This window comes from Pseudoalteromonas sp. SG43-4, assembly GCF_014164325.1.
GTDB lineage: Bacteria > Pseudomonadota > Gammaproteobacteria > Enterobacterales > Alteromonadaceae > Pseudoalteromonas > Pseudoalteromonas distincta.
In genome coordinates, this window is the sequence record NZ_JACJFB010000029.1 from 1 (window position 1) to 41,790 (window position 41,790).

Annotated in this window: 34 protein-coding genes and 7 tRNA genes; 11 read left to right on the plus strand and 30 right to left on the minus strand. The window is 38.5% G+C overall.

Features of this window, described 5'->3' with window-relative positions; genetic code table 11:
* Positions 1-614 precede the first annotated feature (614 nt).
* The 4 genes from H5160_RS20670 to H5160_RS19050 form a co-directional block, all read right to left on the minus strand.
* A complete protein-coding gene (locus H5160_RS20670; RefSeq protein WP_259417315.1) occupies positions 615-1,586 on the minus strand; it encodes an FKBP-type peptidyl-prolyl cis-trans isomerase in 972 nt (323 codons plus the stop codon).
* A 196-nt stretch (positions 1,587-1,782) separates the two neighbouring features.
* Positions 1,783-2,586 (minus strand): HNH endonuclease signature motif containing protein, encoded by an 804-nt coding sequence (locus H5160_RS19040; RefSeq protein WP_182738374.1) that lies wholly within the window; start codon positions 2,584-2,586, stop codon positions 1,783-1,785.
* A gap of 148 nt (positions 2,587-2,734) precedes the next feature.
* On the minus strand, positions 2,735-3,409 hold the full coding sequence (locus H5160_RS19045) for a hypothetical protein (protein WP_182738376.1): 675 nt from the start codon (positions 3,407-3,409) through the stop codon (positions 2,735-2,737).
* A gap of 202 nt (positions 3,410-3,611) precedes the next feature.
* Complete coding sequence (locus H5160_RS19050) at positions 3,612-4,847, minus strand: site-specific integrase (protein WP_182738377.1); 1,236 nt, start codon at positions 4,845-4,847, stop codon at positions 3,612-3,614.
* A 511-nt stretch (positions 4,848-5,358) separates the two neighbouring features.
* Between H5160_RS19050 and fadE the strand changes: the two genes are divergently transcribed.
* Positions 5,359-7,815 carry an acyl-CoA dehydrogenase FadE gene (gene fadE / locus H5160_RS19055; RefSeq protein WP_182738379.1) on the plus strand — a complete coding sequence of 819 codons (2,457 nt, stop codon included), beginning with the start codon at positions 5,359-5,361 and terminating at the stop codon, positions 7,813-7,815.
* Positions 7,816-7,936: 121 nt separating this feature from the next.
* Here the strand turns inward: fadE and H5160_RS19060 are convergent, their stop codons facing one another.
* The 13 genes from H5160_RS19060 to dnaQ all read right to left on the minus strand — a co-directional run bounded on the left by H5160_RS19060 (position 7,937) and on the right by dnaQ (position 16,506).
* Entirely contained in the window at positions 7,937-9,058 is a 1,122-nt protein-coding gene (locus H5160_RS19060) for a PepSY domain-containing protein (protein ID WP_182738381.1), read from the minus strand.
* A gap of 18 nt (positions 9,059-9,076) precedes the next feature.
* On the minus strand, positions 9,077-11,113 hold the full coding sequence (locus tag H5160_RS19065; RefSeq protein ID WP_182716731.1) for a TonB-dependent receptor: 2,037 nt from the start codon (positions 11,111-11,113) through the stop codon (positions 9,077-9,079).
* A 209-nt stretch (positions 11,114-11,322) separates the two neighbouring features.
* Complete coding sequence (locus H5160_RS19070; RefSeq protein ID WP_182738383.1) at positions 11,323-12,681, minus strand: histidine kinase sensor domain-containing protein; 1,359 nt, start codon at positions 12,679-12,681, stop codon at positions 11,323-11,325.
* Positions 12,678-13,391, minus strand: a complete 714-nt coding sequence (locus H5160_RS19075) for a response regulator transcription factor (protein ID WP_024599751.1) — start codon at positions 13,389-13,391, stop codon at positions 12,678-12,680. Before H5160_RS19075 ends, H5160_RS19070 begins: the two co-directional genes overlap by 4 nt.
* 157 nt (positions 13,392-13,548) lie before the next feature.
* Positions 13,549-13,625: transfer RNA gene (locus tag H5160_RS19080), tRNA-Asp, on the minus strand.
* 54 nt (positions 13,626-13,679) lie between these two features.
* Positions 13,680-13,756: transfer RNA gene (locus H5160_RS19085), tRNA-Asp, on the minus strand.
* Between the two features lie 37 nt (positions 13,757-13,793).
* Positions 13,794-13,870 (minus strand) — tRNA-Asp (locus tag H5160_RS19090).
* A 38-nt stretch (positions 13,871-13,908) separates the two neighbouring features.
* Positions 13,909-13,985: transfer RNA gene (locus H5160_RS19095), tRNA-Asp, on the minus strand.
* A 31-nt stretch (positions 13,986-14,016) separates the two neighbouring features.
* Positions 14,017-14,093, minus strand: a tRNA-Asp gene (locus tag H5160_RS19100).
* 41 nt (positions 14,094-14,134) lie between these two features.
* Positions 14,135-14,211, minus strand: a tRNA-Asp gene (locus H5160_RS19105).
* A 27-nt stretch (positions 14,212-14,238) separates the two neighbouring features.
* Positions 14,239-14,315 (minus strand) — tRNA-Asp (locus H5160_RS19110).
* Positions 14,316-14,412: 97 nt separating this feature from the next.
* Positions 14,413-15,783 (minus strand): TIGR03503 family protein, encoded by a 1,371-nt coding sequence (locus H5160_RS19115; RefSeq protein WP_182738385.1) that lies wholly within the window; start codon positions 15,781-15,783, stop codon positions 14,413-14,415.
* 9 nt (positions 15,784-15,792) lie between these two features.
* On the minus strand, positions 15,793-16,506 hold the full coding sequence (dnaQ, locus tag H5160_RS19120) for a DNA polymerase III subunit epsilon (protein WP_182694170.1): 714 nt from the start codon (positions 16,504-16,506) through the stop codon (positions 15,793-15,795).
* 68 nt (positions 16,507-16,574) lie between these two features.
* Here dnaQ and rnhA point away from each other — a divergent pair, with 68 nt between their 5' ends.
* Positions 16,575-17,039 (plus strand): ribonuclease HI, encoded by a 465-nt coding sequence (rnhA, locus tag H5160_RS19125; RefSeq protein ID WP_002963021.1) that lies wholly within the window; start codon positions 16,575-16,577, stop codon positions 17,037-17,039.
* Positions 17,040-17,202: 163 nt separating this feature from the next.
* On the opposite strand, the gene H5160_RS19130 is transcribed toward rnhA, so the two are convergent.
* A complete protein-coding gene (locus H5160_RS19130; protein ID WP_002963022.1) occupies positions 17,203-17,988 on the minus strand; it encodes a class I SAM-dependent methyltransferase in 786 nt (261 codons plus the stop codon).
* Between the two features lie 53 nt (positions 17,989-18,041).
* Here H5160_RS19130 and gloB point away from each other — a divergent pair, with 53 nt between their 5' ends.
* Positions 18,042-18,815, plus strand: a complete 774-nt coding sequence (gene gloB, locus H5160_RS19135) for a hydroxyacylglutathione hydrolase (RefSeq protein ID WP_182721490.1) — start codon at positions 18,042-18,044, stop codon at positions 18,813-18,815.
* 155 nt (positions 18,816-18,970) lie between these two features.
* Positions 18,971-20,551 carry a LysM peptidoglycan-binding domain-containing protein gene (locus H5160_RS19140; protein WP_149602939.1) on the plus strand — a complete coding sequence of 527 codons (1,581 nt, stop codon included), beginning with the start codon at positions 18,971-18,973 and terminating at the stop codon, positions 20,549-20,551.
* A 69-nt stretch (positions 20,552-20,620) separates the two neighbouring features.
* Here the strand turns inward: H5160_RS19140 and H5160_RS19145 are convergent, their stop codons facing one another.
* Genes H5160_RS19145 through H5160_RS19155 form a run of 3 tightly spaced genes read right to left on the minus strand, consistent with a single transcriptional unit; the run spans position 20,621 to position 22,147 of the window.
* A complete protein-coding gene (locus H5160_RS19145; RefSeq protein WP_010553680.1) occupies positions 20,621-21,070 on the minus strand; it encodes a flavodoxin in 450 nt (149 codons plus the stop codon).
* Positions 21,070-21,834 (minus strand): tRNA pseudouridine(65) synthase TruC, encoded by a 765-nt coding sequence (truC, locus tag H5160_RS19150; RefSeq protein WP_002963028.1) that lies wholly within the window; start codon positions 21,832-21,834, stop codon positions 21,070-21,072. The genes H5160_RS19145 and truC overlap by 1 nt, the downstream gene beginning before the upstream one ends.
* Positions 21,827-22,147 carry a YqcC family protein gene (locus H5160_RS19155; RefSeq protein ID WP_182738387.1) on the minus strand — a complete coding sequence of 107 codons (321 nt, stop codon included), beginning with the start codon at positions 22,145-22,147 and terminating at the stop codon, positions 21,827-21,829. The genes truC and H5160_RS19155 overlap by 8 nt, the downstream gene beginning before the upstream one ends.
* Positions 22,148-22,251: 104 nt before the next feature.
* On the opposite strand from H5160_RS19155, the gene H5160_RS19160 reads away from it, so the two are divergent.
* Positions 22,252-23,280 (plus strand): DUF3549 family protein, encoded by a 1,029-nt coding sequence (locus H5160_RS19160; protein ID WP_182712740.1) that lies wholly within the window; start codon positions 22,252-22,254, stop codon positions 23,278-23,280.
* On the plus strand, positions 23,281-23,580 hold the full coding sequence (locus H5160_RS19165; RefSeq protein ID WP_002963032.1) for a DUF3301 domain-containing protein: 300 nt from the start codon (positions 23,281-23,283) through the stop codon (positions 23,578-23,580). It abuts the gene before it with no gap.
* Positions 23,581-24,430: 850 nt separating this feature from the next.
* Here the strand turns inward: H5160_RS19165 and H5160_RS19170 are convergent.
* The gene (locus H5160_RS19170; protein ID WP_182712741.1) at positions 24,431-25,084 is read right to left on the minus strand and encodes a GNAT family N-acetyltransferase; all 654 of its coding nucleotides are present in this window, start codon (positions 25,082-25,084) and stop codon (positions 24,431-24,433) included.
* 153 nt (positions 25,085-25,237) lie between these two features.
* On the opposite strand from H5160_RS19170, the gene H5160_RS19175 reads away from it, so the two are divergent.
* The 3 genes from H5160_RS19175 (at position 25,238) to H5160_RS19185 (ending at position 26,624) form a co-directional block, all read left to right on the plus strand.
* On the plus strand, positions 25,238-25,474 hold the full coding sequence (locus H5160_RS19175; protein ID WP_002958240.1) for a DUF2789 domain-containing protein: 237 nt from the start codon (positions 25,238-25,240) through the stop codon (positions 25,472-25,474).
* Positions 25,475-25,570: 96 nt separating this feature from the next.
* A complete protein-coding gene (locus tag H5160_RS19180; RefSeq protein ID WP_007378199.1) occupies positions 25,571-25,837 on the plus strand; it encodes a hypothetical protein in 267 nt (88 codons plus the stop codon).
* Positions 25,838-25,850: 13 nt separating this feature from the next.
* The gene (locus H5160_RS19185; protein WP_182738389.1) at positions 25,851-26,624 is read left to right on the plus strand and encodes a Zn-ribbon-containing protein; all 774 of its coding nucleotides are present in this window, start codon (positions 25,851-25,853) and stop codon (positions 26,622-26,624) included.
* Positions 26,625-27,047: 423 nt separating this feature from the next.
* On the opposite strand, the gene syd is transcribed toward H5160_RS19185, so the two are convergent.
* Positions 27,048-27,587 carry a SecY-interacting protein gene (gene syd / locus H5160_RS19190; protein ID WP_182738391.1) on the minus strand — a complete coding sequence of 180 codons (540 nt, stop codon included), beginning with the start codon at positions 27,585-27,587 and terminating at the stop codon, positions 27,048-27,050.
* A gap of 59 nt (positions 27,588-27,646) precedes the next feature.
* Between syd and queF the strand changes: the two genes are divergently transcribed.
* The gene (gene queF / locus H5160_RS19195; RefSeq protein WP_182738392.1) at positions 27,647-28,492 is read left to right on the plus strand and encodes an NADPH-dependent 7-cyano-7-deazaguanine reductase QueF; all 846 of its coding nucleotides are present in this window, start codon (positions 27,647-27,649) and stop codon (positions 28,490-28,492) included.
* Between the two features lie 204 nt (positions 28,493-28,696).
* On the opposite strand, the gene H5160_RS19200 is transcribed toward queF, so the two are convergent.
* From H5160_RS19200 to H5160_RS19210, 3 genes are read right to left on the minus strand one after another with little or no spacing between them, the layout of a single operon-like run.
* Positions 28,697-29,602, minus strand: a complete 906-nt coding sequence (locus tag H5160_RS19200) for a peptidylprolyl isomerase (RefSeq protein ID WP_182738394.1) — start codon at positions 29,600-29,602, stop codon at positions 28,697-28,699.
* 32 nt (positions 29,603-29,634) lie between these two features.
* Positions 29,635-33,324, minus strand: coding sequence for a translocation/assembly module TamB domain-containing protein (locus tag H5160_RS19205; RefSeq protein ID WP_182738395.1), 3,690 nt, complete (start codon positions 33,322-33,324; stop codon positions 29,635-29,637).
* Positions 33,324-35,051, minus strand: a complete 1,728-nt coding sequence (locus tag H5160_RS19210; protein ID WP_182738397.1) for an autotransporter assembly complex family protein — start codon at positions 35,049-35,051, stop codon at positions 33,324-33,326. The genes H5160_RS19205 and H5160_RS19210 overlap by 1 nt, the downstream gene beginning before the upstream one ends.
* A gap of 214 nt (positions 35,052-35,265) precedes the next feature.
* On the opposite strand from H5160_RS19210, the gene H5160_RS19215 reads away from it, so the two are divergent.
* Positions 35,266-35,601: a ribonuclease E inhibitor RraB gene (locus H5160_RS19215; protein ID WP_002958248.1), complete on the plus strand. Its 336-nt coding sequence runs from the start codon at positions 35,266-35,268 to the stop codon at positions 35,599-35,601.
* Positions 35,602-35,645: 44 nt separating this feature from the next.
* On the opposite strand, the gene H5160_RS19220 is transcribed toward H5160_RS19215, so the two are convergent.
* The 4 genes from H5160_RS19220 to H5160_RS19235 all read right to left on the minus strand — a co-directional run.
* Positions 35,646-37,397 (minus strand): DEAD/DEAH box helicase, encoded by a 1,752-nt coding sequence (locus tag H5160_RS19220; protein WP_182738399.1) that lies wholly within the window; start codon positions 37,395-37,397, stop codon positions 35,646-35,648.
* Between the two features lie 124 nt (positions 37,398-37,521).
* A complete protein-coding gene (locus tag H5160_RS19225; RefSeq protein WP_002958250.1) occupies positions 37,522-37,824 on the minus strand; it encodes an H-NS family nucleoid-associated regulatory protein in 303 nt (100 codons plus the stop codon).
* A gap of 334 nt (positions 37,825-38,158) precedes the next feature.
* Positions 38,159-40,099: a S9 family peptidase gene (locus H5160_RS19230; protein WP_182738400.1), complete on the minus strand. Its 1,941-nt coding sequence runs from the start codon at positions 40,097-40,099 to the stop codon at positions 38,159-38,161.
* 125 nt (positions 40,100-40,224) lie between these two features.
* On the minus strand, positions 40,225-41,790 hold a 1,566-nt coding region (locus tag H5160_RS19235; RefSeq protein ID WP_182738402.1), incomplete at its 5' end, for a TonB-dependent receptor domain-containing protein.

The following is a 41,790-nucleotide window of genomic DNA, read 5'->3' on the forward strand; positions in this document are numbered from 1 at the left end:
TTATTTACAAAGGTCATACCGACAATAATGAAAAATAAAGCTCCGATTACGAAAAATAAAGCTCCTAAAATAATCCTATGAGTATTCATTCTCTTCCTAGAACATAACAATTTAATAGTGCGCTCGTCGCGCATATTTCTACCGACACCACGCTCATTTATCTACTTTATATAGTTTTAACAAATTACCTAAGGCATTACTATCACTAAGTTTTCTAAATTTTTTAGGTAAAGTTAAACGAATCAATATGCGCGCAGCGCTCATTTTCATGAATATATGCGCAAAAAGCAGTTTGACCAATCTATTAACGACGATATTTAGCCAACCTCAATGACCGCTTCTCGCTCTTTGCCGAAGTTCGGCTCAGTACCATGAGCGGACATTGGAAACGAGACTGTAGAATATCTCCAAAAGCCAAATTCAATTAAAAAACGAGTTCCTGGAATTAACTCTAAGCGCTTTTAAAGCATTAGGTAATGCATTTGGAACCCATAAAACAGGCTGTTTTTTTTAACGAGTAACTCTACAGCCTCAACACCTTGCTAAGCGGATAAAAATGGTTGGCTATAATCGCGAAGCGATGGCCAAGTATTTTATTCTGTTTAAGAAACTTATTAGCTTTTTTGTTCAGATATAGGAACCATTAATGACTCTACTTTGTGTATCGCTATATCAAATTGCGCGCTCTTCCCTTTAAGGTTTTCAGCATGATAATCATCAGGGAATTTAACCGGAATATTAAACTTATCTCCAGAACGGCGACCTAATAAACCATCCTCAAATCCTGGTATCATTCTACCGCTCCCAACTTCAATTGAGAATGATTCAGCTTTTCCACCTTCAAAAATTTCACCATTAATTGAACCTTCAAAATCTAGGGTGACACGGTCTCCGGTAGCAGTCTCTTTATCTAAAACCACCCATTGAGCTGAATGCCTCTGATAATCAAACTCATGTAATTTATCTTCAAAGAACTGCTGTCTTTTTCTTAAGTCATTTTCACGGTTATTAATTAATTTCTCGCGTTCCAATATATCTTCTAATTTGATAATCTTTTCTAAATTTTTCAATTTAATAGCTGTAAACTCTGCTTCTTTTTGCTCTGCTTCTTGTCTTTTTTTAGCAGCGTTTGCTTCTACTTCAACTGATAACGATTGCTGTTTTTGCCATTCCGATTTTTTTTGTTCAATATTTACCTCTCGCTCTTTTTCACGAAATGATAAATCTAGACGTTTATCTTCTATTTCCAACTTCGCATCTAATAATAACTCTTGTTCACCATTCTTATATTTAGACAATAATGGTTCAATAAATCTTAATTTCACACTCAATAGAGCCAGATTAATTAATGGTAATATGTACAAATACAAAATAACTAAAAGCAAAGGGTAAACTAAGTCAGTTAATATACTAAGTTCTAGTAAATCTAATTTATTTAGTTTTTTATTTGCATCATCCCCACTAAAAATAAAATATAAGATCAGTGCGTGATTTACCAAAACCCAAGAAATGATAAAATTGCCTAGAAAGGTATTCTTCATTCGTTCTTTTACAACATCGCTTACTACCGCTGAAATATTTTTCAAAACACCTCCAAAAAGCTAACGAGACTGTAGAATAACTCTAACAGCCAAATTCAATTAAAAAACGAGCTCCTGTAATTAACTCTAAGCGTTTTTAAAGCATTATGTAATGCATTTTGAACCCATAAAACAGGCTGTTTCTCTTAAAAATAAGTAATTCTACAGCCTCAACGCTTTGTTATAAGCCTTGAATATAGACTTAACTACCGCGAAAGAAACCAAATCCACCCTGTTTTTTAATGTCTGGGTATTTATTTGAATTTAAAATTCCCCAGCCACCAAACCCATTGTCTCGCGCTGAATTACCAATGCTAATACCACATGATTTACCTTGAAATAAAGTTTCTAGCATTCCATTCTGTACACGATAACCATCTAACCCAGAATCTAAAAAGCCTCCTTTCAATATTTCTACTTTTTGATCGGACACCTTTAAATCTAATAATACATCTCTTAATCCAGCTCTAATTTTAATGTTGTCACCTTCATACAAATAGTCCCACTGGGCTGTCGAAGAGTGAAGTTCACCTCTATTTATAACTAATAAAACTTTACCGTTAGAATCAGTTAAAACTAGCGAAATTGACAACCATTCATTTTCGGCATGAATAGTAAAAAAGCTTTTCCCATTAATCCATATAGCGTGATGTTCTCCGTATTCATTAGGAAACCATCCACTAACCTCATTGCTTCCTAATAGAATCTTTATTTCTTTAGATTTCTCGATTGTAAAAGGCGATGTAAAAGAGCGGTTAGCATTAAATGGGGCTCGCTTAGCCTCAATAATTCTTTCGGTTGAAAGTTTATTAGTTGTTTTTGCGGCATGATGATTGGGGCACAATAAAATTAAATTATTAGCTTCGTGTTTTTTGACTTCTGAATATTCCTCAATATGATCATATTGAAAGAATGGCATTCCACAAATCGCACAACCAAAAAAACATTGTTGTCTTACTTCCCTTTTTATAGGTTCCGGTATCGCAGGTCTATCTTTAGTTGTCATAGTAATATCCAATATAATTAGTAACGTATAACGATTAAAATACTCTGAAGGCTTATAACGCCCACTTAAGCGGACAAAAATAGTTGGTTAAAATGTGAAACGAAGCGAAACCTAACCAACTGTTTTTTTGTTCCGTTTAAAGTGCTAGTTAGGCTTTTATGTACTCGTAAAAATGCTTAGTGTTGACGTTAATTTTTAGAGGTTCATTGGGATCATTATTTAAATACCCTTGTGTAAAAATAGCGATTCTCCATTCGTCTTGCAATATAAATGGTTCAACTGGATCTTTACGTAAAACATCTGTATTTATCGATTTAACTGCTATCGATGGGCTACCATCAAGTTTAAGTGCTGCACTATTTAGATTATGAGACATAGAAAGCGCTGTACGTTGATAAGTTACTTGACCGAATCTATATGAGGTTACAGGTAATTGCTGTGAAACTTGAAAAAGTATCTCAGCACTTAGATCTGCGAGACACCTGACTCCCATAGTAAATCCACCAAATTCTTTCCTGACTTTATCTGCGATACTTGTTCCGTGCATTGAGATTATGTAATGAGGAATAATTTCAGTACCAATAGTTCCATTACCTTCTAATGATAAAGATTGAGCAGATAATGGTTTAAAATGTAGAGGGAAACTACATTGTGTCCCGTTAATACCTTCTGATTTATCAGCTCTTGTTTGATCCTCGATATTTCGATAATAATGACTTGAACGCAACCATAAAGAGCCACTTGTTAAAGTGGAATCGTAGACAGATTTATCTACTGTCCTAAAAATAATGGGGCGATCTAATATAGTCTGGATACTATTCATTAACTCTAACCTTTAGAAAAGCCTAACAGCTTATTGAACACCATTTTGGTGGTTTATAACACACCAAAATGGTGTATATTATATACCCTGATAATTTCACCAATAATTACCTTTGTAAACAAGTCATTAAAACAGCTAGTAATAAATTTAACTTTTTCAGTTTCCGGTTTTCGCTCTTTCCAGACCTTTAAAAATACTAAGCTTACTTTATGGCACAATAAATAAAGTTTTCCCACACCTCAATGCTTTGCATTTTCTCTTTCATATAGTCATACCTGTCATAATGCACGCTTGATACGTCAAACTTGTTGTGTTGTTGGAGTATGTCGCGGTTTATTTTATCAATACCCGCTTTGCCCATGAGTGTTTTACACGTGCGTCGCAGGTCGCGCGGATTAAAGTTTGGTACTTTGTTTTTTTCACACCAACGTATTATTGCCATGCGAAGTGTTGATACATGAGCGCTAGCTATTGGGTTATCACGATGCGGAAACATTTGTCCTGCTTTGCCTTGCTGCTGCGTTAGCTCTTGTATTATAGCTATTGCGGTATCGCATAATGGCACTATGTGATCGCCACGCTGTTGTACTTTTATTCTGCTAGCGGGAATGGTGAACGTTTTATTTTCTAGGTCAAAGTCACTTACATAAGAGCCGTAAACCTCGTTTACTCGTTGGCCACCAAGTAATAATGCCAGTTTTATGTATTGGTGGGTGTAATAAGGTAGGTCGTCGGCATTCCATACTTTTTTTAGTTCATCTTCGTTTAGCCAGCGCTCGCCTTTGTTTTTTGGCGTTTCAAAATTAATGTCTCTTATGAAGTTGATTTTAATATCATATAGGTTTGGCTTTTTGTATTGCTCTGGTGAGTTATCAAAATCTATGGCGAATTTTAGTATGCTCATTAATACGCTACGTACTAGACGGGCTTGTTCTTTAGCGCCACGATTATAGACACGGTAAATAATGTCGCGTGCCATATCGATTGTGAACTCTTCTGGCATTAAATCAGGCGCGATATATGGGGTGAGATTTCTTTTAATTAGCTTTTCAGTTCTGTCTATAGTTGACTCTGCCCAACGTGTACTTATATGAATATTAAAATCATCAAGCATTTGGTGTATTGTTCGTTTAGCTGCTGACTCAAATGCGATACTTGCTTGGGTTAATTTATTTTCTTGTGGGTCAATCTTTTTTCTGAGTAGTTCTGATATTTCAGCATGTTTACTACGCGCTGCTTTTAAATCAATTGCAGGATAAGTACCAATACCCATTACTTTACGTTTGGCATTAAAGTGATACTGTACTCTAAATGTTTTAGTTCCGGTTTCATTTACTCGTATTTGTAAACGCCCTTCGCCGTAGTTACCATTCTCAGTTAATACATACCGACTTTGCTTAGGCTTAAGTGCTTTTATAGACTTGTCTGTAAATTTCATATCTCATCCATTGAAACTGTGACCAACACACAGGTCACAGTTTTGGTCGCAGTTTTGACTGAGATAATACTAACTTAAAGAGACAAGAAGAACAGCTTTAAAATCTAAAGACTCAGTAATATATAGGATTGATACTAGTTGATACAAATGACATTGTTAAAAACTGACATGCCAAGTAATTCACACATTAATAAAATAACCCTTAAAAACCATACATTAAAATAAATAGCGAATATTTGTGTATTAAGCGTACACTAAATTGCAGCCCGCTATAACGGCTATACTTACTTAAAAAGTGTCATTTTGCTATTAGATTTATTTATTTTTACGTTAACACTACTTACGGCTAATGCTTTGACTATACGATAGTTATTGAGCGTTCCTCTGTCGGGTAATTAAATATCGTATTTAAGTTACTTTCTACTACAATTTAACATCGTTATGTACTTGAAAATTACTGTTACTAGCGCTACTCTAAGTGAGGTGGTCTGACCTCTATTAAGGAATAAAAATGACACTCATATTTACACTGGTTCTAATCGCGTTGCTTTGCACTGCGGTTTACCACAGAGCAAGTTGGAACACAGCACTTGGTGTTTCGGCTATAACTTTATTAATTGGTACCTTTGCGGGTGCTTTTGGTTTAATTAGCTGGTTGATCTTTTTGATCATCGCGGTTCCTCTTTCTGTTACTGGCCTTCGTCAGCAATATATCATCAAGCCTATTTTTGCTACGTTTAAAAAAGTAACGCCAAGCATGTCTGATACTGAAAAATCAGCTATTGATGCCGGTACGACGTGGTGGGAAGCTGACTTATTTTGCGGTAACCCAGATTGGAAAAAACTTCACCAATACCCAGTTCCTAAACTTACTATTGAAGAGCAAGCCTTTGTTGATGGCCCTGTTGAAGTAGTATGTAGCATGTTGGACGATTGGGAAGCAACGCACGAACTAACCGACCTTCCTCAAGATGTATGGCAATATCTAAAAGATAATAAATTCTTTGCCATGATTATCAAAAAAGAATACGGCGGTTTAGAGTTTTCTGCATTTGCACAGTCTTGTGTACTTCAAAAACTAACGAGTAAATCAACATTACTTTCGTCAATTGTTGGTGTACCAAACTCTTTAGGCCCAGGTGAATTATTACAACACTATGGTACAAAAGAGCAAAAAGATCATTACTTACCGCGCTTAGCGAGCGGTCAAGAAATTCCATGTTTTGCATTAACGTCGCCAGAAGCGGGTTCTGATGCAAGCTCAATTCCAGACTACGGTGTGGTATGTAAAGGGCAATGGAATGGTGAGGAAGTTGTGGGTGTTAGTTTAACGTGGAATAAGCGTTACATTACACTTGCCCCAGTGGCTACCGTACTTGGTCTTGCGTTTAAGTTACAAGATCCAGATGGGCTAATTGGCGACAATAAAGAGCCAGGCATTACCTGTGCACTTATTCCAACGGACACTCCTGGAGTTGAAATTGGTCGTCGACATTTCCCGCTTAACGTACCATTTCAAAATGGTCCTACTCGCGGTAAAGATATTTTCGTACCACTTGATTATATTATTGGTGGTCCAGATATGGCTGGTCAAGGCTGGCGCATGCTGGTTGAGTGTTTATCGGTTGGTCGTGCAATTACATTGCCGTCAAATTCTGCCGGTGGCATTAAAATGATTGCCGTTGCAACGGGTGCGTATAGCCGCATTCGTCGTCAGTTCCGTTTACCTATTGGTAAAATGGAAGGTGTTGAAGAGTCACTAGCAAAACTTGCTGGTTACGCTTACAGCTCTGATGCTGCGGTTAGTATGTCTACGGGTGCGGTTGATTTAGGCGAAAAGCCATCGGTAGTTTCTGCCATTATTAAATACCACCTGACAGAGCAAATGCGTGATGCAACTATTCATGCAATGGATGTACTTGGCGGTAAGGGCATCATGCTTGGGCCAAATAACTATTTAGGTCGTGGCTATCAAGGTGCACCTATTGCCATTACCGTTGAAGGTGCAAACATCTTGACCCGTAATATGATTATTTATGGTCAAGGTGCGATTCGCTGTCATCCATTTGTACTTACCGAGCTTGGTGCGTGCGAAATTGAAGACCGCGAAGAGGCGCTTAACGTATTTGATAAAGCGCTAATGGGTCACATTGGTTTTACTATGTCGAACCTTGTACGTACTAAGTGGCTTGCTCTTACCGGCGCTCGTTTTACAAGTGTGCCGTACAACGACGAAACCGCTGAATTTTACCGTATAGCGTCACGCTTTAGTGCATCACTTGCACTTATGTCTGACATTAGCATGGCAGTATTTGGTGGCTCACTAAAACGTAAAGAACGTATTTCAGCACGTTTAGGTGACTTACTTAGTTACCTATACTTAGTATCTGCAACGCTTAAGCGTTACAACGATGAAGGCCGTAAAAAAGAAGATTTTGCTCTAGTAAAATGGAGTTGCCAAGATCACCTTTACCATTGCCAACGTGCACTTGCTGATTTAATTAATAACATGCCTTCGGCTCCACTACGCGCCGTGTTAAAAGTATTGTTATTCCCGTTTGGTCGCCCTGTTCGTAAACCAACTGACCAACTTGAGCATAAACTAGCACAACTACTACAAGTACCTAGCGAAACGCGTAACCGTTTAGCAAGCTACGTATACCTAACAAATGAGCCGCTTAACCTTGTAGGTCGTCAAGAGCAAACGCTTAAAGACGTCCTTGATGTTGAGCCATTATTTGAAAGAGTATGTAAAGAAAAAGGCCTTAAACTGCCATTCTTTCAGCTTGATAAAGTAGCGCAAATGGGGCTTGAAGCAGGTATTTTAAGCCAAGCAGAGGCTGATAAACTAGCTGCTGTTGAGCAATCTCGTTTAGATGTTATTAACGTTGATGACTTTGACCCGGCTGATTTACTTGCAGGCAAAGCCGCGCGTAATAGCGTTAAAAAAGAAGCTAATGCCGCTTAATTAACTAAGTAAGCATTTGAATACTAAAAGCCAGCGCCTAATGCGCTGGCTTTTTTGTGTAAAATAAATTTTTATATATCAAATCGCACATATCAATCAAATACTCGACGATAAGTGTAAATTAGCGCTTAGTTATCAATCGCTTCCAAGCTAAAACTATGCCTGTATACACTAAAAAACATGCGAGCAATGATGCCAAACCAGCTAATGTTTGCCCTAAAAAACCAAAGTATTCACCGGTATGTAAAAATCGAGATGTTCCCCATGCTTGATCGCCTCGCGTCCAATCCGATTTTTTTAACGTTTTAATTGCATCACCAGTGCGAGTATCTAAAAATAATGAATACGCATATTCTTGGCGATTCCCGATACTGGTATCAATATAAAAACGTGCTTCGTGTTTTTTGTCACCTAATTCTAACCACATTGAATACCAATCAGCAGCACCATTATTAATTGCATGTACTTTAGCTTGTTGAAATAAAGTATCGTACAGTACTTCATCAGCCGATAAATCTAATACTGGTAGATGCTTTTCACGCTCCGGTACACTTTGTCCAAATGCGCCGTACAGTGCCTTATTTGCCCAATCAAAATGAAACAAAGTAGCCGTTAATGACAAAACGAGTAAAACCGGTAAACACCAAATTCCAAAAACTAAATGCCACTGCCTATTTCGATGATGTGATGATTTGTAACTCTTTGCTAGTAATAAATATCCTTTTAATGCAGAGCGGTTAAATCGCTTTGGTAACCACAGATAAGCACCCGATAGTAATAAAAAGATAAAAAATAGATTAGCGTAGCCATTTATATTTTTACCAATCACCTGCGAAGCGCCATGCAGTAATAAATAACGATGTATATCAGTTACAACGTGAAAAAAGTCAGCCGCTAACCCCTCTCCTTCACGAAGCACGTCTCCTGTATAAGGGTGTAATAAGTAGCTATGCTTTCCAGCCCAGGCAGGAATGGCAGCCCCTTCTCGATTAACCCAACGAATATAAATATGTGATTGACTCGGATGCGATTTTCGCAAAATATCCACAACATCATCAGTCGATAGTCGCTGTTGAACATAGGTGTTATTTACAGTAAATCGCATTTCATCTAGCTCAACAATCTGTCGTTCATAGGTTAATAGAAAACCCGTGAACGACATGCTAAAAATAAATAAACCGGCGATTAGACCTATAATTAAGTGGGCCCAAAAGACCCACTTTTTAAACAATTTTAAGAACATAAAATAAGTTACTTATTCTTAAAACTGATAAGAAATCGATAAGCGAATATCGCGCCCAGATTCGTATGGACCAACAACAGTGCCAAATACTTCACTGTAATCACCCACACTTGAATGATCGATATATAACTCATTAAATAAATTAGTAACAGCAACATTAAATAATAATGCATTCGTCACATTCCACTGCCCATATAAATCAACAGTGGTATAGCTTGGTTTATTTAGGGTATATAAAGAATCGGTCCAACCAAGGTCAACAGCTTGATGAAGAGTATTAATATCGAGTGAATCGACTTTAGTTACACTAAAACCAACCTTTGCATCAGTGTTAATGTCGTAATCAACGCCAGCAACCCATGTATTGCCTCTGCTATTCCCTAAACCGACAAACTCATAGCCATTAATATCAATTGCATCATAACTTACACTGTACAACCCATCACGTGGGTCAAGCTCTGTATCAGTAGCTGAAAATCCAATGAAGAAATCAAATGAATTTAAACGATATGCTAGGTCAAACTCAAATCCTTTAGTCTCTAACGTGCCTATATTGTTATAAACCGAGTTTCCTTCATACCCTTCAAATATCACATCATCTAAAGACGAATTATAAATACTTGCCTTAGCGGATAAATTTTCATTAGTGTACGTTATGGATGCTTCAATATTAGCTACGGTCTCAGGTACTAAACTTTCATCCGCTACTGGAATATCTGAACCGTCATATAAATATCCATCAATGGTAAAGCCATCACCTATTTGCTTACCACGCGCGGCTTCAGCATATCCAAGCCCTACTGTCCAAGCATCATTAATGTCGTATGCTAAACCGATATTAAAACTCAGTTCATTGTCATCTAAACTCGATGCGCTTTCTGTAATTGCAGTGCCGTAATATTCATCTAATAAGATGTCTTGTTTAAACTTATAACTATCAAAACGCACCCCATAACTCAGTAAAAGTTGTGGAGTAATATCACTATAACCTTGTGCATAAACACCCAGTACACTGCCTTGTTCTGAATTTTCTTTTGCACCTGCTGCAGACCCACTCGATACTTCATCATTTCTATAATCAACGCCATAAACAAATTTATGTTCATCAATAATACTTGTATTACGAATATCTAAGCCATATGTGTCAATGTCAGCAAGCCAAGCAAATCGGCCGCCATTAAAAGATGATTCGGTTTTGTATGCTGTCGCCTCTAAATACAATAAGTTATTGTGAGAAAATATATAATTAGCAACGTAAGTCTCTCGCTCTGCTTCACTTGGATACAAAGCATCACCTTCTTGTACCGCCCAGTTAGGGCGTGCTGAAAAATCCCCTTCTTCGTCGCGTTTTTCAATACTTATCGACAAATGATGATTATCTGCTAACTCACCACTGGCTTTAATAAACATCATATCTTGATCGGCGGCCGTACCATAAATAGTATCGCCATCACCATCTTCCATGTTCTCGCGATCCACAGTACTGAAATACCCTAGTACGCCCCATGTATCACTTAATTTACCGTATACACTGGTGCTTAAACGCGTACCGTCATTTGAAAAGTAACTTGCTTTAACACGTCCACCAAATTGTTCACCTTGATTAAGTAAGTCTTGCGCGTCTTTAGTTTTAAAGCGGATAGAGCCGCCAATCGCACCAGGACCACTTGTTGCTTCGCCGGCACCTGCTTGCACATCGATTTGTTGCAGTAGGTCTGGATCTATTGTTACACGACCAATATGATGAAATAACGTTGATGTTTGCTGTGCACCATCAACCGTTATATTTAATAAAGAATCTTCAACACCACGAATATAGATCTTTTGTGCAACGCCTACCGAGCCACCCACACTAACAGAAGGTGAATGTCGAAAAATGTCAGCCAGATCACTTGCTTGATATTGTTCTATTTCTTCAGCTGTAATACTCAAATTAGTTGCAGAACCAACTACAGATATTTTTTCAACAGACGCTGTATTTTTAGCAAGTTCTTGCGCGTATATAGGTGAACTAAATGATGCACAAATAGCACTCATTAGGGCTAATTTTTTCAAGGGGGACGCTCCTTCTCAATTACAAATAAGAAGAATTATCATTTTCTTTTAATGAAAAGTATAGCAACTTTACATTTGTTACATTTAGGATATATACAAAGACGTGTTAGGTGCAATCTATTTTAGTTGCCTAAAAACATGTAAGTAACGGCGTGAGCAGGACGAGAAAGCGTTGCTCAGTTTTACAAGCAAACAATATGAAATGTAATTTATACACCTTTAGGAACCGTTACAGTCATTACTAAACCACCTGCAGTATCATTTTTAGCAAATACTGTTGCAGCAATCGCATGTAATTGTCTTTGTGCTAAAGCAAGCCCTAAACCAAAGCTATCACTGTTGCATGAGCGAGCTGAATCAATCCGGAAAAAAGGTCTAAAAATAGTATTTAAATGCTCTTTAGGTACTCCTGGACCTTGATCTGCAATAATAATTTTATATTCATGTTTATAATCAATGAGGCTAATCCGTACTTTTTTATTAATGGGTGTGTAACGTAGTGCATTTCTAAGTATATTCTCCAGTGCTTGACCTAATGCTCTGTGATTACTGTTTTCAATATAGGCTTGATTAGGTAAGTCAGCAAAAATCAGTTTATCTGGATACTCAAAACGCCCATCTTCAATGAGGATTTCGAGTAAATCGACTAAATCCAAAGATTCAATGCGCAACTGAGGTGACTCGTTATCTAACCAAGATAAAGTAAGCGTGTCATCTACTAACTTACGGATGTGCTGTGACTCTTTGTGAATACGCTCTAATTTGATTTGCGTGTCTTCTACACCCTTTTCTCTGTGAGTGAGTAAATTGTCAGTTGCTATATCTAAGCGTGTTAAAGGTGTTCTCAACTCGTGAGACAGATCAGTTAGTAATACACGTTGATGCATAATCTGATCACTGATCCGCTCTGCCATTAAATCAAATGTTTCAGCTAACTGGGATAGTTCATCATTGCGTGAGCCCAGCTGCTCTCGAACTCTGACACTAAAGTCTCCTTTGCTAAATGCCCTACTTGCTAAGTCGAGTTCTTTAATAGGATGCATAATATGGCGATATAACACAATAGATAAACACACCAATATCAGCATTGGCAATAAAACTTGTAACGACAAACGTGTTAAATTCCAAAGTGATCCTGGGCGCATTCTTTGCGGCAACTGCACAACAAGGCTAGTTGCACCATCTTTAAAGGGTAATTGCATAACGGGGGCATGCTCAAAATACAGATGGATTTTCCAATCAATACTTCGCCCCAAGTTATACCCTGTATACTCATGACGATGAGAGCGATTACCTGCTAACTCAACCACATTGGCTTTAGCAATTACAGCCCAAATATTTTCTTGTTGTTGTAAATCATCAACCCAACGCTCAAGTTCGCTCATATCACCTTGATCAAATACAACCTCAGCCTTTTTTTGCCAATTAATTAACTCTTCTCGGCTTGAGTCACTTAGCATGCTCATATCATTTTCAAAATGATTAACCGCGACATTAATTAAATAAAACATCGCAACAACACCAGTACCAATAATTAAGCAAAGCTTCCAAAATAAACGTCGTGTCATTTAATACAGTACCCTTGCCCATGCACAGTGTGTAAACGGCTGCCATCCCAGCCGGCGTTATTTAATTTTTTTCGTATACGACTCATATGCATATCTAAACTACGATCGTACTGACTGAAACGCTTGTTAAGCGCCGCTTGATATAAAAAAGGTTTTAACAGTATTTGTTCTTGGTTTTTCATTAAAATTTGCAGCAAGGCAAACTCAATAGGCGTAAAAGCTAATAGCTCACAATGCAGAAAAACCTGCTGGCGTAGGCTATCTATTTCAAGTCCATCAATATTAGCAATGTAAGGGGTATTTGTGTCTTGTTTAAAAACGCGCCTTAGTACTGAATCTACGCGTAGTAATAATTCTTGGCCATTAAACGGTTTTGCTAAATAATCATCTGCACCGGCTGATAAACCTAAAATACGCTCTTCTTCAGCATGTTTTGCCGATACAATTATTACAGGGGTGTTATTACAACTACGTAAAATATTAAGTACTGCTAAACCGTCTTTTCCCGGCAACATAACATCTAATAAAATAAGACTAAAACGTTGAGCAACCGCTAAATCAAGCGCTTGATCACCATCAAAACACTGTGTAACAGAGTACCCTTGGTTAGCTAGTAATTCAGTAATTTGATCATTAAGTAATGTATCGTCTTCAACAACTAAAATATCAAAATCAAATTTGTTGCGTTGATAGCCCTGTGGTGCAGACATAGAAAGCCATAATTTTTATAGTATTAAAACAAATTAAAGCAAATGATAATACAAATCAATATCAAAAACGGTGCGCAGGAAAAAAGTTAACTATTTGAGTGTTTTGAGTGTTTTGAGTGTTTTTCAAGTATAAACTTGTTATTGAGGAAATAACAAGTGGCGGAGTGGACGGGACTCGAACCCGCGACCCCCGGCGTGACAGGCCGGTATTCTAACCAACTGAACTACCACTCCGCAGTGGTATGTGCATGGGGTAATGCACTTACTAATTTTAATCATGATATCAAATGGCGGAGTGGACGGGACTCGAACCCGCGACCCCCGGCGTGACAGGCCGGTATTCTAACCAACTGAACTACCACTCCGCAGAGATATCATTATACTTGTTATTACTTAATTTGTTGGCGGAGTGGACGGGACTCGAACCCGCGACCCCCGGCGTGACAGGCCGGTATTCTAACCAACTGAACTACCACTCCAGCATACAAATTTTGTAATATAACATTGTTTAAATAGTTGGCGGAGTGGACGGGACTCGAACCCGCGACCCCCGGCGTGACAGGCCGGTATTCTAACCAACTGAACTACCACTCCAGCGCATATTTAAACTGTTATTTTTTCTTATTGGCGGAGTGGACGGGACTCGAACCCGCGACCCCCGGCGTGACAGGCCGGTATTCTAACCAACTGAACTACCACTCCATAATAAGAATATGTTTTACAACCATACGTTGTGTAAGTGTTGGCGGAGTGGACGGGACTCGAACCCGCGACCCCCGGCGTGACAGGCCGGTATTCTAACCAACTGAACTACCACTCCAGCTTTTACTTACAAGTTTTACGAAAATGGCGGAGTGGACGGGACTCGAACCCGCGACCCCCGGCGTGACAGGCCGGTATTCTAACCAACTGAACTACCACTCCATATTTTCGTTGCTGTTTAGGTCTCCCTGACAGCGGCGTGAATAATACGAACCAACCCCTATTTCGTCAAGGGCTTTTTTGTTTTTTTATAGGTTTTTTAGTCATCTGTCATCGAAAGGTTTAAAATTTCACCTGATCTGTCATTTTTTGAGCCATTTTTACCGACTTGATTTTTTTCTGTGTCGGCAACACCAGCTTCACTTGTTTTCTTTTTCTTTAAAAAAGGCAGCTTCACTTTAAATTTAATCGGTTTTTTCTGAACAAATATACGAATTAACAACCAACCGAGTAATAAAATGAGCGTATTGCAGCCTACAATTAAACTAATAATTGCCGATGTGGCCATTTTTTCTTCAACAGGCTCACTCTCAATCATTTTATCTGGCGTAATAATTGTTGCCGAATCAATTTCGGGTACCGCTTCTATAGGTCGTTCTATCTCAAATTTATACGTTGGTAGCGTTGCCATAAATTCACGGCCATTAATATTAGTGCCAAAAACAGACAGTTCAACACTATATCTACCCCAATCATAATTTTTAACACTAAGCTGACGTGAGTCTTTAGCTGCAGCATCTATGGTAAACATTTGCTCTTCGTTATTGGGATAGTAGATTTTTCCCTGGATGATGACTGTCTCTGGCTTAACAATACTTGGGTCTATATTTATAGTTAACAGATGCTCGTCTGTGTCTTGTTCTGCTAACGCGACTTCGGTTATAAAAGGTGGCTCGTGCACTTCTATTGTATTTTGCACAATGCGGCGCTGCAGCAGAGGTGTTGCCACGTAAAGCTCTGGTGTCCATTCACCCGCAGGAAAATCTAAAGTAAACTCGCCGGTAAACACACCATCTTTAGGACGCTCATCAAATCCACGTCCATCGTCTTTAAATTCCGCTACTTCTTGAATGCCTGCGCCAAAGTTAGCAAAGTTTTCATTGTTGGTACTTACAAAGTCAACATTAAGGCTCACAACATCCCTAAATAGGTTTGTGTTAATTGGCTCACCGTCGTTTAGTATTTTCCCGGTGATTTTTATTGTCTCCCCCCTAAACAACATTGAAGGAAGAGGCTCTGCCTCAAGAGATATTTCGCCTAATACAACTATTCTGCTGTCGGGTAAAATACTGCCTATTACTTGCCAAGGACCCGCCATAGGTTTTTTTATGGTAACTAAATCGTAGCTGAGTTCGTCAAACCAATCTAAGTTAGGGTTTTTAACTGAGTCAGTAGCAAAGTACTTACTGCCATCGGGCCGCACTAAAATAACAGCAGGTGCACCTGATTTTCTAAAAAACAGCAGTGTTATTTCATCTATTTTGCTATCTATGCGAAAACGATTATCAAGTAAAGGGATCTCATTTTGATGCCCATCGCGCTTGAGCACTTCTACTTGTTTTACGCCATATGCATTGCCAGTAAATAAACTAGCGGCACATAACGCTGTTACAAAATACATCGTTTTCATTAAATCGCCTTATTCTGCGCGCCATATACATTGGCCGCCTTCTTTGTTTACAAGATCTAATCGTGCTTCGTGTGCGCTTTGCTCAGCGTCGCTTGCTCGCAATACAACTAATGGGGCTCTATCGCTATTTAAACGCTTTATACCGCCTTTCTGTTGCTCGCTGCCGTCATCTTTGTTTTGATTCAAATTCAGCTTTGTTTGACCACCCGTCATGGCAAGGTAAACATCGGCTAAAATTTCAGAATCCAGTAGCGCGCCGTGAAGTGTTCGCTTTGCGTTATCTACATCGTAACGACGACATAATGCATCAAGATTGTTCTTTTGACCTGGATGCAAGTCACGCGCCATTTTAAGCGTGTCGAGAACTTGACAAAAAGTCTCTGTTTTAGGATAGCCCTGATTAAGTAGTGCAAATTCATTATCCATATGGCCAATATCGAACGGCGCGTTATGAATAACTAACTCTGCCCCTTCAATATAGTCGAAAAACTCTTGGGCAATTTGATGAAATAACGGTTTATCACGTAAAAATTCGTTAGTGATACCGTGAACGTCGATTGCTTCTTCTTCGCTTGGGCGTTGTGGGTTTATATAAACGTGAAAGTTATTGCCTGTTAAACGGCGATTTACTAACTCCACACAACCAATTTCTATAATACGGTGCCCTTGTTTAGGGTCGATGCCGGTGGTTTCTGTATCTAAAACTATTTGTCTACGTGCCATATCGAATTTAGCCTGATTCTGGTATCTTTCTATAATCACTTTATTGTACATAAGATCAAGGTAAAACAGTGCAAAAAACCGTAGAGATTTACACCGACGGCTCATGTTTAGGTAATCCAGGCCCCGGCGGTTATGGTATTTTTATGATTTATAACGGCCACGAAAAAGAAATGAGCCAAGGTTATAAACTCACAACAAATAACCGAATGGAAATGCTCGCGGCTATTGTTGCCCTAGAATCACTCACTCGAGAATGCGATGTAAACCTAACAACCGATAGCCAATATGTTAAGCAAGGCATTGAATCGTGGATCACTAACTGGAAAAAACGTGGCTGGTTAACATCAGCTAAAAAGCCGGTTAAAAACGTCGATTTATGGAAACGCTTAGATAAAGCCTGTAGCGAGCACAATGTAACTTGGAAGTGGGTTAAAGGGCATAGCGGCAATAAATACAACGAAATAGTTGACGATTTAGCGCGCGATGCCGCTGGCAGTAAAGATTTACTAGAAGATGTAGGCTACCAGCCTTAAATTTATTCTAAGCTAGTTGTTATACCAATTTTATTAAAAACATGTTCATTCTATCGCATTAAATAACTCACTAACTGCGTTAAAAATTATTCATATAGAACAACTATATGTCACAATTTTCGCCTTGTTAATGTGCTATTTTCTTAGCGCTATGATAGATCACTTATTTAATGCAATTGGTATTATTTTTTTGCTCGCACGATTTAAAGTGTTGCTTTGACGTTTGTCTAAGCCCTGCCCCTTTTACTGGTGCAAACTGCGGCCTAGCATGCCACTTAGGTTTTATCGGCGTAAGTGGCGCAACTCTCTTTCGTGCCACCAGCATATAAACACTGCCCATTGGTTTTAAATACTGTTTTGCAAAAGTCCGCCAAAACTCAAATCTTGATAACCTGTTACCTCTTGCCAGTGATGAATAAATAAAACGTTCGTCACTTACAATTTCAAAACCCAATAAATTTAGCCAATCTTTAACCCTCGCAGGGGTAAAAAAGCGCCCCGTCCATGGTAACTTCTGACCACTAAAAGGCAGCATTTGTGCAAGCCCACACAAACTAAACGGATTAAAACCAGTCACTAGTATATAACCGCCCGGAATAAGCGTGCGATGTGCTTCTCGTAAAATGTGATGTGGGTCTGAATGATACTCTAAGCAGTGGCTTAGTATACAAGCATCAATACTGTGCTCGTAAAATGGCAATTCATCTATGTCAGCAACTACCCCAGTGTAAGGCCCAGGCTCTGCAACACACACTTGGTGTTTAATCGTACTTATACTTGTGTTTAATTCGCCACTTAAATTACCCAACTTAAGCATATGATAGCCAAACATACGCGGAAGCCATTGCTCCATTTTACGTTCAATATCTGTGCGTAAATAATCCCCATGAGGAAACTGCTGCCACGACAGTGGTTTGGGTCCTTCTTGAAAACTAAGGGCTGGTTTCATTTTTTGAGCTCGTTATACTATGCGATAAGTGTCACTTTATAGAGCAATTTACCATGGTGCAAGTCAAAGCAATTAAAGCCTTTTCTGATAATTACATTTGGTGTTTAACTACCGATAACAGTAACCAAGCATGGGTAGTCGATCCAGGCCAAGCACATCCCGTATTAACGTACTTAGCTGAGCACAAACTAACGCTTGGTGGCATTTTAATTACGCATCATCACTACGACCACACTGATGGCGTAGCTGAATTAGTTGACGCCTATCCAGATATATCGGTTTATGGCCCTGCAAATAGTCCATTTAAAGGCGTCACTCACGCACTCACTGATGGACAAAGCATCAGTGTGCTTAATATTAACTTTACTATTTTAGCAACTCCTGGGCATACGCTTGATCATATTTGTTACACAAATGATGAACTTGCTTTTACAGGCGATACATTATTTAGCGGCGGATGTGGGCGCTTATTTGAAGGCACGCCAGAGCAAATGTGGAAATCTTTTAATAAACTAAGAGAGCTGCCTGCAAGCTGTGTTGTTTATTGCACGCACGAATACACGCAAGCTAATCTTGCCTTTGCCGAAGCAGTTGAACCACGCAATCCAGAACTCCTTGAGTACAGTAAAAAAGTAGATGAATTACGCAGTAATAATCAAATTTCTCTACCGACCTCTATTGGACAGGAGCTAAAAATAAATCCATTTATGCGTAGCGATTTGCCAACCATTATAGAGTTAGTGCCAGAGAAATTTATCTCGGTTACAAAAAACAATGAACCTTGGGGAAACTTTGCGAGTCTGAGACAGTTCAAAGACAATTTTTAATGCAAAAACTAATGCTTTAATATTTATTTCATTAGAATCATTAACTTAAGATATAGTGATGATTCTATTTCTGCGTTTTAAAAAGTCATTAAGTGGCAATGTTAACTCATAACAGGTAGTATTCGCCGAGTTTTTTACCCGATGTATTGGTATTTATGAATAAATCTCCCCTATTAGTAGCCTTGGCGTTAGCGCTAAGTGGTTGTCAAACTGTGACAACATTAGAGTCAGACTCTCAAGTTGCCACGCAAGCAAACCAACAACTCGAAGGCGCAAGTCCTAACGACATTAACAATGCATTGATGGTAAACGCACAATATCAGCAAGTTGACTCTGATGAGCAAGAAGCGCCCGTGTTTGATGATGTGTGGGAGCGAATTCGCTACCAACTTTCTATCGAAATACCGCAAAACCGCCCTGTTGTTACTGAACGTAACTATTACGCTCGCCACCAAGCCTATTTAGATCGTATTTCTAAACGTGCAGAACCTTACTTACACTTTATTGTTGAAGAAGTAGAAAAGCGCGAAATGCCAATCGAAATTGCACTACTGCCTATTGTAGAAAGCGCATTTGACCCATTTGGTTATTCTAATCGCAGCGCATCGGGCATTTGGCAGTTTATGCCTGCAACCGGTGAGCGATTCGATTTAAAACAAAACTGGTGGTACGACGGTCGTCGCGACATAGTGCAGTCGACTCGCGCAGCACTTGACTACTTGTCGTATTTACATAAAACACTTGAAGGCGATTGGCTAAATGCGATTGCTGCTTATAATTCAGGTGAAGGGCGCTTGATGCGCGCTATTAAAAAGAATCGTAAAAAGCATTTACCTACCGATTTTTGGTCTCTTGATTTACCTAGCGAAACAACAGCCTACGTACCAAAGTTATTAGCACTTGCCGATTTATTAAAACGCTCAGATGATTTTAACGTTACATGGCAACCAGTAATTAATGCACAAGTGGTTGAAGTGGTTGATGTTGGCTCGCAAATAGATTTAGCACTTGCTGCTGATATGGCCGATATGACGCTTACTGAGCTATACAGATTAAACCCTGGTTTTAACCGCTGGGCAACTGATCCTAATGGCCCACATTCTTTGTTACTGCCAGTAGATAAAGCAGAGCAATTTAGCCAAAAACTAGCAAACACTGATGTTAAAAACAGATTACGCTGGCAACGTTATATTGTGGCTCGAGGCGACAGCTTATCAGTAATTGCCAAAAAGTTTACAACGAGCTCAAGTGCAATCCGATCGCTTAATAAACTCAAATCAAATACGATTAAAGTAGGCCAAGAATTATTAGTCCCGCTTACTGATGGCGCTATAAATAGCGAACATTTACCAAAGCAGATGCGCTTAGCTGCTAATAAAGCAACTCGCACAAAGCTTTCGCACACAGTTAAAAGTGGCGACACGTTATGGGACATTAGCCGCGAATATGACGTAACTATGGATGAGTTGGCTAAATGGAATAAGCTAAAGAAAAACTCTGTACTGCGCCTAAATCAAAAACTTACTGTGTATAAGTCAGCTAATAAACCACAAGCAACGGCAAGTACCAACCGTACTATTACATACAAAGTACGCCGTGGTGACTCACTTGCACGTATTGCGTCTAAGTTTAATCTAAGCGTTAACGAAATTATTAAGTGGAATAATTTAGCCGGTCAAAAATACTTACAACCTGGCCAAAAGCTAAAACTTAAAGTAGATGTCAGAAGTAGTTAATTTATAAAACTATATTAAAAGTAAAAAGGAGCGCATGCGCTCCTTTTTTAATACTTTAAAATTAAAGGATTAAGCAGGTAGTTTTTCTAGCCATACTTTTAACCAAGGCTCGGTTACCGGCCACGGTTCAAAATCTTCACATGCATCTATTTCTAGGCGGTTGCCCACAGGCTTTGCTTGTAAATCACGAAGTAGCTCGTCAAAGCTTCGCCCTGCGCCACAAAATGTATCGCCGTAACATCTGTCACCCATTGCAATTACACCAAACGGTTTATCGGTAAGCATTGGGAAAGTGCTATTCATTGCAAAGTACAATCCGGCCAAATTACTCGGTACATCACCTTGGCCTGTTGTGGAGGTAACAATTAAAATATGCGATGCATTTTTTATATCATCAAGCGATGCTTCTGTAATTACTGTAGCAGTATGACCCGCTTGCTCTATTGTGGCTGCAACTTCATCGCTTAAACGCTCTGCACCGCCATTAACGCTGCCTACAAAAATACTAATATGTGCCATTAATAATCCTTTTCTTGCTCTGGCCAACCTAGCTGCTTACATATTTCAAGCATGTCTTCACCTAGTGGCGCTTTAATTGTTATTGATTCATTACTATAAGGGTGCACAAAACTAAGCTCTGTTGCAAATAACATTAAGCGTCTTAGCTCAAAATGCTCTCTAAAAAATTGATTATGCTGGTTATCACCATGATTTACATCACCAATGATAGGCAGTGATAAGTGCTTTAAGTGTCTGCGAATTTGATGCTTGCGCCCCGTTTTTGGAAAGCACTCCACTAACGAGTAACGCACTGTTGGGTACTTACCTATAGGAATAGGCAATGCAGCTTGGTGCAAGCAATTAAACTGGGTTTGCGCTTCTTGAGGTGCTTTATCTTGATCTGCAAACTTATCGGCTATTTTATCAAGTTCTTCTTTAAGCGGTTTATCTAAAAATACTGATTCTGGCGCAAAGCCGCGCACTAAGGCCAAATAGCGCTTAGCAATGGTGCCTTCAATAAATAGCTGGTTCATATCGCGAGCTGCTTCAGAGCTCAGTGCGAACAGCAATACGCCCGACGTAGGTCTATCGAGCCTATGTACTGGAAATACATGTTGCCCTAGCTGGTCGCGCAACATTTGCATAGCGAACTGGGTTTCGTGTTTATCTAAAAACGAGCGATGCACTAATAAACCTGAAGGCTTATTTATAGCCACATAGTTTTCATCTTGATACAAAATAGTCAGCTCGCCATATTCAATAGGCGCTGGACGCTCACTCATTTGGTTCTCCTAAAAAGGTATCAAGGGCTGTTAGTAATTCAATAATTTCATCGCTTCCGGCTTTATTCACAAGTGTCATTTGCGCCATAGGGGCAATAGCAAAGTTACGCGGCAGTGGTTGCCTATGTGTTATTAATTGCTGTATTTTTTCAATAAATACAAATTGTAACCACTGCTCAAATGCCATTGTATCGTGACAAAAAGGAGTATTTGAAAGCAGTGCCTCAGCGTCTATTGGCTCACTTTGCCAAAGCGCGTGTTTTTGTAAAAGTGCCATTAGCTGCACTAAATAAGTTTGGGTTTGCTGGTACATAACCACCCTCTTTTATATATGTAATGCAATTATACCCTGTTCCCTCACAAGCGGCTATGACGTATAATTAATGTAATTTTGCAGTAAAAACAGTTGAGAAAACAATGAGTGATCAAATAGCTACATTAGGTCAACTTTTAGATGGTGCGGGTACTCAGTGGCGTGCTTTTGATATTGGCAGGCACATTACTAAGCTTGATAAAAAACAATTTTTAGCTATTGAACAAGCTCAAGTGCCTTACCCTTATCCACTTGCTGGTCATGCATGGCTCGCTATTCAATTTTGGGATACTAAAGCCAGTAAAGAACCGTATGTATGGTTTTTAAAATTTTCACTTGATGAGCAAAGTATGCTGGTAAGTGCTAGTCGCGATCACTTTGCTGATATGGTTATTCAAGCGCTAGGCACTGAAATTACAGGCGAGCAAGCCGATGGAAAGCTTGATAATAACCCTTATGTTTTTACACCAAACGCAAATAAATTAGCGGCATTTAACGCCCAAGTAAAAGTACTATTAAAACAGCCTGCATCGCAGTATTACGAGCATGCACAATTGTACTTTAGCGGTAAAATTGGTTTTGATAATTGGCAAAGTGTTGCACTACAGGGTATTGCCGATTTTGCACTACGCTTAGACAGCGATACAAACTTAAGTAATCTGCAAAAAGCATGGGCGCATTTACCTATTGAAGTACTACAACCACTCAGTGCCATGCTTGAACACGTTGAAATACCAACATCAATGAGTGAGTTACTTGTTGATTACACACAGACCGCAATTAGTAATAACGATACATTAGCTATAACCGCAGCACTAAGATCAGCTTCAAAAGGTCAAGCTCAAGGGTTATGCGCTCAATTAGTTGATACTGTACTAAGCTCACCAGTGAAGCACGACTCTGACGTGTTACTAACAATCGCTGGGCGGTGTTTTAAACAATTAGAAAACCCTGAACGCTTACATGTATTTATGGATAATTGCGCGCATCATCAAAAAATTGAAGAATTGTTTCCAAGTATTTTTGCTGACTTAGTTGCAATACCAACTATTCGCCCGCATTTATTAGGCTTATTACGTAAAGAAAATCGTAGCGAAACCCTCGCGCGTGCAATTGGAAGGTTATTCTCTTAAATGGCAAGTTTATGGACGTTCATACTTATTGGTAGTGTAATTTACTTATTTTGGCTTAACCGAAAGGTTGCTGAAGCGGCGAACGTTCATGCTAAACGTCAAAGTGAGCAACTGCAGGTGCAGTTGATGAGTGTTGCATGCACAAAACGCCGCTTTGGTTTTTTAAAGAACGGCAAGCCAGGCATTAAAAGTGAATTTATATTTGAATTTTCAAGCGATGGTGAAAATGCTTATCAAGGTGTGTTGATTATGGAAAATGAGTTTTTGAAAAGTGTGGTTGTTCCACCGCATAAAATATAAAACTTAATATACTTTAAGAGTATGTGTCTTAAATTAATAAATTTAATTCAACACAAAAAACTAAGGCGTAACTAAAGTTACGCCCCAATTGGACTGCATCCTGCTAGATATCCATTATCTTAAATCCGTATTATCATCCCCTGAACGAGTAAACAACCTTGTTTACCCTCACATTGCATCCTGCAATATCCATGGCCACCTTGGCAAACCCACGAAATCTATCGTTTGGCTACATCCGTAGCATCATCCTTGGTAATCCTTTTAAGTAGCTCCTGCCACTTTTGCATCCTGCAATATCCATAGCCATCTTGGCAAACCCACGAAATCTATCGTTTGGCTACGTCCCGTAGCATCATCCCTGGTAATCCTTTAAAGTAGCTCCTGCCACTTTTTGCATCCTGCAATGTCCACTTGCCATCTTGGCAGTCCTGCGTAAACTAACGCTCCTGCTACTTCCTGTAGCGTCATCCGTGATTATCCTAAAGTAACTCCTAGCTACTAAGTGCTTCATGCACTTCCTTATTCTTCCTTGTATCCATTTTAGCTTGTCCTTTATGCTTCCTGCTAGCGTCTGCTATGTTGCCTATTCCTTATCCTTGGCAGTAACTCAATCATTGAGCTATGTCGTCTTGACAAAGAGAAGTTTAAAGCAATCAGGGGAGAGAAATAGGACTTAACATTAAATAAATAAACGTCACAAAAATGAAAAAACAAAATAAATACTGCAGAACAATAGCTTAGAACAAAAAAGGCTACTTATTAGTAGCCTTTAAGTGACAATGCTTACGATGATGTGAGATATATCTCACGGTCTTATGTCCGTTTGGGCGCATTGGCTTACATTATAATTTTAAATAGTTGGCTCAATTATTGATTTAAACAGTAACTCGCCCTCTACTTGGTTAAAAGTAAGGTGTTTAAATGCTTCAAACTTTTCAGTTTTAAAAAATTCAATGTGCTCCTTACGTGTTACAAATACAGCCATCCCTGTTGACTCAGCGTTGCATTTAACTAAGTCGTCAAGCCCGCGTAGTAAGTAACGACCAAAGCCTTGTCCATGAAAATGCGGATCTACGGCAATAAAAGCTAAAAAATAGTAATTGCCTTTCTCTTTAAGGGCGTCTCTAATTGTTTGTTCTTTATCTATTAATTGATTTGTTTGTAAGTATCCCGCACTCAGCATTAATTTTAAACGCCAGTGCCAATAACGCTGCGCTTGTAATTGGCTATTAGATTCAAATACACACGCTACTGCTTTTAATTTATCGTTGCGGTATAAACCAATTAATGGCTGTTTTTCTTGCCAAAAACTACTGAGCTCTTCGCGAATTAATGATCGTAATTTTTTTTCGTAAACTGTTTTATTTTCGTCATTGTAGCTAAGCATGTTTAGTAATACAGGATCGTCATGATAAGCCTGATAAATTAGGCTCGCTGCAGTACTAATATCTTCTGCAGCTAAATACTGTACGCTGAACGTATCAGCTGGTGTGGTTACACTCATTGTATTTCCTTTATTATTTTAGCTATAGGCTGTTTAACTTTAAACCTAACTATATACCTAAAATTATTAACCGTAAATTCAGCGAGAGTTTAACTAGCAGGAGGTACAGTTAGGTACTAGTATGAATTTTCATTCATTTAAAGGAGCAATATCATGGATACGACAAAACACGACATTAACACACTTTTTGCACAGCTTGGATTACCAAATAGTGATGAGCAAATAGATGCATTTATTGCCTCACATGAATTAGAAGACACAACACTACTCCAAGAAGCTTCTTTTTGGGATGAGGCACAACAACACTTTTTAGCTGAATCCCTCGCACAAGACGGAGATTGGAGTGAAGTAATTGACGAGTTAGATGTACGCATTCGTCAAAGTAAGTAATTTTATTTAATGTACCCTCCCTTATTTATTGCTAACATAGCATCTGCGCAGCATTTATATGCTGCGTATTTATTTTATTAAAGAGTTATATATCTAATGAATTCAGTTGTATTTGATGCAATCAAAGCCCTTCTCGATGAAGGCAAAACCCCTACTGTAGCACTAACTAAAAGCCGTTTGGCGCAACCGGTTCCAATGCCGATGATTATTGCAGCAGTAAGCCAATATAAAAACAATCCTGATTCAATTAATAACTTCATGAGAAACCCACAGCAGTCAGATAATACTGAGCTTAAAACAAGTCAATTAGATAGAATTGAGCAAAAACTCGATAAACTTCTTGCACTGCTAGAACAAAAATAATTTGAGACTATAAATGTTCGTTGTTGATTTAACTTTTGATTGCTACCAAGACACCACCCTAGAACAAGCCGAACAAGCAATAAATCGCTTAGTAAATGCACTGCGTTTTAATGGTCAAATAATGGGGGAAGAATTTCCAACCGTTTTAAAAGATGGATTTTTTATTACCCGCGTAATGTGCCCTACTGAAGATGCAATGCACCCGCTAAATAACAGCCCGTTTGTTAAGCACAGTATCGAAAAGTTACATAGTGCAGGGCTACTTGCGCCAAAAGCAAAAGTGATCGGACAAGATATTCACTCCAACGGCGCTGATTGCTGCAAAGAACCATCAAGTTATATTTTATATACAACCTATGTGCATACGTGCAGCCCGCTTTATTGTGGTGATGACTTTTTGCCTGTGCCGCTATTTCGTATTCCGGCAATTGCTAATGGTGACTATAAAACGCTTATAAAATGGCAAGAAGATTGGCAAGCCTGCGATCAAATTCAAATTAATGGCGCAACCCGTTGTGAATTTCCGGCGCTTGAAGAAATATCGAGTATTCAAAGCGACTTATATAGACGCGGAAAAGACATAACAAAGCGAATTAGTTTTTTAACTAAAAAACCAACCTATTATTATTTATACCGTGTAGGCGGCGTAGATAAAGCGTCTGAACTTGAACGAAAATGCCCTAGTTGTAATGGCGACTGGAAATTACCTGAATCGTGGTTTGGGTTATTCGACTTTAGGTGTGAGCCATGTGGCTTAGTGTCTAATATATCGTGGGATTTTCAGTAACCATTAGGGCGTGTTGACCTTTGTGGATTGAAATTTGCTCAATCTAGGGACGATTTAATCGCGGCGCGAGGTTTGTAACCTAGTGGGCTCGGTAACTGCTCCTGCGTTACCCTACTGGCTTACATCCATGTAAGAATAAGTAAAAACCGAGCAAAGCTTCCGCGTCCTGCTCACGCCCCTTACCTACATCCATGTAGGCAACAAAGAGTAAACCGTCCCTAGAAAGAACCCAAAGGGCAGCGCATGTTTGGCATTTATGCTTCGTTATCGCCTATTTATGGGGAGTACCACACTACATAGGCTCTGCCTTGCCTAAAAACCAAACATACAGCTGCAAAATCAACCACGAAAGGTCAACACGCCCTAGTAATGGCTCTAAAAATCAGCTTAGTGATGACACTAAGCTGATTTATTAAATACGTTTTAAACCTCTAATGCCTTTAAAAAAGCATTAATGTTAGGTGCAAGTACATGGTGTGTTTTTTTGCCGACAAACTCTAAACATACTTCACCAGTGTGCACCAATACACTTACTAGTAAATCATCTTGATCTGTTAAACCAATAAATACTGTTTCTGGCTGCTTGAGCTTGCGTTTCATTAAAACGTGACCCGTTATATTTTGCTGTAACAAATTAAAGTCTTCTTCGTTCCATGCTTGTAGTAATTCAACCTTATGCCCATCAATACTTGCTGAAATGCTTCCACCGTACATATTCCCATATAGCTCGCTAAGCTCTTTTGGAAACTCAAGCTCAAGTGCACTGGCTAAATCATTAAGCGAACCTGCAGGTTGCTGACGCGTGCCCTGCCATTGAATGTTTCCTTGCTCGTCAACCTCACCAACTTCACATGGGCTTGGCCATTGATCGTCGTGTGTAATAAGTGGGTACTTTGCAGTGTTTTTAAGGGTATTTTCGCTAAATTTTTGATGAAGTTGTTCTATAAGCAATGCAACAGACATACTGTGAAACTCATTTAAATTAGATATAATGTCCCCATTGTAACTATTTAAGAGCAAACATGACAGATTACAGCAATTCTCCAGACCTTAAAGGTAGCGTATTAGGCCAATCTACTGAGTATGTAGATGTGTACACGCCAAGCTTGCTTTTCCCTATTGCGCGCAAACTAAATCGTGATGCTTTAAATATTGACGAAGCAGAGCTTCCATTTAAAGGCCAAGATATTTGGACAGGTTACGAGCTTTCATGGCTAAATACTAAAGGTAAACCGCAAGTTGCCGTGGCCTTATTTACCTTTGAATGCCAAAGCAGCCATATTATTGAGTCAAAGTCGTTTAAGCTTTACTTGAATAGCTTTAACCAAACCCGATTTGAAAGCATTGATGTAGTAAAACAGCATTTAATTGATGATTTATCAAACGCGGTTAACAGCCCTGTCAAAGTGACTTTATATAATCCTGATGATTACAATTGCTTACCGTGTACGGCGCTGCCAGGTGAATGTATTGATGATTTAGATATTGAGATTAATAATTACGACATTGATGCTAATTCACTTAAAGCAAAAAGTGATAACGTAGTTACAGAAACGCTCTATAGCCACTTACTTAAATCGAACTGTTTAATTACCTCCCAGCCTGACTGGGCAAGTGTCATTATACGATACACAGGCGAGCAAATATGTCGTGAGTCGTTATTGCGTTACTTAATTTCGTTCAGAACACATAACGAATTTCATGAGCAGTGTGTTGAGCGTATTTATAGCGATTTAACAACACAACTTAATATTAAAGAGTTAGAGGTTTACGCGCGTTATACTCGTCGCGGCGGGCTTGATATAAACCCGTATCGCTCTACGCATTATAACGATACGCCATTTGCAGTTAAAATTAATCGTCAGTAGGTTATTTTAAACTGGAACATGAGTATTAAAAAAGGAGCCTAGGCTCCTTTTTACATTTTTTAATTAATACCAATTCCATTAAGTATGTGATCTAAATTTTACGCCGAAAAAATAATTCAGTTCTAGGCGTAAATTGATGTAAATGGTTGTTCCCTTTGCGAAATTTACAACAAAGAAATGGGTTGTTTTAGCAAGTAAAATAGATCAGCTATTTATTGGAATTGGTATAACTTCGCGCTTAGTGGGTATAGGCATACCACAAACATCAACGTAGTTATGTGATTTAACAAACCATGGTTCAATACGGTTTTTACGAGCATTTATTAAGTTTTTAAACACCGATGAGTTTGTTTTCATCACTTTAAATATACTTTTATCGCTTTGTACATCACCAAGTACTTGTATATTGGTAATTGGGTTAAATGCTTTACCTTCAGTTGGTGTGCGCGCTAAACGGTTAAAATGCTCTATACCTTCGAGCAATCGACCAAACACCGTAATATTTTTATCAAGGTAGCGCGGGGCTTGCCCTATTGTTACAAAAAACTCCGTACTCGCACTGTTTATATCGTTGTCGCGCGCCATTGCAAACACGCCACTACAATGCACTTGCCATGTTTGCGTATGTGCTGAGTTTTGAGCTACTGCAAAGCCGTTTAAAAAGCCGGTAACTGGTGCATACCCGTCGCCATTTAGCTCAGTAATTAAAAGTGGTTTGTTTGTTTTTAAATAAAACTCAGCAGGGACTGTTTTATCCGCAGTTTTAATTAACTTTTTACCCAAGCTGTCGCCACCTTGCGCTACAAAACCCTCAACAAACCGATAAACGCTGGTATTTTTATAAAACCCTTCTCGTGCTAACTTTTTAATATTTTGAACGTGCTTTGGGGCAAGTTGTTCATTAAGCTCAATATACGCATCGCCCGTTGGCAGCGTTATCTTTAAAATATTTTGGGCGTTCACTACTCGCCAGTCATTATCTGTTGCACTAGCAATTACCTCACTCGCGCTCAATAAAGGTAGCTCTTGTTTAGCAACACCATTACCAAGTTGTTGAGCACAACCGCTCAATAAAACACTAAGCAGAGCTGGCAATATAATTTTCCTCATCGCTTATATCCTTATAATTATTATAGTTTTGGTTATTCCCAATCAAACTTATATAGCACATCAACATTTTGATATAGGCCGCTCGTTATTTCTATGTATAACTGAGAAAGTAACTGATAACGCACAGCCACTTCACTGAGCGAATCAAATACACCCACACTATATTTAACTTGCAAACTGGGTGCTACGTATCCTGATATTTCTACTTTGGTACTATCACCACTACCTGATGAGCTTAAACTTACATCTGACAAACCAAAGGTTTCACCTACCTTAGAAACAACCCCTTCGCTGCGGCTAACCCCTTGAGAAAGTAATAACTGTGTAAGCATAGCATCGCTTGACGAACTTTCTCCATCACCTAAAGGCTGGCCATTAAGTAAATATGCGAGTGCTTGAGCTTGATCCATCGCAGGCTCAGAAAATATTTTGAGCGTTGGTTGTTCAACATTACCTGTGAGCGTAACCCCTGCAATCACACCATTTGCAGTCGTATCGGGGTTACGTATTGCTTTAATATTTAAAAATGGTTGTTCAATTGAACCGCTAAAACCGACTTGCCCGGTGCTGATTATTAAATCTTGCCCAAAGGCTAAGTAAGTACCTTCAATTAAGTTAAGCTCACCTGTGGCTATAATTGGCGCACCTTGACTCATTTTTATCGCTAAATCACCCGCAACTTTTGATTCCAAGCCAAACGATTCTACTTTTACATCGTTTTTAACAATCACTTTTAAATCTATGTCGTAATCAAATGGAACTGTTTCTGTGGCCTCGGTTTTTTGATCAACAATAATTTCATCATCGCTAACTTGCACTGCGCCCTCAGGAAGCTCTTCAATCATTATACGACCGTAAGGCACAACTACCTCACCAGCAAGCTTGAGTGCATTATTAGCCAAGCCTATTTTTAAATCCGGCGATACTTTAAAAGTAACCCCTTGCTGCGCGCGTACATAAAACTGATCGCCAACTACCGCCACATTTACAGCAGGTTGCGCACCTTGCCAATCAACGTCACCGGTGAGGTTTATTTTACCGCCCTGGTTGTCGTTTAAGTTGCCTTTTATTGTGGCTGTTGTTTTATCAAACAATACGTTTATATTTGATTTTTGCAGCGCTATAGGCAATTGCTCGCCCTCTAAACTAATATCGCTCACATTAAGCTCGCCATTTAATAATGGATCTTTTAACGTACCTGCTAATGCGACTTTTCCACTAATATCACCTTTTAACTGCTCAAGGGTTTCAAGAAATGGTTGTAAGTCTGAAAGGAGTATTTTATCAATATTAATAGTGCCGTTAAGCGCTTGCGTATTTTGTATGTCGTCAATATCAATTTGTGTGTTTATTTTACCAAGCACACTTGATTCTAAATTAGCTTCAAGCTTGCCAACTTGAGAGTCCGAAAATGCACTAACAGTTAGAGTTTCGATTGGTAATTTAAAACGATCTTCTTCCGAGGTAAGCACCGCTTCTAAGTCGCTAGAATCGATATTTGCGCGTAATGTTTTAAGCGCACCACTTTGCCAATTAAGCGCTACATCGCCAGTTATATTACCGCGAGTACGAATGCTATTAGGTAAAAAGTGCTTAAGCTCCTCAAGAGCTAAATTGCTTAGTTTAGCATTTAGCTGACCGAGGTTTTTTGATTGGGCTAAGGTGTCTATGCACAATTTACTTTGCTCAGATGCCCAACAATGTGCACTTACATCAAAGTCGCCACTTTGCGTATTAACCATAATGGCAATATTTTTAGTATTACTAAAACTAAGCTTTTTATCGCTGAGCGTTACATTACTAAGCTCGCCATTCCAAGTGGTATTATTAATTTTGCCATTAACTTCAAACTCTACACTGCCTTGCTCAGCATCTACAGATGCCGTAAGTTGGTGATCTGTTTTGTCGCCGCTAATATCAATTTTAACGCTATTAATTTGCTGTTCGGCTACAAGCGCCGAACCAACACTTACCGAAACATCGGTTTGCCAATCGGCTGCGGTATCTAACTGCCCTCTTACTGATAATTTATTAATGTTTATTTCATCAAAAATAAAGCGATCGAGTATTAGCGCTAAATCAACAGAGGGCGTTAACCTTTCCCCCCTTACTTTTAAATTTGCGTTGCCATCGGCAGTAAATGGAATATTAGCTTTTTCATCACTTTTAAGCGTTACTTTGCCATCAACTTGCCAAGTATCATCAACTTGCCCGCTTAGTGCTAATTTATTGGTGCCGCTACTTAAATAAAAGCTATCAATGTTCGCTTTTAACGTGTTGTCTAGCTTAAAGTTTGAGGCAAATTCTAGTGGCACGTCGTTAAGTAATCCGCTTAACTTTGTATTATTCATTTGTAGCTGCCACTTGTCGTCAGCTGCATTAAACGAGCCTTTAAACTGTCCTGAAATATCACTGGTAGCGGCATCAGTTAAGTACTGCGCTTTTAAGTTAGCAAGCGTGCCATTAAAGTTAGCCTGTATGCCTTTTTGCCAATCAACATTGGCTTGTATAGTTGCACTGCTTTCGTTCGCTTTAATGCTTAGCGCTTGTAAAGTTGCTTTGGTGAGACTGCCTTTTAATTGGGTATTTAAGTCAACAGCTGGGTACGCGCCTAATTGGCTATTCCCCTGCAGGCTAAGCTGGTAATCGTCGGCATTACCTTGTGCATTGAGGCTTACATTTCGCACTTTAAGCTCATTACTTTGTGCATCAATAAGCCACTGTTTAATTTTGCCATTTAACTCAAACGGATAGTTTTTTTGCTTTAAATTTGCCGTTGCCGTTAAACTAAGCGGATATTGTCCCTGCGTTTCTAAATTTAAGTTTAGATTTGATAAGTCGCCATTCAACTGCAAATTGGCTTGGTGCTCATCACTTTGTAAAACAACATTCCCTTTTATGGGCAAATTTCCTGCAAGCTCAGCATTAAGGTGCGTATTAAGCTGCCACTGCTCATACTTTGCTGAGAATGACTCTAAATTAATAAAAGCATCTTCCACACTTAATTGCAGTGAGATGTTTTCAATAACATGCTGGGCTTCGTTTTGCTCTATCGTAATGTTAGCTATTTCAAAGTCTTCAACAACTAAGTCAAGTGGCGAAGTAAATTCTATATTAGGTAATGCGGGTAGGTGCGTTAAAGGCGCTTGAGTATTTTGCGCCGTTTGTGTTTTCGCATCTTGTTCTTGCTCTTTTAAAGCAACAAGTATGGTGGGAATATTCAGGCTTTTAACCGTCAGCTTTGAACCCTCTGCTTTTGCTGAGAGTTTAAAGTTATTAACGCTTACGTTTGCACTTGGATGCTCTAGAGTAAATTTATTGATCGCAATGTTTTTTAAAGCAATATTAAAAGGTAAGCTGATTTTTTCAAGCGGCTCTGCAGCGGCTTCTTCTTGTGACTCTGCAGTTTTTGGTAGTGTTAAATTTATAGATTTAGCACTTAAGTTATCTATACAAATTCCATCGCACTGCCACCAAAACAAATCAATTTTCAATTGTTGTGCATTAAAATCCAATCCGTTGCTAGTAAAGCGCACATTAAAGGCATCATTATAAATAAAACGGCCATCTTTAATTACGATATGTAGTCCATCTACCGCTTTGTTTGCACTATAAGCAATAAATTGATTACCGGGTGCGGTAAATAACAAACAAAATAGTGCAACAACTAACGTGACAAAAATAGCACTTACGGCGGCTGTTATCTTTTTTAATACTGACATTAAATTTCTGGCCCTATGGTAATACTTAAACGTGTGCTTTTACTTTCTTTTGTTAATCCCCAAGCGTGGTCTATACGCACTGGGCCAACGGGTGTTAAATAGCGAAAACCAAAACCAGCGCCTACTTCAAAGTCATCAGAAAAATCATTCGTTGCTGTACCACCGTCAACAAATAAAGCTGCGCGCCAGTTTTGAGCAAACTGATAGTTGTACTCTATTGTACTGGTTAGTAAGTATTTACCACCGATGAGATCGCCATCATCATTTTCTGGCGATATTGATTGGTACGCAAAACCACGAACACTTTGATCGCCACCTGCGTAAAAACGCAGTGAGTAAGGTACGTTTTCAATATCATCAACAAGCATTGCACCAACATTTGCTTTTAAAAACACTAAATGCTTATCTAAGTATGTACGTAACCACGCATGTTGCATTTGCACCCTAACCAGATTAGTACTCGAAAGCACATCATCTAAACCAAACTCAGCAGATATAAGCCACTGCTCTCCCCAGTATGGAGTCGTGCCGCCTTTTGATTTTTTGCGGGCGTAGCTAATGCCCGGCATTAACATTTCGGTGCTTTCTTCCTCTTCATCACCGATGCGGTAGGTTTCTTGGTCGCGGCGTAAAAATGCAGTACGCACCCACTTATTTTCGGTTAACCATTGGCGCTGAATTTGCCCCGTGAGTATTTCACTGTAGGTATCGTTTGTTAGTTCATCCTCTAATTTATATCCAGCAGAAAAACGCCATAAATCATCATTCGGATCATCAACTGGAATGGTATAAGCCATGGAAATATCTTGCTGCTTTTGCGCCACATTTAAATTAGTTTCGAGATAATGGCCGTCTTCTGTGATCCACGGTTTACTCCATTTAAAACGCACTTTGGGCCCTAAGTCAGTACTAAAACCGCCGCCAATTTCATAGCTATTTGCAGGCTTGTGCAACACATCTACCTTAATAGGTACTTGGCTATTTTTACGCGCAGCAATATCGGCGTAAACGCGCACGCTTGCAAAATAAGGGGTGCTTGATAAATCCAAATTATAGTCAGCAATATGTGTTGATTTATAAGGTTGACCCTGAGTAAAAGGCGCAAGCGAGCGTATGTATTTTTCAGCAGGCGTATTACTAGCTATTTTTATATCACCAAACTGGTATCTAACCCCAGTATCAATTACAAAAGTAATAACAGCACTATTTTTCTTAAGTGACACTTCTAATTTGCGCGCTGGCCACTTTGCATCAAAATAGCCAAGCTCCAATAGCATAGATTCTATTTTTTTATGAGCAGAGTCATATCTACCATGATTTAAAACATCACCTTGTTTTAAGTTGGTATTTTTAATTAATGCCTGTAATTGAGTATCATTTTGGCCATCGCCGTTTAGCGTAATATTAATTGCTTCTATGCGTGTTGCAGGACCTCGCTCAACTTTAACAATTAGCTCGCTGTTGTCTTTATCATAAATAACCTCGACGGTCGGGCTATAATAACCAAGTGCTTTAATACTATTTTGTACTTGCTTTTGGGCATAACGACGAAGTGTACGGGTTGGTTTTTCACCAATTAATTGCTTGAGATAAAGGGCTACGTTATTTTCTAAATCGCCACTTAACCCTTTAATTTCGTAATCTTCTATGACTTTTTCTGCCGCATAGCTACTTGTCGCAATTAAAGCGCTCACAACACACATGCAACGTAAAAACTTAATAAACAAGTAAATATCCTTACTTTTAATATCTTACATAAAACTGGCTGATTACGCGCATATTAGCATAGCCATAATGAGCAACACATTAACTTAATGACAATCTAATGCGTAAATTTAACTTTGAATAAGTATCAGCATAATTAAAATTAGTACGCGTTAAGACAATATTTTAGTTACAATAGTGCCTACGAATAAAAAATTAATTTTAAATGAGTTTTTAATGCAATTCCCTGATGATGATAACGGCCAACTTTTAGCCGAAATAGCCGCTGCTGGCATTGATTTAAATAAAATGCACCAAGTCGATTTTTTTATTTTATTTGAACAAGAAGCCGATGCTGAAAAATTTGCTAAAGAAATAGTTTCTGATGCATTAGTTCAAAAGGCTGAGCTTGAAAAATGTAAAGACACTGGCGTTTGGGAAGTAATCACTCAAGTACAAATGGTGCCAGAGCACACCCTTTTAGGCCAAGCTGAGCAATACATTGAAAGCATTGCTAATAGCTTTAATGGATATGGTGACGGCTGGGGATTAATGGACGGTGACGAGGCTTAGTTACCTTTTAATTGTATTAGTTCAATGCACTCTATCAGTTAAGCTTAACGGCTTAACTGATTTGCCTTCCTAAAATTGCCTTTATAGTCAAATAGCTTATCAGCTACTTTCCAACCATACTTTTTGCTTTTTCGTGCAATAACAAAATCTGGTGGTACTAATTCAAATTGTGCGCTTACTACTTGCGCTGCAGTTTTAAAATTAATAGGTGTTTGTCCAAGTCCTACTCGTAGACCAAATTGCTTATTAAATATAAATTGCCCGCCCTTATTTGCGAGGTTATATACCTCATCACAACTTGCGCCATCTTCATCAAAATACGTTACTTTAATAAGTTCATCTTTAATTAGAGTTACCGATAACCCACTGCATCGAAGCACAAGTGCGTCTTTTAAGTTTAATGCATTGCGTAACTTATCATCAGGGTCGGCCATTACCGCGCCGCAATCATGGCATTTACGTGCCGCAATGTCATTTTGGGCGCCGCACTGCTCACATTCTTTAAACCTAAAACGATAATCGCACTGCTCTTTATGCCCATCATCATCTTCTAACAGGCCTTGGCAACGCCTGCCAAAGTGCTCTATTACTTTGCCAGTGGAGTCTGTTTTACCCCAAAATATATTCGCAAACCCACAACCTGGGCAAAGTACCTGCACAGGTTCATTATCACTATCGCCTTTTTTATCACCTACTTCTGGGTGAAATAAATTAAAACCATTGCCAGCATAATCTATTACTAAGCAATCTGTTTTCGATTCAGATAACCTTAAACCTCGCCCCACAATTTGTTGATATAAACTAACTGATTCTGTAGGTCTTAAAATAGCTATAAAGTCGACATGTGGCGCATCAAACCCTGTAGTTAATACCGAAACATTAACTAAATACTTTAATTGCTTAGCTTTAAATTGCTTAATGATTTTATCGCGCTCAGTGTTTGGCGTATCACCTGTGATTAGTGCACTTTGATGAGCTGGCAAGTAGCTTAATATTTCCTGGGCATGCATTACCGTGGCGGCAAAAACCATAACCCCTTCGCGCTCTTCACTGTATTGAATTACTTGCTGTAATATAGCCTGCGTTGCGCGCTCACTGTTTTTTAAAAGCGCATTCATGTCATCAGTCGTATATTGCCCAAATGCATTGCTATCTAAGGACGAAAAATCATAATGGCTAATTGCTGCATCAACTTCGTTAGGCGGCGTTAAATAATTATGTTTGATCATATACCTGAGCGGCAATTCAAAAATACAACTTTTAAACGGACTTTCTTGAGTACCTTTAACAAAACCATGATAATGGTGGTGGTATATCCACCCCATTCCTAACCGATAAGGTGTTGCTGTTAAACCCAATACTTTTAACTGAGGGTTATACTCTTTTAAACTGTTTATTACTTTACCGTACTGACTTTTTTTATCCCCATTTACCCTGTGGCATTCATCAATAATAAGTAATGAATAATGCTCATTTAATTTATTTAAATTACGAGAAAGTGATTGCACACTGGCAAAGGTTACTTGATGGTTTAATGATTTTTCTTTTAAGCCTGCTGAAAATATACTCGCCTCTAAGCCAAAACTTTTATATTTTTGTGAATTTTGCTCTACCAGCTCTTTTACATGAGCAAGCACTAATATTTTTTGCTTAGCTATACGGGCAAGTTCAGCAATAACCAAACTCTTACCTGCGCCGGTTGGTAGTACAATAACGGCAGGATCATTACTCTTTCTAAAGTGTAAAACGGTGCGTTCTACGGCTTCTTGTTGGTAAGGTCTTAGTTTATAGCTCATGGGAAAACAAATAGGTTCGAGTGAAGAGATTTTAGCAAATAATAGCTGGGAGTTTTAAACTTTAATTATATTTTATTGAGGGGTAAACAAAAAAGAGAAGCCGAAGCTTCTCTTATATTTAGCTTTAAGCTAAAAACTTTTCAAGCTCAACACCTTCAAACGCTTTAGGACGACGGCCACGGCCAGTCCATTCAATAGTCTCACCATTAAGTTCCATACGGTACTTAGGCTTAACTTTGGTGCGCTTGTCTGATGCTCCATCTTGTAAATCTTCTAGCGTAAGTCCTTTTTCTTTTAAAAGATCCAAAACTTCCTGTTTCGCTTTTTGCTGCTGGGTATATTTTGAAATTGCATCATTGATAAGCTGTTGAGCTTTTTCAAGCTCTGTTAATGATGCTGTTTTAATAAAAGATCGGACTTCTTTCATCTATATCTCGCTAAATTGTGTGATTGGAATTATTTAATTATTCCTACTTAGTATAATGCCAAGTAGTTATTTTTACCATTCAAAGACACCTGCTGCTTTAAGCTTTATAAAAAAATACTTTTACAATAGTATAATTATCAAATCTAGAGGCTATAAAATGACAATGCAATACTTTTAACCGAGTAGACTCAATAACTAGAGATTACCCTTTTTTACCGTGGCTAAAAACTCTAAGTTCATATTTAGCCTATTTATTAAATAGTACATGCATATAAAAATCACAATATTAAAATTATTTAACTTTATATACATGTATTAATAAAATGGTAAATAACTATAGATGTTTAGCTAAAAACTTTTCAATTTTAGTATATAGCTCTATTTTATTCTCTTCTTTTTGGAATCCATGTCCTTCGTTATCTTTCATAATCCACTCATCGTCAGATAATATAATTCCGCGCTCTTCTAAAGAATCTCTTAAATCGAGTGCATGTTTTTTTACAACACGAGGATCCTTGGCTCCTTGCACAATCATTAATGGCGCTACTATTTTATCTACATGATGAAGTGGAGACATTTTTTTCATTAAAGCTTTATCATCAGGGTTACCAATTTGCTTTTCTAGAAGCTCTCTTTGTGGTTCCCAATGCTTAGGAAGCGAGTCAAAAAGTAACTCAACGTCAGTTATACCTACATAATTAATACCACATTTATAAAGCTCTGGAGTAAAAGTAAGACCGGCCATAGTTGCATAACCGCCGTAACTAGAACCATAAATACATACTCTTTTTGGATCTATAACCCCCTCATCTACCAAGTACTCAATAGCGTCGGTTAAGTCATTTTGCATCTCGGCGCCCCATTTACCGCCATAGCCTGCTTGTTGAAATTTTCGCCCATAACCACCTGAACCACGAAAGTTGACTTGAACTGTTGCATAGCCCCGACTCGCAAAAAATTGCGTCTCAGAATTAAAACCCCATGCGTCTCTAATACCATAAGGGCCGCCATGTGGATTAACAATCAAAGGTAAATTTTTACCGTTGCTATCTTTTGGTATTGTTAAATAGCCACGAATAGTTAAACCATCACGGCTATTAAACTTAATTGGTTTCATAGGTGATAACTGACTTTTATCAATCCAGCCCATAGGTGAAACTAATGATTTGAGCGTATTTTTTGATTTATTGAACAAATAATAATGACCAGGATCTGTATCACTACCAACATATACAACGTTCAGTGCTTCATTTTTTGAGCTGCTAACTACATTAACAACTTTATCTTTAAAAGCGCTCTTCAATGAGGCCATCATCTCGGCGGTTTCTTTATCAAAATAAGCTACTTCAGGGTATTCATCTAAATACCTGACTCCGATTAGCTTTTTACGTTTAGTCGATAACATTAAATTAGAGACATCAACTTCTGGCATTCCAAAGATTAATTCACCTAACTCGTTTTTATCAGGATGAAAATAATAAATAGCTGACGTATCTCTATTAATATTTGAAGCTACAAATAGTGTTTTATTATCAAAATCGAAAGCCAGAGGTGTAATATTTTCTTCTTCAACGTTATAGTCACGTAATATACGAAACTCTTTTTCACCTTTATTCTTATAATAAAACTTACCTTTTAAGCCATTGATAGCAACAGCACCTCTCACTTCACCATCATGGTCTAAAAGCCAACCCTGAAAATCACCTGGATTCTTAGCCAGAATCGTCATTTTAAAATTTCTTTCTCGCTTTCTATCCCATTTACTATTAAGAGGTAATTTATAAAGATCCGGAGCTTTAATATTTCTTCCATTATATTGAATAACAATATGCTCTGGATCATTAGGTAGCATATGGACAATGCTTGCAGAACGGATACCTGAGGCTCCTACTTTAGAGCCAACTAACTCAATAACTCTCGCTTTTTTAGCGTTTACATTGATTTTATAAAGGCTAAAAGCTTCATTTCCATCACTATCAAGCTTAAAAACAATTTCATCATCATTAGCCCATGAAAAATCATTAATATCTTGATCATCAAACTTTGTTACCGCCTTTGCATTTTTTAACCCGTCAGTTTCAAGTATAACAATATTTTTTCTCTCATTTATTGGAGATAGTACTGCTAAATACTTACCATTTGGGGAAAGCTGAAGATTAGAGAATTTAGGATTTTTAAAAAAATCTTCAATTTTTGGTTGTGCCTTCTGAGCATTGATTTCAAAAGAAATAATACACAAGTAAGAAATTACTATTAACTTAAATATTGCTGACATAATACTTCCAAATAAATTAAGTGCTTACTAACAACAGCTTGTTGAGAGAGACTTCACTTATTAGTAAATAAAAAAGCCCTACTAAATAGCAGGGCTTTATTCTTTGTAACTAAATTAGATAATGCTTAGAACGACTGCTCTAAACGTAAGTACAATGAACGACCTGTTTGATCATATAGAGACCAGTTAGAGTCTCGGTAATCACGGAAGCCATCGTAGAAGCTAGGTGCAGCTTTATCAAATAAGTTATTTACACCTAAAGCAATTTTGGTATTTGTAGGTGCAACATAGCTTACTTGAACGTTATGTTTGAAATAGCTAGGAATATCAGCATAGTAATCAACGCCGTACTCTTCATTACCTGAATCTTGAGTACCAACATAGAACATAGTCCACGTAGCTGAGAAGTCTTCATAAGCGTAGTTAACCGCTAAATCTGATTTCCATTCTGGATAATCTTGTAAGCCAGCGTAATCAAATGCATCAGATTCTGAATCAGCTACTTCTTCAAATGATAAAACTCGAGATACATTTAATGTGCTCGTAAAGTTACCAAAGTCAGTATCAAAACGGTATCTAGCTGTAAAGTCTATACCGTCAGTAGATAGCGAGCTCTTGTTCACGTAACCAGTGTACATGTAATCAATTTTACCTGTATCAGCACTACGCTCAATTGCATTTGGAGTAGAGTTTAAACCACCTTGTTCAATTTCAAGGCGAAGAAGTTCAGAATTATCTACACTATCAATTTTATCATCGTAATTGATTGAGTAATATGTTAATTCAAGCGAAAGGTTTTCAACTGCATCCCAAACGAAACCTACCGTTGTAGAATCACCTGTTTCAGCTTGAAGTTCAGTATTACCACCAAACCACGTTGCAACTTGCTCACCTGCATCAGCACAATAACCATCAGTTTCTTGTCCTGGGTTAGCAGAACACCAAGCTGTATCACGAACAGTTGGGAAGCTTAATGCGTAAGATTGGAACATCTCACCCATGTTTGGAGCACGGAATGACTCCCCCCAAGAACCACGAAGTAATAAAGTATCTGTTGGACGCCAAGTTAAACCAACTTTTGGTACAAATTTGTCAAACGTAGTACTTTTTTTACCAAGATTTGTTGTACCACTTTGCTCATACTTTTCGTATCGACCAGCAACTGTCAAATCAACATCATGTGGGAAAGAAGCTTGTACTTCAAAGTAAGCAGCTGTACGGTCACGATCTGCATAAACATCATCACCACCTGAACCACCAGAAATAAATCCATTCGCTGATTCTGGATCACTGATTTGGGTAAAATCAATTTGCTCAAATTCACCACCAACAACACCGGCAACTACAAATTCACCGTCATCTAGTAATGTCGTTGAAATTAGACCATCGATTTGTTTACTTTCGTAACGACCTTCATAAGTACCTGTATGATTTGCTTCTTGATAAAGCTCACCCATACTTGTGCTCCAGTCATCGTAACTCATGCCTGATACGTTAAATACATCGTACTCACCAGTATCAATTGCCGCTTGGAAGGCAACGTCATTAACTAGGTTTTTACCAAATGAGTTAGTTTTTGAAACACTGTTTTGGAAGTTTACTTCCCAATCAAGACCATTACCAAGATCGGTAAAGCCTTCAAGGCCAACTAAAATATCTGTTGTTGTAACTTCAGTTGTTGTATCACGGTT

What these genes read in the sequence shown, in the direction of transcription:
- H5160_RS19130 (WP_002963022.1), bottom strand. Translation starts at nt 17,988, where the DNA reads ATGAAACCAGCCCTTAGTTTTCAAGAAGGACCCAAACCACTGTCGTGG.
- H5160_RS19040 (WP_182738374.1), bottom strand. Translation starts at nt 2,586, where the DNA reads ATGACAACTAAAGATAGACCTGCGATACCGGAACCTATAAAAAGGGAA.
- H5160_RS19215 (WP_002958248.1), top strand. Translation starts at nt 35,266, where the DNA reads ATGCAATTCCCTGATGATGATAACGGCCAACTTTTAGCCGAAATAGCC.
- H5160_RS19160 (WP_182712740.1), top strand. Translation starts at nt 22,252, where the DNA reads ATGAGTGATCAAATAGCTACATTAGGTCAACTTTTAGATGGTGCGGGT.
- H5160_RS19045 (WP_182738376.1), bottom strand. Translation starts at nt 3,409, where the DNA reads ATGAATAGTATCCAGACTATATTAGATCGCCCCATTATTTTTAGGACA.
- H5160_RS19230 (WP_182738400.1), bottom strand. Translation starts at nt 40,099, where the DNA reads ATGTCAGCAATATTTAAGTTAATAGTAATTTCTTACTTGTGTATTATT.
- H5160_RS19180 (WP_007378199.1), top strand. Translation starts at nt 25,571, where the DNA reads ATGAATTCAGTTGTATTTGATGCAATCAAAGCCCTTCTCGATGAAGGC.
- H5160_RS19140 (WP_149602939.1), top strand. Translation starts at nt 18,971, where the DNA reads ATGAATAAATCTCCCCTATTAGTAGCCTTGGCGTTAGCGCTAAGTGGT.
- H5160_RS19075 (WP_024599751.1), bottom strand. Translation starts at nt 13,391, where the DNA reads ATGTCTGCACCACAGGGCTATCAACGCAACAAATTTGATTTTGATATT.
- H5160_RS19225 (WP_002958250.1), bottom strand. Translation starts at nt 37,824, where the DNA reads ATGAAAGAAGTCCGATCTTTTATTAAAACAGCATCATTAACAGAGCTT.
- H5160_RS19175 (WP_002958240.1), top strand. Translation starts at nt 25,238, where the DNA reads ATGGATACGACAAAACACGACATTAACACACTTTTTGCACAGCTTGGA.
- H5160_RS19185 (WP_182738389.1), top strand. Translation starts at nt 25,851, where the DNA reads ATGTTCGTTGTTGATTTAACTTTTGATTGCTACCAAGACACCACCCTA.
- H5160_RS19060 (WP_182738381.1), bottom strand. Translation starts at nt 9,058, where the DNA reads ATGTTCTTAAAATTGTTTAAAAAGTGGGTCTTTTGGGCCCACTTAATT.
- H5160_RS19050 (WP_182738377.1), bottom strand. Translation starts at nt 4,847, where the DNA reads ATGAAATTTACAGACAAGTCTATAAAAGCACTTAAGCCTAAGCAAAGT.
- H5160_RS19200 (WP_182738394.1), bottom strand. Translation starts at nt 29,602, where the DNA reads ATGAGGAAAATTATATTGCCAGCTCTGCTTAGTGTTTTATTGAGCGGT.
- gloB (WP_182721490.1), top strand. Translation starts at nt 18,042, where the DNA reads ATGGTGCAAGTCAAAGCAATTAAAGCCTTTTCTGATAATTACATTTGG.
- syd (WP_182738391.1), bottom strand. Translation starts at nt 27,587, where the DNA reads ATGTCTGTTGCATTGCTTATAGAACAACTTCATCAAAAATTTAGCGAA.
- fadE (WP_182738379.1), top strand. Translation starts at nt 5,359, where the DNA reads ATGACACTCATATTTACACTGGTTCTAATCGCGTTGCTTTGCACTGCG.
- H5160_RS19115 (WP_182738385.1), bottom strand. Translation starts at nt 15,783, where the DNA reads ATGAAAACGATGTATTTTGTAACAGCGTTATGTGCCGCTAGTTTATTT.
- H5160_RS19220 (WP_182738399.1), bottom strand. Translation starts at nt 37,397, where the DNA reads ATGAGCTATAAACTAAGACCTTACCAACAAGAAGCCGTAGAACGCACC.
- H5160_RS19155 (WP_182738387.1), bottom strand. Translation starts at nt 22,147, where the DNA reads ATGTACCAGCAAACCCAAACTTATTTAGTGCAGCTAATGGCACTTTTA.
- H5160_RS19165 (WP_002963032.1), top strand. Translation starts at nt 23,281, where the DNA reads ATGGCAAGTTTATGGACGTTCATACTTATTGGTAGTGTAATTTACTTA.
- truC (WP_002963028.1), bottom strand. Translation starts at nt 21,834, where the DNA reads ATGAGTGAGCGTCCAGCGCCTATTGAATATGGCGAGCTGACTATTTTG.
- H5160_RS19070 (WP_182738383.1), bottom strand. Translation starts at nt 12,681, where the DNA reads ATGACACGACGTTTATTTTGGAAGCTTTGCTTAATTATTGGTACTGGT.
- dnaQ (WP_182694170.1), bottom strand. Translation starts at nt 16,506, where the DNA reads ATGGCACGTAGACAAATAGTTTTAGATACAGAAACCACCGGCATCGAC.
- H5160_RS19145 (WP_010553680.1), bottom strand. Translation starts at nt 21,070, where the DNA reads ATGGCACATATTAGTATTTTTGTAGGCAGCGTTAATGGCGGTGCAGAG.
- queF (WP_182738392.1), top strand. Translation starts at nt 27,647, where the DNA reads ATGACAGATTACAGCAATTCTCCAGACCTTAAAGGTAGCGTATTAGGC.
- H5160_RS19205 (WP_182738395.1), bottom strand. Translation starts at nt 33,324, where the DNA reads ATGTCAGTATTAAAAAAGATAACAGCCGCCGTAAGTGCTATTTTTGTC.
- H5160_RS19170 (WP_182712741.1), bottom strand. Translation starts at nt 25,084, where the DNA reads ATGAGTGTAACCACACCAGCTGATACGTTCAGCGTACAGTATTTAGCT.